General features: G+C 48.4%; 58 protein-coding genes and 2 riboswitches (2 of these 60 running past the window's edge). Of the genes, 37 read left to right on the forward strand and 21 right to left on the reverse strand.

The genetic code is table 11. The features are described 5' to 3' along the window. On the reverse strand, nt 1-416 hold the 5' portion of the coding sequence (locus tag N7U64_RS12480) for an HlyD family secretion protein (protein ID WP_026829549.1). 241 nt of this gene lie to the left of the window's left edge; 416 of the gene's 657 nt are visible here — the first part of the coding sequence; it begins with the start codon at nt 414-416; its stop codon lies off the left edge, out of view. A 195-nt stretch (nt 417-611) separates the two neighbouring features. Between N7U64_RS12480 and N7U64_RS12485 the strand changes: the two genes are divergently transcribed. Then, nucleotides 612-1220 (forward strand): TetR/AcrR family transcriptional regulator, encoded by a 609-nt coding sequence (locus N7U64_RS12485; protein ID WP_318929959.1) that lies wholly within the window; start codon nt 612-614, stop codon nt 1218-1220. 50 nt (nt 1221-1270) lie between these two features. Here N7U64_RS12485 and N7U64_RS12490 read toward each other — a convergent pair whose 3' ends face one another. Further along, nucleotides 1271-2362: a diguanylate cyclase domain-containing protein gene (locus N7U64_RS12490; protein WP_318929960.1), complete on the reverse strand. Its 1092-nt coding sequence runs from the start codon at nt 2360-2362 to the stop codon at nt 1271-1273. A gap of 190 nt (nt 2363-2552) precedes the next feature. After that, on the reverse strand, nt 2553-3002 hold the full coding sequence (locus N7U64_RS12495) for a MarR family winged helix-turn-helix transcriptional regulator (protein WP_214766663.1): 450 nt from the start codon (nt 3000-3002) through the stop codon (nt 2553-2555). A gap of 174 nt (nt 3003-3176) precedes the next feature. Then, nucleotides 3177-3361: riboswitch (Lysine riboswitch) on the forward strand. A 128-nt stretch (nt 3362-3489) separates the two neighbouring features. On the opposite strand from N7U64_RS12495, the gene N7U64_RS12500 reads away from it, so the two are divergent. The 5 genes from N7U64_RS12500 to N7U64_RS12520 all read left to right on the forward strand — a co-directional run bounded on the left by N7U64_RS12500 (nt 3490) and on the right by N7U64_RS12520 (nt 9312). Beyond that, complete coding sequence (locus N7U64_RS12500) at nt 3490-4968, forward strand: amino acid permease (RefSeq protein WP_318929961.1); 1479 nt, start codon at nt 3490-3492, stop codon at nt 4966-4968. Nucleotides 4969-5094: 126 nt separating this feature from the next. After that, on the forward strand, nt 5095-5277 hold the full coding sequence (locus N7U64_RS12505) for a hypothetical protein (RefSeq protein WP_012369112.1): 183 nt from the start codon (nt 5095-5097) through the stop codon (nt 5275-5277). Nucleotides 5278-5346: 69 nt separating this feature from the next. Continuing rightward, complete coding sequence (msrA, locus tag N7U64_RS12510; RefSeq protein WP_318929962.1) at nt 5347-6294, forward strand: peptide-methionine (S)-S-oxide reductase MsrA; 948 nt, start codon at nt 5347-5349, stop codon at nt 6292-6294. A 64-nt stretch (nt 6295-6358) separates the two neighbouring features. Then, a complete protein-coding gene (locus N7U64_RS12515) occupies nt 6359-7648 on the forward strand; it encodes a DUF2252 domain-containing protein (protein WP_318929963.1) in 1290 nt (429 codons plus the stop codon). A gap of 230 nt (nt 7649-7878) precedes the next feature. Further along, complete coding sequence (locus N7U64_RS12520) at nt 7879-9312, forward strand: amino acid permease (protein WP_318929964.1); 1434 nt, start codon at nt 7879-7881, stop codon at nt 9310-9312. 51 nt (nt 9313-9363) lie between these two features. Here the strand turns inward: N7U64_RS12520 and N7U64_RS12525 are convergent, their stop codons facing one another. Both N7U64_RS12525 and N7U64_RS12530 read right to left on the reverse strand, forming a co-directional pair. Further along, on the reverse strand, nt 9364-11022 hold the full coding sequence (locus tag N7U64_RS12525; RefSeq protein ID WP_012369116.1) for a glycerol-3-phosphate dehydrogenase/oxidase: 1659 nt from the start codon (nt 11020-11022) through the stop codon (nt 9364-9366). 35 nt (nt 11023-11057) lie between these two features. Continuing rightward, entirely contained in the window at nt 11058-12026 is a 969-nt protein-coding gene (locus N7U64_RS12530) for a Gfo/Idh/MocA family oxidoreductase (RefSeq protein WP_318929965.1), read from the reverse strand. 55 nt (nt 12027-12081) lie between these two features. On the opposite strand from N7U64_RS12530, the gene N7U64_RS12535 reads away from it, so the two are divergent. The 3 genes from N7U64_RS12535 to N7U64_RS12545 all read left to right on the forward strand — a co-directional run bounded on the left by N7U64_RS12535 (nt 12082) and on the right by N7U64_RS12545 (nt 13897). Next, entirely contained in the window at nt 12082-12348 is a 267-nt protein-coding gene (locus tag N7U64_RS12535) for a DUF5327 family protein (protein WP_012369118.1), read from the forward strand. 57 nt (nt 12349-12405) lie between these two features. After that, entirely contained in the window at nt 12406-13056 is a 651-nt protein-coding gene (locus N7U64_RS12540; protein WP_012369119.1) for an SDR family NAD(P)-dependent oxidoreductase, read from the forward strand. Nucleotides 13057-13156: 100 nt separating this feature from the next. Next, nucleotides 13157-13897, forward strand: a complete 741-nt coding sequence (locus tag N7U64_RS12545) for a thermonuclease family protein (protein WP_318929966.1) — start codon at nt 13157-13159, stop codon at nt 13895-13897. Between the two features lie 99 nt (nt 13898-13996). On the opposite strand, the gene N7U64_RS12550 is transcribed toward N7U64_RS12545, so the two are convergent. From N7U64_RS12550 to N7U64_RS12565, 4 genes are all read right to left on the reverse strand, one after another. After that, nucleotides 13997-14968: a cation diffusion facilitator family transporter gene (locus tag N7U64_RS12550; RefSeq protein WP_214766649.1), complete on the reverse strand. Its 972-nt coding sequence runs from the start codon at nt 14966-14968 to the stop codon at nt 13997-13999. Nucleotides 14969-15006: 38 nt separating this feature from the next. Next, nucleotides 15007-15792 (reverse strand): SDR family oxidoreductase, encoded by a 786-nt coding sequence (locus N7U64_RS12555; protein WP_318929967.1) that lies wholly within the window; start codon nt 15790-15792, stop codon nt 15007-15009. An 18-nt stretch (nt 15793-15810) separates the two neighbouring features. Further along, complete coding sequence (locus N7U64_RS12560; RefSeq protein WP_041261779.1) at nt 15811-16662, reverse strand: GRP family sugar transporter; 852 nt, start codon at nt 16660-16662, stop codon at nt 15811-15813. Between the two features lie 135 nt (nt 16663-16797). Continuing rightward, the gene (locus tag N7U64_RS12565) at nt 16798-18426 is read right to left on the reverse strand and encodes an ABC1 kinase family protein (RefSeq protein ID WP_012369124.1); all 1629 of its coding nucleotides are present in this window, start codon (nt 18424-18426) and stop codon (nt 16798-16800) included. Between the two features lie 166 nt (nt 18427-18592). On the opposite strand from N7U64_RS12565, the gene N7U64_RS12570 reads away from it, so the two are divergent. Continuing rightward, complete coding sequence (locus tag N7U64_RS12570) at nt 18593-19204, forward strand: trimeric intracellular cation channel family protein (RefSeq protein WP_012369125.1); 612 nt, start codon at nt 18593-18595, stop codon at nt 19202-19204. Further along, entirely contained in the window at nt 19201-19569 is a 369-nt protein-coding gene (locus N7U64_RS12575) for a DUF423 domain-containing protein (protein ID WP_012369126.1), read from the forward strand. The genes N7U64_RS12570 and N7U64_RS12575 overlap by 4 nt, the downstream gene beginning before the upstream one ends. A gap of 136 nt (nt 19570-19705) precedes the next feature. On the opposite strand, the gene N7U64_RS12580 is transcribed toward N7U64_RS12575, so the two are convergent. Further along, on the reverse strand, nt 19706-19843 hold the full coding sequence (locus N7U64_RS12580) for a hypothetical protein (RefSeq protein WP_200868745.1): 138 nt from the start codon (nt 19841-19843) through the stop codon (nt 19706-19708). Nucleotides 19844-19948: 105 nt separating this feature from the next. Then, a complete protein-coding gene (gene hemQ, locus N7U64_RS12585; RefSeq protein WP_012369128.1) occupies nt 19949-20725 on the reverse strand; it encodes a hydrogen peroxide-dependent heme synthase in 777 nt (258 codons plus the stop codon). A gap of 345 nt (nt 20726-21070) precedes the next feature. Between hemQ and pta the strand changes: the two genes are divergently transcribed. The 8 genes from pta to N7U64_RS12625 all read left to right on the forward strand — a co-directional run bounded on the left by pta (nt 21071) and on the right by N7U64_RS12625 (nt 30076). Continuing rightward, nucleotides 21071-22057: a phosphate acetyltransferase gene (gene pta, locus N7U64_RS12590; protein ID WP_131503249.1), complete on the forward strand. Its 987-nt coding sequence runs from the start codon at nt 21071-21073 to the stop codon at nt 22055-22057. Between the two features lie 66 nt (nt 22058-22123). Further along, a riboswitch (purine riboswitch) is annotated at nt 22124-22223 on the forward strand. A gap of 74 nt (nt 22224-22297) precedes the next feature. Further along, entirely contained in the window at nt 22298-22882 is a 585-nt protein-coding gene (locus N7U64_RS12595; protein ID WP_012369130.1) for a xanthine phosphoribosyltransferase, read from the forward strand. Further along, nucleotides 22879-24186 carry a nucleobase:cation symporter-2 family protein gene (locus N7U64_RS12600; RefSeq protein ID WP_012369131.1) on the forward strand — a complete coding sequence of 436 codons (1308 nt, stop codon included), beginning with the start codon at nt 22879-22881 and terminating at the stop codon, nt 24184-24186. The genes N7U64_RS12595 and N7U64_RS12600 overlap by 4 nt, the downstream gene beginning before the upstream one ends. Nucleotides 24187-24409: 223 nt before the next feature. Then, nucleotides 24410-25786 (forward strand): amino acid permease, encoded by a 1377-nt coding sequence (locus N7U64_RS12605; RefSeq protein ID WP_131503251.1) that lies wholly within the window; start codon nt 24410-24412, stop codon nt 25784-25786. Between the two features lie 92 nt (nt 25787-25878). Further along, a complete protein-coding gene (locus tag N7U64_RS12610; RefSeq protein ID WP_026829524.1) occupies nt 25879-26178 on the forward strand; it encodes a rhodanese-like domain-containing protein in 300 nt (99 codons plus the stop codon). Between the two features lie 131 nt (nt 26179-26309). Next, complete coding sequence (locus N7U64_RS12615; protein ID WP_318929968.1) at nt 26310-28289, forward strand: methyl-accepting chemotaxis protein; 1980 nt, start codon at nt 26310-26312, stop codon at nt 28287-28289. Between the two features lie 153 nt (nt 28290-28442). Continuing rightward, complete coding sequence (locus tag N7U64_RS12620) at nt 28443-29636, forward strand: DUF2157 domain-containing protein (protein ID WP_318929969.1); 1194 nt, start codon at nt 28443-28445, stop codon at nt 29634-29636. Beyond that, nucleotides 29633-30076: a GDYXXLXY domain-containing protein gene (locus N7U64_RS12625; RefSeq protein ID WP_318929970.1), complete on the forward strand. Its 444-nt coding sequence runs from the start codon at nt 29633-29635 to the stop codon at nt 30074-30076. The genes N7U64_RS12620 and N7U64_RS12625 overlap by 4 nt, the downstream gene beginning before the upstream one ends. Nucleotides 30077-30129: 53 nt before the next feature. On the opposite strand, the gene N7U64_RS12630 is transcribed toward N7U64_RS12625, so the two are convergent. The 4 genes from N7U64_RS12630 to folE2 form a co-directional block, all read right to left on the reverse strand. Further along, nucleotides 30130-31923, reverse strand: a complete 1794-nt coding sequence (locus tag N7U64_RS12630; RefSeq protein WP_131503255.1) for a carbon starvation protein A — start codon at nt 31921-31923, stop codon at nt 30130-30132. 135 nt (nt 31924-32058) lie between these two features. Beyond that, on the reverse strand, nt 32059-32754 hold the full coding sequence (locus N7U64_RS12635; protein ID WP_131503256.1) for a LytR/AlgR family response regulator transcription factor: 696 nt from the start codon (nt 32752-32754) through the stop codon (nt 32059-32061). Further along, nucleotides 32735-34501 carry a LytS/YhcK type 5TM receptor domain-containing protein gene (locus tag N7U64_RS12640; protein ID WP_290829163.1) on the reverse strand — a complete coding sequence of 589 codons (1767 nt, stop codon included), beginning with the start codon at nt 34499-34501 and terminating at the stop codon, nt 32735-32737. Before N7U64_RS12640 ends, N7U64_RS12635 begins: the two co-directional genes overlap by 20 nt. A gap of 99 nt (nt 34502-34600) precedes the next feature. Continuing rightward, nucleotides 34601-35506, reverse strand: coding sequence for a GTP cyclohydrolase FolE2 (folE2, locus tag N7U64_RS12645; RefSeq protein WP_012369140.1), 906 nt, complete (start codon nt 35504-35506; stop codon nt 34601-34603). Nucleotides 35507-35816: 310 nt separating this feature from the next. Here folE2 and N7U64_RS12650 point away from each other — a divergent pair, with 310 nt between their 5' ends. From N7U64_RS12650 to N7U64_RS12685, 8 genes are all read left to right on the forward strand, one after another. Continuing rightward, complete coding sequence (locus tag N7U64_RS12650; RefSeq protein WP_318929971.1) at nt 35817-36674, forward strand: TerC family protein; 858 nt, start codon at nt 35817-35819, stop codon at nt 36672-36674. A 153-nt stretch (nt 36675-36827) separates the two neighbouring features. Beyond that, nucleotides 36828-37583, forward strand: coding sequence for a TerC family protein (locus N7U64_RS12655; RefSeq protein WP_012369142.1), 756 nt, complete (start codon nt 36828-36830; stop codon nt 37581-37583). Between the two features lie 59 nt (nt 37584-37642). Continuing rightward, nucleotides 37643-38776, forward strand: a complete 1134-nt coding sequence (locus tag N7U64_RS12660; protein WP_012369143.1) for a YfbR-like 5'-deoxynucleotidase — start codon at nt 37643-37645, stop codon at nt 38774-38776. 16 nt (nt 38777-38792) lie between these two features. Next, nucleotides 38793-39995, forward strand: a complete 1203-nt coding sequence (locus N7U64_RS12665; protein ID WP_318929972.1) for a Bcr/CflA family multidrug efflux MFS transporter — start codon at nt 38793-38795, stop codon at nt 39993-39995. A gap of 337 nt (nt 39996-40332) precedes the next feature. Beyond that, entirely contained in the window at nt 40333-40584 is a 252-nt protein-coding gene (locus N7U64_RS12670; RefSeq protein ID WP_318929973.1) for a hypothetical protein, read from the forward strand. Beyond that, the gene (locus N7U64_RS12675) at nt 40574-41095 is read left to right on the forward strand and encodes an NfeD family protein (RefSeq protein ID WP_290829176.1); all 522 of its coding nucleotides are present in this window, start codon (nt 40574-40576) and stop codon (nt 41093-41095) included. Before N7U64_RS12670 ends, N7U64_RS12675 begins: the two co-directional genes overlap by 11 nt. Further along, nucleotides 41092-42615: a flotillin family protein gene (locus N7U64_RS12680; RefSeq protein ID WP_318929974.1), complete on the forward strand. Its 1524-nt coding sequence runs from the start codon at nt 41092-41094 to the stop codon at nt 42613-42615. Before N7U64_RS12675 ends, N7U64_RS12680 begins: the two co-directional genes overlap by 4 nt. Continuing rightward, the gene (locus N7U64_RS12685; protein ID WP_318929975.1) at nt 42612-43022 is read left to right on the forward strand and encodes a hypothetical protein; all 411 of its coding nucleotides are present in this window, start codon (nt 42612-42614) and stop codon (nt 43020-43022) included. The genes N7U64_RS12680 and N7U64_RS12685 overlap by 4 nt, the downstream gene beginning before the upstream one ends. Before the next feature lie 114 nt (nt 43023-43136). Here the strand turns inward: N7U64_RS12685 and N7U64_RS12690 are convergent, their stop codons facing one another. Continuing rightward, the gene (locus N7U64_RS12690) at nt 43137-43985 is read right to left on the reverse strand and encodes a DegV family protein (RefSeq protein WP_290829181.1); all 849 of its coding nucleotides are present in this window, start codon (nt 43983-43985) and stop codon (nt 43137-43139) included. A gap of 17 nt (nt 43986-44002) precedes the next feature. Then, nucleotides 44003-44824 (reverse strand): biotin/lipoate A/B protein ligase family protein, encoded by an 822-nt coding sequence (locus N7U64_RS12695; RefSeq protein WP_318929976.1) that lies wholly within the window; start codon nt 44822-44824, stop codon nt 44003-44005. A 155-nt stretch (nt 44825-44979) separates the two neighbouring features. On the opposite strand from N7U64_RS12695, the gene N7U64_RS12700 reads away from it, so the two are divergent. The 3 genes from N7U64_RS12700 to N7U64_RS12710 all read left to right on the forward strand — a co-directional run bounded on the left by N7U64_RS12700 (nt 44980) and on the right by N7U64_RS12710 (nt 48435). Beyond that, the gene (locus tag N7U64_RS12700; RefSeq protein WP_290829185.1) at nt 44980-46284 is read left to right on the forward strand and encodes an HD domain-containing protein; all 1305 of its coding nucleotides are present in this window, start codon (nt 44980-44982) and stop codon (nt 46282-46284) included. After that, nucleotides 46281-47132: an aminoglycoside phosphotransferase family protein gene (locus N7U64_RS12705; protein ID WP_318929977.1), complete on the forward strand. Its 852-nt coding sequence runs from the start codon at nt 46281-46283 to the stop codon at nt 47130-47132. The genes N7U64_RS12700 and N7U64_RS12705 overlap by 4 nt, the downstream gene beginning before the upstream one ends. Before the next feature lie 124 nt (nt 47133-47256). Continuing rightward, the gene (locus N7U64_RS12710) at nt 47257-48435 is read left to right on the forward strand and encodes a NupC/NupG family nucleoside CNT transporter (protein ID WP_318091227.1); all 1179 of its coding nucleotides are present in this window, start codon (nt 47257-47259) and stop codon (nt 48433-48435) included. Nucleotides 48436-48519: 84 nt separating this feature from the next. On the opposite strand, the gene N7U64_RS12715 is transcribed toward N7U64_RS12710, so the two are convergent. Beyond that, entirely contained in the window at nt 48520-49149 is a 630-nt protein-coding gene (locus N7U64_RS12715) for an NAD(P)-dependent oxidoreductase (RefSeq protein ID WP_318929978.1), read from the reverse strand. Nucleotides 49150-49224: 75 nt separating this feature from the next. Further along, entirely contained in the window at nt 49225-49440 is a 216-nt protein-coding gene (locus tag N7U64_RS12720) for a 2-hydroxymuconate tautomerase (RefSeq protein ID WP_261966348.1), read from the reverse strand. A gap of 138 nt (nt 49441-49578) precedes the next feature. Here N7U64_RS12720 and N7U64_RS12725 point away from each other — a divergent pair, with 138 nt between their 5' ends. After that, nucleotides 49579-50106, forward strand: coding sequence for a hypothetical protein (locus tag N7U64_RS12725; protein WP_214767068.1), 528 nt, complete (start codon nt 49579-49581; stop codon nt 50104-50106). Between the two features lie 70 nt (nt 50107-50176). Further along, complete coding sequence (locus N7U64_RS12730) at nt 50177-50671, forward strand: YwhD family protein (RefSeq protein ID WP_012369156.1); 495 nt, start codon at nt 50177-50179, stop codon at nt 50669-50671. A gap of 44 nt (nt 50672-50715) precedes the next feature. Here N7U64_RS12730 and N7U64_RS12735 read toward each other — a convergent pair whose 3' ends face one another. Beyond that, on the reverse strand, nt 50716-51558 hold the full coding sequence (locus N7U64_RS12735; protein WP_318929979.1) for a metallophosphoesterase: 843 nt from the start codon (nt 51556-51558) through the stop codon (nt 50716-50718). Nucleotides 51559-51637: 79 nt separating this feature from the next. Further along, nucleotides 51638-53194, reverse strand: a complete 1557-nt coding sequence (locus N7U64_RS12740) for a BCCT family transporter (RefSeq protein ID WP_318929980.1) — start codon at nt 53192-53194, stop codon at nt 51638-51640. Nucleotides 53195-53583: 389 nt separating this feature from the next. Here N7U64_RS12740 and N7U64_RS12745 point away from each other — a divergent pair, with 389 nt between their 5' ends. The 5 genes from N7U64_RS12745 to N7U64_RS12765 all read left to right on the forward strand — a co-directional run. Next, a complete protein-coding gene (locus N7U64_RS12745; protein WP_318929981.1) occupies nt 53584-54258 on the forward strand; it encodes an NAD(P)H-dependent oxidoreductase in 675 nt (224 codons plus the stop codon). A 143-nt stretch (nt 54259-54401) separates the two neighbouring features. After that, entirely contained in the window at nt 54402-55241 is an 840-nt protein-coding gene (gene speE / locus N7U64_RS12750; protein ID WP_012369161.1) for a polyamine aminopropyltransferase, read from the forward strand. A gap of 60 nt (nt 55242-55301) precedes the next feature. Then, a complete protein-coding gene (gene speB, locus N7U64_RS12755; protein ID WP_318929982.1) occupies nt 55302-56174 on the forward strand; it encodes an agmatinase in 873 nt (290 codons plus the stop codon). A gap of 266 nt (nt 56175-56440) precedes the next feature. After that, nucleotides 56441-57235 carry a DUF4397 domain-containing protein gene (locus N7U64_RS12760; protein WP_026829490.1) on the forward strand — a complete coding sequence of 265 codons (795 nt, stop codon included), beginning with the start codon at nt 56441-56443 and terminating at the stop codon, nt 57233-57235. Then, nucleotides 57195-57671, forward strand: partial view of a class F sortase gene (locus N7U64_RS12765; RefSeq protein WP_318929983.1) — the 5' portion only. Its footprint extends 144 nt past the window's final position; the window shows 477 of its 621 coding nt (coding positions 1-477); its start codon is at nt 57195-57197; the stop codon falls past the right edge of the window. The genes N7U64_RS12760 and N7U64_RS12765 overlap by 41 nt, the downstream gene beginning before the upstream one ends.

Raw genomic sequence — 57671 nt, forward strand, 5'->3', positions numbered from 1 at the left:
ACTTCATCAATGTCGGTTTCTTCGACGTTCGCTGTTACCCAAAGCTCATTTAAGTTAAAACCGTAAGCGAGCGGTGTTCCTGCTCCGACAACGCCGTTTTCTGTCGCCATCGACTGAACGACTGTTGCTTTTGTTGGCATAGAGACCGCTGTACTGACCGGTTTTTGCCCCGCTTGCGCCATCATGACATGACCGAGTGTCGCGTCACTGTCGAGCGTTTGACCTGTTTTGGCTGTCCAGTCCGTCAGTTTACCGGCACCGGGACTTGCGATGGTAATCATTTTTCCATCAATCTTGGCATTGTCTGTTTTCACGTAACTTGTCGCTTGATCGTAATAGTAGTAGCCGATTGCGCCTCCACCGATTAAAACAACCAGTGTCAAAATGTTAATCAATAATACTTTTTTCATGTTCATGATATGAAATGCATCCTTTCTTCCGTATACTCTGAGTTCCCCAGTCGTAACATAAAAACTACTCCTCTGGGGGAGGAGTAGTTAATATAGTTAATTATATGAAGAAGGAATCAACATACAACCGACAATTTCCGACAAAGTGTTGGAAAAGTCAATGAGAACGGATACAATATCCAAAAAAGGTGGTTGTAGAAGATGAATTCAGGACAAGATCCACGACCAAAGCGGTCACGTGACCGTATTACAAAAGAATTATTTCGTTTGCTGGACCGTCATCCTTTTTCGACGATTACCGTCAAGATGTTGACGGATGGGGCGGCGGTCAATCGATCCACCTTCTACGCCCATTTTACGGATAAATATGATTTGATGAACCAGATCGTAGACGATCATATGCGGCTTCTGATGGAAGCAATCCGGATTCAGGGAACCGGGGCACCGGCTGTTCCGTCGCTCGATCGGGTCAGCCGTTACTTCGAACGACTGTTCATCCATATTGAAGAACATGAACAATTTTATCGGACGATGTTGCTGAACGGTCCGGTCAAAACGTTCATCTCGCGTTTTCTCGATATGTTAAAGGAAAATTATCAGCGGGTGTTCGAGGCGCACACGGTAACGGAAACCCAACTGGTTGATCGTGATTTATTGTTGAATTACGTGATCGGCGGACAGCTTGGGTTACTGATTTCCTGGTTACGAAACGGTCGCCCTTATTCAGCGACCTACATGGCAGATCAACTCAGCCGGATGATTGTTTTCGGAACAGTCAAGAGCATCGGTTTTCCGGAACAATCGACTTAAAGTGATATCAAAAAACCGCCCTTTCACCGGATGACGGGAAAGGGCGGGAATCAGGCCTGTTCGAGTTGCAGTTGTTTGGTATAGGTCGTACTCCGGTTGCGTCCGCTGTCCTTTGAATGATACAGCGCCTTATCTGCCTGCTGTAAGGCTTCAAGAGACGTATGCGAGCTGCTCGAGTGCGCAATACCGAGGGAAATCGTAATCTGCAGATCGGGGACGGCTGTCGTTGGGAAAAGATTTCGGGCGACCGTCGTCCGGGCCAGTTCTGCAACGCTCTTCGCATCGACGAGTGAGGTGTTCGGGAGAATGATTAAAAATTCCTCGCCGCCGTAACGTCCGACCAAATCATCCGGTCGTGCCAGTGAGGCTAACGTCGTCCCGAGTTGCCGTAAAACATCGTCACCAGCGTCATGACCATATGTATCGTTGACGTGCTTAAAGAAATCAATGTCAATCAAGATAAGAGAGTAGCCTTCTTCCGCTGAACCAACGAGCGACAGGGAATCATCCAGCCGGCGGCGGTTGGCGAGTCCTGTTAAGGCATCCGTCATGGCGAGCTTTTGCTGGTACTGGATATTTTCAAAATGTCGTCGTAATTCCGTCAACAAATGATAGGTCACAAAACCGGCAATCAAGTTAAAGAATATGTAAGCCAGCGAAACTTCGATGAAAGTCGTCCAACTGTTCGTCAACAGATAGATGGCCGGTAATGAATAGAGAATCCCGATGCCAATCATCAGTTCGAAGTTCCAGAAGGTCATCCGGATATAGCGGCGGATGACAGCAATCGTCAGGATGAACACTCCGATGACAATCGTTGATACGACAGCAGCATCCATTTGTTCGACCGGAGTCAGCATAAAACGTGTCGCGACGATCATTACACCGGTGACGAGGGCACTCGGCAACCCGCCGAACATCATGGCGATGACGACAGGGACAATCCGTAAGTCGACCCGGGCGACATCAATCTGAATGCTGTTGAACATTAGAAGGACAGAAATCAGACCGGCGAGACCACCTAAAACGAGTCGAACGTTCAGATTCGTGTTCGGTGTAATCCGTGGGTGATTTCGAAAAGGAAGAAACAAAAGAGTAATCGTTGTAAACAGTAAGCAAAAGTTAATGATGAAATTATTCATGATGGACAACAAATCCTCCCAGCTCCTCGTAAACGCATTTCCAATAAGATAGTTCCAGTATACCCATTTTACTAACGGCAAGAAATGGAAAAATGTTTAGCGAAAGATGCTAAAGTCAATAAAAAAGACAAAGTACACAGTCAAGTGAACTTTGTCGGAGAAAAAATAAATATTTTTTTGAAAGTAATTTTTAGGAAGAAATCGCTTCTTCATCCATCGTTAAGAGGATCTTATCGAAGACGAGAACCATCGCATTCAGCTCTTCTTCCGTGAGGGTGCCGAAACGCTCTTGGAGATATTTCCGGCGGACGACTTCAAGTTCGCGGAAAGCGGCTTCTCCTTCGTCCGTCAGTGCTAAAACAATCGATCTTCTGTCATCCGTCGAACGCGTCCGCGTGACGAATCCGGCTTTGTACAAACGATCAGTCAAAGCTGTTACCTGACTTGTCGCAAGCTCAAACTGCTCTGCGAGTAGAGTCGGACGTTGGGGACCATTTTCGGACAGGCTACGCAAAATGAAAAATTCACTCCGCGTCGCGGTTCCTTCAAACAGTCGGTTGAGTTCGCGGCGTAGTGTCCGGAGAATGACCCGCATTTGTTCCTCTAATCGATAGGTCAGTTGATCACGTTCTTGTGGCATTCAAGCAACATCCTTTCTCTCGGTTAACTTCTATAATTTAGTGTACTAAAAATTACGGATTTTTACCATGAATAGCCGACATTTCAAAAAAAGAATTGACAATTTAAAGACGTTTTGTGTAACATGACGATGTAATAACGAAATTATAACTAACTTAATTAGTTCTCACTCAACCAGTGGGATGGAGGTTGCAGTTCTTATAAGTACAGTCACGGATGTCGTCAAGCGGCAGATGAGGTGATTGAAAAGGAAGAATTGCCGAAATCAATCATCGCTTTGAAGATGATCGATTGGGATTAGATCGAACAGGTCTAATACTGTCACAGGTCAGGCATGACTTGTGGGGAGCTATCTTTCACGACGGTAGAATGGGGCGCATCCTTTTACTATGTTGCGTTCTCATCTTCCTTCTGGAAGATGAGGGCGCTTTTTGTTTTTTTTCAAAAAGTGTCCTCTCAAAAATTTAAAAAAGAGAGAAGCGAATGAGATGAATACTTTACAACCCCAAAGAAAACTCGATTCAACCGAAGAAGGACTAAAACGCGGTCTGCAGGCCCGCCATATGTCGATGATTGCGATTGGCGGTGCGATCGGAACCGGTTTATTCATTGCCTCCGGTGCATCCGTTGCTGCGGCCGGTCCGGGCGGTGCGTTGTTATCCTATGCCATTGTCGGACTCATGGTGTACTTCCTGATGACGAGTCTTGGTGAGATGGCGGCGTACATGCCGGTCGCCGGTTCATTCTCGACCTACGGCGCAAAATTCGTCGACCCGTCGTTTGGTTTTGCGTTAGGTTGGAACTACTGGTACAACTGGGCGGTCACGATTGCCGTAGAACTCGTAGCGGCGCAAATCGTCATGAGTTACTGGTTCCCGGATGTTCCCGGATTTTACTTCAGTGCGATTTTCCTGTTATTGATGATTGGTTTAAATTACTTCTCCGTTAAAGGTTTCGGGGAAGCGGAATATTGGTTCGCAATGATCAAAGTAGTCACTGTCATCATCTTCCTGATTGTCGGTGTCGCCATGATCTTCGGTGTCTTCACATCAGAAGCACCGGTCGGTTTTAAAAACTTTGCGTTAGGTGATGCGCCGTTCGTCGGAGGCATCCCGGCCGTCATCGGTATCATCCTGGTTGCCGGTTTCAGTTTCCAGGGAACGGAACTTGTCGGAATCGCAGCCGGTGAGTCGGAAGATCCGAAGAAAAACGTTCCGAAAGCCGTGAAACAAGTCTTTTGGCGGATTCTTCTGTTTTATGTGTTTGCGATTTTCGTCATCGGAATGTTGATTCCGTACACAAGCCCGAACCTCGTTTCGAATGACATTACCGATGTAGCGGTCAGTCCGTTTACACTTGTCTTTGAAAAAGCCGGTCTTGCGTTCTCGGCAGCATTGATGAACGCTGTTATTCTGACGTCTGTCTTATCGGCAGGAAACTCCGGAATGTATGCGTCGACACGGATGCTGTATACGTTGGCACGCCAAGGTGATGCACCGAAATTGTTCGCACAAGTCTCAAAAAATGGTGTTCCCCGCAATGCGTTGCTTGCGACCGGTGCCATCGGAGCACTTTGCTTCCTGACATCGATGTTCGGCGGTCAAGTATATCTGTGGCTGTTGAATGCATCAGGGATGACCGGTTTCATCGCATGGCTCGGTATCGCGATCAGCCACTACCGTTTCCGCAAAGGATTCCTTGCGCAAGGTCATTCGCTCAGTGATTTGCCGTACGTGGCACCTGCTTTCCCGTTTGGACCGCTCTTTGCGTTCGGACTTTGTTTTCTCGTCATCGTCGGCCAAAACTACGCCGCGTTCCTCGCGGATCAAATTGACTGGGTGGGAATTGCCGCAACCTATGTCGGCATCCCGTTATTCCTTGCCTTTTGGTTAGGTCATAAATTTAAAAACCGGACATCGGTCGTTCCTTATGAAGAAATGGAATTCCCGGAGCATCCGCGTCCGTAAATGAAAAGTCGATTCCGTTTCCAACGGGGTCGGCTTTTTTTGTGCCTTTTGAAAAAGAAATCATCTGGAAAACGTATCAAACGGAGAGAAATCGATTAAGATAAAAGAAAAATGGAGGCGACCTCAGTGAACTATTGGTATCACTTTAAACGGGCATTCATCCCGATTGCGATTTTACTTGTGACGTTAGCAATCTATCAGATGCTGTACCGCATGAATAACATGTGGTATTCGTTCGGTGGATTAATTTTAGTATTTGCGGCGATTTATTTTGTCATGCGCCGCTTAAAAGCGAATCCCGAAGATTGACTGAGCAAGATAGTAGGGTAGCCGCACGGAACGCGTTAAAATAGACCCATACAGAGGAGGGGAAGCTAGATGGCAAAAGCAATATTCGCAGGTGGCTGTTTCTGGTGCATGGTCAAGCCATTTCATAAATATGATGGTGTCGAACAAGTCATTTCCGGTTATACAGGTGGTCATACAGAAAACCCGACTTATAAAGAGGTCTGTTCTGAAACGACAGGACATTTAGAAGCGGTCGAAGTCACGTATGATCCGTCGGTCATCTCATATGATGAGTTGCTTGAAATTTTTTGGCGGCAAATTGATCCGACGGATGGCGGCGGACAGTTCAACGACCGCGGTCAGTCTTACGAACCGGCCATCTTTTATGTCGATGAAGATCAAAAACAGGCGGCAGAACGTTCGAAAGCGGCGCTTGATGCCTCTGGACGTTTTTCACGTCCGGTAGCCGTCGACATCCGTCCGGCCAAACCGTTTTGGCCGGCAGAGGAGTACCATCAGGATTATTACAAAAAAAATCCGTTCCGTTATCAGATGTACAGTGTCGGATCGGGACGTGCCAAATTCGTCAAAGAAGCCTGGAAAGATCAAGGCAAGGAGCAGGAGTTGAAACAACGCCTGACACCGATCCAGTATAAAGTTACGCAGGAGAACGGGACAGAGCCCGCTTTCCGCAATGAATACTGGGATGAGGAGCGACCGGGTCTCTACGTTGATATCGTCGACGGGACACCGCTCTTTACGTCGAAAGACAAGTTTAATTCAAACTGCGGATGGCCGAGCTTCGCGAAGCCGATCTCAGAGGATAAGATGGAAGTCGAACTCGATACGACACACGGCATGACGCGGACAGAAGTTCGTTCTGCGAATGCTGACAGTCATCTTGGTCATATCTTTGATGACGGTCCGACTGAACTCGGAGGTCTCCGCTACTGCATCAATTCAGCAGCACTCCGATTTATTCCGGTAGAAGAGCTTGATTCGACTGGATACGGGGAATATAAAAAGCACTTCGAATGAAGGTAAAAGACAGCAAAGCGGATTCGTTTTGTTGTCTTTTTTTCTAGACAAAGGAGGGTTTTCCATGTTCACGCAAGTCTATGAGGAAATTCGGCAACTGACAATCTCGAAAGTACTCGATTTCTACGATCATGAAGTCCGCGGACTGGATGAAGCGGCACGGCAAACGAAGTATCAAAAGATGAGTGCCAGCCCGTTTCTCTTTTTCCGCGGCAGTTCCCATTTATTTTATTATGACGTGACCCGGATTCCGCTCGGATTTGATACGCCGCCTGAGACACCGACCTGGATTCAAGGGGATCTCCACTTCGAAAATTTTGGAGTCCACGGCAATGCCAAAGGAGAAATCATTTATGACGTCAATGACTTTGATGAAGGGTACCTCGGTTCCTATCTGTACGATTTGATCCGGATGGCGGTCTCCGTCCAGTTGTTTGCGGAAGAAGCGGGGTACGACGCAGAGCCGGCCATTGCAGCCTACGTTCAACATTACTTAGATGACTTACGCCAATATGCGAAAGGTAAAAATCCAAGCAAGGTCTGCTTTACAATCGATAACACGAAAGGACCGATCCGTAAACTGATCAAAAAAGCGGAGAAAAAGAAAGCGGAATTGCTTGGAGAGCGGACGACGGTCGTCGACGGACAACGCCGTTTCGCTGACTTACCGGATATGAAGCGGCTTGATTCCTCCACCTATGAAGCCATTGAAGCGGTTTGGCCGGAGTACATCGCCTCCATTGATGCTGAGGACCGACGAGAGGATGGTTTTTACGCCATCAAGGATATCGTCTGTAAGCTCGACAGCGGGACAGCTTCGATTGGTCTCGAACGTTACTATATTTTGGTTGAAGGAACAGGGGGGGAACATGAAGACTTGATTCTTGAGATGAAACAAGCCCAATCGTCCGTCGCCTCGCTGTTTGTACCGGTCTTTTTACAGGAAGTCGAGACGGTTCACCAGGGTCGACGTATCGTGGCTTCGCAAAAAGCGATGCAGGCACACGAAGATCCATATCTCGGTTACGTAACGATGCTAGGCAAAGAATATTATGTCCGGGAGCGTTCCCCATACAAGAAAAAGTTAAAAGCGAAGCATATTAAAAGCCAGGATGACCTCGAAAACGTTCTTTCGATTCAAGGTCAAATCACCGCGAAAATTCATGCACGGGCCGATATGGATGCGGGAATTGATGTGGATATCTTAAACCATCATGCAGACGTCGTCATCATCGAATCAATCGGTGTATCGGACGCTGAATTCACCCGTCAAATCCAACGGTGGTCAAGTGCCTATGCAGCGCGGACAACGCTTGATTTCCAAGTGTTTTTAAGTTGGTTAGCTAGTCGCTGAACGCTATTTTCGAAGACCTTTTTTCAGACAAAGATTCCTTCTGAATACCAGTTCATCCTGGGTTGCGAAGGGATTTTTTTATGGATAAATAATTATGTAAGCGAAACGCAATTTACAAATGGGTCTAATGACCTATATCAATTTATCTGAAAACTTCGTAAATTTTGGATTAAGTAATTGCAAAACTTTTTTGTAATTCGAACTAAACACACAACAGGGGGAGTATCATCATGAGTTTGACGCGGAAAAAAGATGTTTCCGCTATGATTGCTGCGAGTCAGCGCAACAGCGGACTTGCTCGAAATCTTGGCGCAATGGATTTAACGTTTTTAGGAATTGGCGCCATCATTGGTACGGGAATTTTCGTCCTAACCGGAACAGGAGCATTGACAGCAGGACCTGGTCTTATCGTCTCATTCATTTTATCTGCCATTGCCTGTGGGTTAGCGGCACTCGCTTATGCGGAATTCGCTTCGACGATTCCGGTCAGTGGTTCCGTCTATACGTATACGTATGCCACGATGGGTGAAATCTTTGCCTGGATCATCGGTTGGAACTTGATTTTGGAATATGGACTCGCCTCCAGTGCCGTTGCGGCAGGATGGTCCGGTTACTTCCAGTCGTTACTCGGCGGATTTGGTATCCATCTCCCGACAGCACTCTCAGCAGCTCCCGGCGCGGTAGAAGGCGCAAAAACGTTCTTCAACTTACCGGCCTTCCTGATTTTACTTGCCATTACAGCCCTGTTATCGATGGGGATTAAAGAAACAAAACGCGTCAACAACATCATGGTTATCATTAAACTAGCAGTCGTTGTCTTATTCATCGTCGTTGGTGTCGGCTATGTTGAACCGACGAACTGGGCACCATTTACTCCGTTCGGATGGGGCGGCGTCTTCTCCGGAGCAGCCATCGTCTTCTTTGCTTACATCGGTTTTGATGCTGTTACATCGGCAGCAGAAGAAGTACGTGAGCCGCAAAAGAACTTGCCACGCGGTATCATCGGTTCCCTTGCTGTCTGTACAGTCCTTTACGTCATCGTTGCAGCGATCATGACAGGAATCGTCCCGTACCAAAAATTTGCGGGCGTCGATCACCCGGTCTCACTCGCCATTCAGATGGCAGGACAAAACTGGGTCGCCGGTTTCATCGATTTAGGTGCGATTCTCGGAATCACAACGGTTATCCTCGTCATGACATACGGAATGGTACGTTTAGCGTTCGCCATCTCACGTGACGGCATGTTCCCGAAAGTATTCTCGGAAGTACATCCCAAATACAAAACACCGTTCAAAGCAACATGGATGATTGGTCTTGGCAGTGCAACAGTCGCAGGACTCGTTCCACTCGATGTCATCGCAAACCTCGTTAACATGGGGACACTTGCAGCATTCGTCTTAATCTCTGTTGCGGTCTTGATCCTTCGTAAAACACAACCGGATCTTCCGCGTGCATTCAAATGTCCGGGAATGCCGTACGTGCCGATCGCAGCAATCGCTTCGTGTCTCTTCTTAATGTTCAACTTGAAACTCGAAACATGGATTGCTTTCTTCATCTGGCTGGCGATCGGACTTGTTCTATACTTCGCCTTTGCCCGAAAGAATTCGAACCTGGAACCAGGAAACATGCCGGCTACTGAAATTGCAGCTTCAGACGAAAAATAAAAAAATGCGATCCCGTGAGGGGTCGCATTTTTTGTTGTGACAAGGAGGAAATTAAGATGGTAAAGACGTCTTGATCCGAACCGCATCAAACTCACGTTGGATGCTGGCATTGGCTTTCGCTTCTTCTTCCGCCGACCAGCCGAGTTCGCTTCGCATTAAAGCGAGAACACCGTCGGCATATTTTTCAGCATTCGGGAAGTCAAAGAAGACAGCGGAGGCACGTCGGTTCAGGAAATCACCCGGTTGCATGACAAGTTCCGCTTCGAGTCCGTAGAGCAGTCCGCCGAACCAGTGAAGGGGAAGCTGATAACGTTCCGCTTCACTGCCGCGCGAACGGATCAATTCAAAGACACGTTCAACATCCGTTCCGTAACGTTGAATCAGCCACGTTGCTTCTTTTGGAGAGAGTCCAAGCGCTTCACCTTTCGGCTGCTGTTCTTTCAAGTAACGGGCAAATCCTTTACTGCCGTCCGGATGACCGCCGCCGAGCAGAATATCATGGGTCCGGGACGCCAGGTAAATCCGGTTTTCTTCTTCCTTGAACTGATCCGCGACCATATCAATGATTCGTTCCGCCATCTTACGGTAGCCTGTCAATTTTCCGCCGGCAATCGACATCAGACCGGATTTCGAAACGAAGATTTCATCTTTTCGTGACAGTTCACTCGGATCTTTGCCGTCCTCGTGAATTAACGGACGCAGACCAGACCAAGTGGACTCGACATGTTCCGGCTGAAGATCAACGTTAAACATCTTATTGGTCGCATCGAGGATATAATCGCGGTCCTCTTCCGTTACACCCGGCTCGAGAATATCACCCTGATAGTTCGTGTCTGTCGTACCGACGTACGTTTTTCCTTCGCGGGGAATCGCGAAAATCATCCGGCCGTCTGGAACATCAAAGTAAACCGCTTGTTGAAGCGGGAAGTGGGCTTGATCGATGACGAGATGGATTCCTTTCGTCAGATGAAGCGATTTGCCGGATTTTGAACCGTCTTTTTCGCGTAATTCATCCACCCACGGACCGGTTGCATTAATGATTTTTTTCGCCCGGATCGTATAGGTCTTACCGGTTAAGACGTCCTGTACTTCGACACCGACGACTTTCCCGTTATGGTAGACGAGAGACTCAGCCTTCGTATAGTTCACGGCACGTCCGCCGTATCCGACCGCAGCTTTTAATACTTCGACCGTTAATCGGGCATCGTCTGTTTTATATTCAACATACCGTCCGCCTCCGACAAGATGTTCCGACCGTAACAGCGGTTCATATCGGAGTGTTTCTTCTTTTGATAACATCGTCCGTCGTTCATGGCGTCTGACACCTGCCAATTGGTCGTAGACCCGCAAACCGATCGACGTCGAAAAGCTGCCGAATGTCCCGCCTTCGACAAGCGGTAACATCATCCATTCAGGTGTCGTGACGTGCGGCGCATTTTCATAGACGATGGCCCGTTCTTTCCCGACTTCTGCGACTAACTTGATTTCAAATTGCTTCAGGTAACGTAAGCCCCCGTGCACGAGTTTCGTCGAGCGGCTTGATGTCCCTTCTGCGAAATCCTGCATCTCAATCAACCCGGTCCGCATACCCCGGCTTTGAGCATCGAGTAAAATCCCGGCACCTGTAATGCCACCACCAATGACTAATACATCAAGCAATTCCTGTCCCATCTCTTCCAGCCATGCGGTTCGTTCCGTACTTGAAAACATGCATATTTCCCCCTGTTCGTCTGAAATGGATTATTTTAATCTACTTCTATCCATGTACCCTCTTTTACACTTTTTTGAGCACAATCAATAATTTTCATGACGAGCAGAGCTTGTTCCGTTGTGACGGTAAGAGGGGACTCATGACGTAAGGCTTGTGCCAAATCATGATAGTAGTCGGCAAAACCGGAATCGACGAAGGGGCGTTCTTCCAAAGGCTGTTCAGGTCTTCCCCACGTATAAGTCGACCGTTTCGTATCGACGCTGTCGACGAAATAACTTGCTTTTGTACCGTGGACGGCGAGCGAAGGACCGGGTGACGGAACGAGTGATCCGATATGCAGAATGGCGCGGCGCGTTCCGAAAGCGAGAATCAGATGCGTGTAGTCTTCGACCGGACCGTCCGGACGTTGGATCGTCTGATCACAAAAGACGCGATCCGGTCGTTCACCGAACAACATCAACGCCTGGTCAATTAAATGGGAGCCTAAATCGTAAAGCAGACCGGCGCCCGGGACGTCCTGTTCCCGCCAGCGTGCCCGAACGGTCGGACGATAGCGGTCATAGTGCGCCTCGAAGGTCTGGACGACACCCAGTTCATCAGCTTGAACCAGTTCGAGCAATGTCCGGAAGTCTTTTGTGTACCGGCGGTTATGGTAAACTGTCAGTAATCGATTTTGTTGACGGGCAAGATCCGTCAACTGTTCGGCCTCCAGTAACGTGACCGTAAATGGTTTCTCGACGAGGACATGACAGCCGGCTGAAAGTGCCGTCTTGGCGAGGGGATAATGTTCGGCGTTCGGTGTCGCGATGACGACCAGTTCAATCGTTTCAGCGGCTAATAACGCTGCAAGCGAAGAATACACCGGCACATCCGGATAACGCGTAGCGACTGCCTCCGGACGACTGGACTGAACCGCAACCAGTTGATAATCAGGTGCTGTGAGATACGGGGCGTGCAGATGTTCACCGGCAAGTCCAAAGCCAATTAGAGCAGTACGAATCATGGAGGACACTTCCTTTTCAGTTAATACATTCAATCTATCATATGAGGTGAGCAAGATGATTACAGAACAACAAGTCATTGAAAAAATGCGGCAGACGATGTCAAAAATCGAGCAGTCGAGCGGGACGGGACAAATCGAACAAATCGCGGCGATGAAGGCCTACTGTGAATTATTGCTGGATCAACCGCAAAGCGTTAGGGAGCCTTCGGTCATCACGCCGACCACTCAACCGAAACCGCCCGAAGTCGATCCGATGTTGGCCCGCTTCATGGGAGTCGCTCCGGAAAAAGAAGAAAAAGGGCCCTCGCTGCTTGATTTTTGAGTAAATCAAATCAAATGTGGGAATAGAGTAAAAGGAAAAAATAAGGGGGAACAGAATATGAAAACAGTCATCGTCATCGGAGCCGGTCCGGGAAACGGAGCCGAAATCAGTAAGCGGTTCGGTAAAGAAGGTTTCCAAGTCGTCTGTGCCGCTCGGACACAGGAAACACTGGCAGCCGTCATCACGGAGCTGAAAGAACAAGGGATCGAAGCAGTTGGCGTCGAATGTGATGCATCACGTCGTGCTGATCTCGAATCGCTCGTGGAATGGACGAAAGAGCAGTACGGACAAGTGGATGTCCTCGTTTATAACGCGTCGATCCTGCACCAAGCTTCTGTGCTTGAGGTATCAGCAGAGCAGATTACGAAAGAATTTGAAATTGATGTTCTCGGAGCATTGCATGCTGCACAAATCGTCGCACCGGATATGGTGGCACGAAAAGACGGAGCCATCTTAATCACAGGCGGCGGAGCAGCACTACATGCGATTAAATCTTTGCCGGGTCTGTCGATCGGGAAAGCCGGTGTCCGTCAACTGACGCATATGTTGCACGATACGTTGAAAGACGACAATGTCTACGTTGGGACCGTGACGATTGCCGGTGAAGTCAAACGCGGAACGGCACTGGATCCGAAAAATGTTGCTGAAGCCTTTTATACGTTGTATACGAACCGTACGGATGTCGAAAAGGTCCTCGAAGCAAAGTAATCGGGAAGCGACACAAGTAACAGGAGATACGATTTAGACTGGAAAGCGTCGACGCGCCTGATGTCGGCGCCTTTTTGAATCCGATGAGAGGGGGCAACTTATGAAACGAATATTATCTCAACTGTTTTTAGTAATGACGATCCTATTTTTGAGCGGATGCGCACTGGATTCAGAACCGGATGATCCACAGACGGGCATCCCGCAACCGGATGAAGCGAAAGTGACGGAAGCGACCGTCGAGCGTGTCATCGACGGAGATACGGTGAAAGTCCGGCTGAAGAATGGTCAAACGGAAGATGTCCGCTTTTTATTGATCGACACACCGGAAACCGTGAATCCGGAAAAGCCGGTTCAACCGTATGGTCCGGAAGCATCACGCTTCACAAAAGAAGCGTTACCGGCAGGCAGTGAGGTATTGCTCGAACGCGATGAATCGAAAGCAGACCGGTATGGTCGATTGCTGGCGTATGTTTGGGCGGACGGGAAGATGATCAATCAGGAATTATTGCGAAAAGGATTGGCACGGGTCGCCTACATTTATGAACCGGACACCCGGTACGTCGAGACATTTCAGGAAATCGAAGACGAAACAAAAGAGGAAAAGTTAGGAATCTGGCAGACAAACGGATATGCGACGGATCGCGGATTCGATACTTCGGTCATGAAAGGAACACCGGCAGAGCCAACAGACTGCGCCGACATCAAAGGTAATATCAACCGCCAAGGAAAGAAAATCTATCATATCCGAGGGGGACGTTCCTATGATGAAGTGAACCCGGAAGAGATGTTTTGCAGTGAACGGGAAGCAAAAGAAGCCGGATTCGTCCGGGCGGCAAACTGACTGAAAAGAGGATGACGCCAAAAAGATAAGGAGGACAGATTATTATTCTGCCCTCCTTATCTTTGTAGAGATTGAATTTTGAGTCAGCTTCTTTGTGCATTACGGTTGTGTGGGCGGCTGATAATGTTGAATCTTATCATCTTCATCAAAGGAAATCGTCACATCCGTGATTCCTTTGAGAATCCGGATCTGTAGTTCAAGACGATCTTTAATATCATCTGCTTGAGCAATTGTCAGTCCGGGATCAACTTCGATCTCAATCTCGACGTGGAAATGATCCCCTTCTTTGATGACTTCAAGTTTTTCGATATCACGAACGTCCGGATCACGCATCAGGATTTCTCCGATTTTTGCAGTCAGTACTTCATCAATCTCACCAAGCGCACCGGCAGCATTTTGAATAAAGACATTATAGACGACATAGAACATCATCAAGCCGATCAAAATCGAAGCAATTCCTTCTGCCTGATAAAACGACGTATAATGCGAAATCAGGACGGCAATGATGGCGATGACACCACCGAGCGTCGCGACTAAATCTTCCATGAAGACGAGTCGTGTCGCCGGTTTTGCCTGCGATAAGTTGGCGAAGCTTTGACCGACCAGCGTCAGACCACGGGATTTTAATCCCGTCTCATGGGCAATTTCAATCATTGCTTTGTAGAACACACCGACTTCGAGCACAACACCGATTCCGAGTGCAGTCAGGATGATCCAAAGGCCGCTGGTTTTTTCACCCGGAGCATGCAGGATGTGCAGGACACCTTCACGGATGGTTTCGTAAGCAAGAATGGCAACCACAAGGATGGCGGCCAGTAAAACAAGGTTGACGAGTCGACCGAATCCATTCGGGAACCGCTTGGTCGGTGCTTTTTTACTTAATGCCGATCCGACATAAACAAAAAACTGGTTGGCTGCGTCACCGATTGTATGCATCATTTCTGCAAACATGGCGATATTTCCCGTCAAGATGTAAGCGACGAATTTGATAAGAGCGATAACCGTATTGACGATGGCAGCAGCGAGAGCCGATTTATTCCCACGCCTGAGCAGAGTAAAAAAGTTCGACATGAAGGTTCCTCCCTTTTAAGAGAAGCAGAAACGCGGGGTTACCCGCGTCCAGCTTGGAATGATGGATAAAGTGTCATGCCGCCGTCCGCAAACAAGGTAATCCCTGTCACGTAACTTGCTTCATCGGAAGCAAGCCATGCGGCGACTGCAGAAATTTCTTCCGGTTTTCCGATATTCCCCATCGGAATCATGCTTTCGACATCGGCACGTTGTTTCGGATCCTCGAACTTCTCGGCATTGATTGGTGTATTGATCGCGCCCGGTCCAATCGCATTGATACGAATGCCTTTTGGTGCGTATTCCATTGCAAGTGTTTGGGTCATCAGTTTGACGCCGCCTTTGCTCGCAGCATAGTGCACAAACGTTGGCCATGGAATGATTTCGTGTACGCTCGACATATTAATGATATTCCCTTTGACATTATGCTCAACGAAGTATTTAAGAGCTTCCCGGGCACCGAGGAAGGCACCGGTCAAGTTGACGTCGATAACCTTTTGCCAATCTTCAAGTGACATTTCATGAGAAGGTGACGGCATTTCGACACCGGCATTATTGACGAAAACATCAAGCTGACCGAAGTGGTCGACCGCCTGTTTAACGAGATTGATCATGTCCTCTTCTTTCGAGACATCCCCTTGGACGGTAAGGGCTTCACCGCCTGCTTGCTTGATATCTTCTGCGATTTTGTTCGCTTCTTCCGGGTGGCTCCGGTAATTGATGACGACACGCATGCCTTCTTCCGCGTAGCGGCGGATTATGGCTTCACCGATCCCTATTGATCCACCGGTGACGATTGCGACTTTACCTTTGAGACTGTTATACATAATATGAACTCCTCCTTATTATTGCTTCGTAAATCCAATCATGATGCCACCGACGACGACTAGAATACAGCCGATCACGACGAAGGTCATTTCTTTTTTTGTTTTTGCTTCTTTCAGCAGAACGACACCACCAATTGTCGAGATGACGACACCGGTTTGTGATAATGAGAAGCTGGTCGCAACACCGACTTTAGCTGTTGCAAACAATAAGGCGATGTTACCGACTGCCCACATGAGACCGCCGATCGTGTTGCCGGCTGTTTTTTTCGTGAACAGGTTTCCTTTACGTAAAGACAATAGAACGGCACTGATGACCATACCGATGGCTTGTGGCAAGACAGCTTCCCAGCCGTTGATGTTGAACCAGCGGGCGATGACGACATAGCCGACATAACCGACTGTCGAAATGAGGAGTAACAGTAAGCCTTTTCCGATATTTTCATCCTGTTTGCTTTTATCTTCTTTATAAGAAGTGAAAGCGGCACCGGCCACGATTAAGACAAGTGCACTGATACCGAGAATCAAAGCAGTCCGGTTCGACCACTCGCCAAAAGCGAGAACACCGAACAGAGACGTCCCGACGAGTTGCATCCCGGTTGAAATCGGCATCGTTTTTGAGACACCCATCTGTTTAAAAGCTGCGAACTGATTCATTTGGCCAAGGGCCCAAAAAGCACCGGAGAAGAATCCGGCGACCCAGGCTGTCGTCGAAAGTTCAGGGCTGACAAAAAAGAACGTGATGATGGCGAATGCTAAAGCCCCAAGTGTCGTTCCGATAATTTGTTGTTCCGTCGAACCACCGATTTTGGAGACGACCAATGGAAGACTCCCCCACATCAAGGCAGGTACGAGCGCAATTAAGATATCAATCAAGTGTTTCACCTCTTCTACATTTCTTTCTATCTACTTGAAGTTGTACCCCGGGAACAGATCTGAAAAACATAGAAGAACGAAAAAACATTATTTCAAAATAAAAAACGCCCTCTCAAAAGGACGTTTCAGTAATTATTTAAACGGTTCGTCGGCAATCCGGACAATTTGCCGTCCGATGCGTCGACCGTTCCATAAAGCAACGATGGCAATGGCGAGCGAAATGCCCATCAAATCATAATGAGCAAGGAAGTAGCCGGTGTAACTGACCGGGAGGCTGACGATTCCGACGAGGGAGCTGGTCCATTGACGGATTTTCAGCGATTCCATGTTAGCGACGCGGGAAAACTTCTGTTGTTCAAACAGTCGCCACCGGGTCGGTTCGCTCAAGGCATCGTTGACGAGGCGGGGGAAGGCAAGCAGCCGTGCCCCGTAAGAACCGGCGATTTGCAAGTAGCGGTTCTGATTTTTTCCTTCTTCATCGAGCCATCTTCGGACCATCGGTTTAGCAAGTTCGAGCAAATTGATTTTAGGTGATAAGATTTGCAGAATTCCGAGAATCGTTGAGGCAGCCCGGCCGAAAAAGGCAAACTCTGCCGGGAGTTGGATCGGTTCGTTTCGAACCAGTAATTCAATATCGGATAATACTTTTTCAATCAACTTCGTATCAATGTTTTCCATGTCACTTTCAAGATAGAAGGTAACGGCTTTTTCAATCGCTTGCCGGATATTTTGTTTGTTGGCATTTGGCAGTAAAAAGCGCAAATCTTCCAGACCGTCGACGATGGCGTCGTAGTCGAGCGTCACGAACGACTGCAGAATTCGCTGGATCGCGCGCATGTCATCAGCCGTCGTCGCACCGATCATCCCGAAGTCGAGCAGGACGATCCGGCCGTCACTTTGGACAAGGACATTACCCGGATGGGGATCGGCATGGAATTTTCCGCCGAACAATAACTGTTCCCCGGCATTCAGGAACAGGTTCCGGGCCAGTTCATCGCGGTCGATGTTATGTTCCGCTAAGTAATCAAGATCCGTGATGCGTGTCCCTTCAATCCATTCCATGACAAGGACGCGGTTCGTACAATGTTCTTCAAAGTAATCTGGAATATAGATGACCGGATTCGTTTCGTACATTTTTTTGAAGTAGAGACCGTTTTTTAATTCTGTCCGATAGTTCAGCTCATCTCCGATGACGAAGACCATTTGACGGTACAGACTCTGTAAATCGGTTGATTTATTGAGCGACGTCCGGCGGAGCATCGCAATGACGAGTCGCATCGCCCGGAAATCGGTTTTGATAATTTGTTCGATATTCGGCCGTTGCACTTTAATCGCTACTTTGCGTCCATTGGATTTCAGGGTTGCGCTGTAGACTTCACCGATCGAAGCAGAAGCAATCGGTCGGGGGGAAATATCATCGACGATATCTTCGATCGCTGTTCCCCAGTCCTCTTCGATGATTTTCCGGGATTCACCGAGTTTGCTTGACGGGACTTTATCGACAAGTTCCGTCAGCTCCATTAAGACGGATGGAGGAAACAGGTCGGCCCGAATCGACAGGAACTGACCGAGTTTAATGAGGAGTCCTTCGAGACGAAGGGCTTTTTTCTTATAGTCACGCGCAATCGTAATCATGATGCGCTCAAATTCTTCATTATTCGTACCGGGTCGGTTCTTCCGGGTGAATCGATAAATCGTCCAGATGTAACGAGCGAACATCGTTACGATGATGAAAATCCGATAAAGCGCCCAACGTTTCATACCTCCACCTACGCTTCCTGTACAGTTTGTTTCAGTATAGGTTACTTTACCTAAAAACGACACTTGCAAACGGTCGAATCGGTGACAGAAAAAATAAGCTTGCCGGAATCGAAAAAGAGCGTATAGTAAGTATTGGAATTTCTAATGGGAAAGGTGAAATGTGCGTATGTCCTGGGACTTGTTGAATATCATTGGCACGGTGGCGTTTGCGATGAGTGGCGCGATTGTCGCGATGGAAGAAAAGTATGATTTGTTTGGCGTTTGGCTGCTTGCTTTAATCACGGCCTTCGGCGGTGGTGCCATCCGCAACCTGTTGATTGGTGTCCCGGTTTCTGCGCTTTGGTCGCAAGGCGGACTGTTTTTAATCGCGATTTTGGTCGCGTTGCTGATCTTCATTTTACCGCAATTATTTTTACCGCACTGGACGCGGTGGGGGGTGCTCGCTGATGCACTCGGTTTATCCGCCTTTGCGATTCAAGGTGCGTTGATGGCTTCCGCTAAAGGCCTGCCGTTATCGGCAACGATCTCGGCAGCTGTTTTAACAGGAGTCGGTGGTGGCGTCATCCGCGATCTACTCGCCGGACGTAAACCGCTTGTCCTGCATAAAGAAATCTATGCGATGTGGGCCGTCATGGCGGCACTTGTGATTGACCGGTTCGAATTGACGAATCCACTCCATTTGTTCACATTACTCGGTCTGATCACAATTTTACGTATGCTATCCTATTATTATGAATGGAATTTACCAGCACGACGTTTAGGGGGAGATAAGGAATGAAAATTTTCATCATGATCGGAGCATTATCGATGATGCTCGCCGTGGCACTGGGAGCTTTCGGTGCGCATGCCTTAAAAGATATGTTATCAGAGCGGATGCTTGCGAACTGGCAGACGGGTGTCTTGTATCAAATGGTTCACTCGCTCGGAATTCTCGCACTCGGCGGGATGTTATTGAAAGTATCGATTTCTCAGTTCTCATTGGCCGGTTGGCTGATGCTTGCCGGAATCGTTTTCTTCTCAGGCAGCCTGTACGTGATGGCGCTGACGGGTGTGACGAAACTTGGGGCTGTGACGCCGATCGGTGGCGTCCTGTTCATCGCAGCCTGGATTTTTGTTGCAATCGGGGCTTATAAAGGGCTGTAAAGACAATAAGAATCTATCCGCTTCACGCGACTCGAGCAGAGAAACGTGAAACGGATAGATTTTTTTGTTCGCAAAAAAACCGGTAAACAGATTTTGATCTGTTTACCGGTACGATAGAGCGACAAAAGCAATAGCTTCAGCGCTTGGCAGGTTGTGTTTTATTTAACTTCGATAATGCTTGCTCATAGCGGTCCAGTACGCGTTCCGCGACTGGCTTTAGCTCTTTTGAAAGCACAGCGAATTGCAATTCACGCGATCGCGTTGATCGGTTCATAGCATTCCCCATGGTAATTCCTCCTTCAGGTACAAATCTGACAGTTTTTGTGGCCGCAAAGAGTATATTCCCGTAGGGTTTTCCTATGAAACGTGATTTAGCAGATTAAAGTGCGAAATGTGCTTCGAGATCTGTTGTTTCGAGGCGGTTCCCGATAAAGAACTCACCAAACTCACCGTATTTGGCACTGACTTCGTCAAAACGCATTTCATAAACGATTTTCTTGAACTGCAGAATATCATTGGCGAACAGCGTGACGCCCCATTCCCAGTCATCGAATCCGGTTGATCCACCGATGATTTGCTGAATCTTGCCGGCGTAGCTCCGACCGATCATTCCGTGACGGTACATCAGTTCTTTTCGTTTTTCCATCGAAAGCGTGTACCAGTTGTCGCCGTCGCGGCGCGACTTGCTCATCGGATAGAAGCAGATGTGCTTCGATTTCGGAAGAATCGGATAGAGACGGTCGCGGACGTACGGGTTTTCATACGGGTTACCTTCTCCTGAACCGCGGTACGTACCGAGTTCGACGACAGACACATAGGAGTACGTCGGAATCAGATAGTCGTATAGATCCAGCTTCTGCATCTTCACTTCAACATCCTGAATCTCTTCCATTGTCGGACGCAGAACCATCAAAACGAGATCCGCTTTTTGACCGATGATCGTATAGAGGGCATGACTGCCTTCTTTTTGATCTTCTACTTGTGCGAGTTCTCCCAAAAATGCCTGGAACTCCTGTACCATCTTCGTCCGGACGGAAGCATCGACCTGTTTCAGACGGGCCCAGTCAATCCGGCGGAAATCATGGAATGTATACCAGCCATCGAGTGTTTCGGCGGCTTGTTGCGTAACGGTTGGTTCGGATGATTGATGTTGCATATGAAAACCTCCTGAATCTGTAATGGTGAACGTGTTAATCCATGTTCAATCTTACCATATCTTTTTGGTTTCCTCGTAAGAAAACGGGTTCGTTTTTGGAGCGGACCCGACATACAAAAACGGAAAGGGGGGTATGAGGTAAAAGGGTGTGATAAAGAGGTTCTGTTTTTCCCTGTACTATATTAAAAAAGATACTGTAATAGTATTCAAAAAGTCAGGTATAAGAATAGAAAACACACTTTTTTGCAAATTGTTTTAACAACGAAACAGAACTGTGTATAATGAACAATGGAATGGAACAACAACAAAAACCGACACTTATTCGCCACAAAAGGAGCTAATATCATGCAATTATTCGAAATGCTTGAGACAAAAGTCAAAGCCCACCAGCCGACGATCGTTTTCCCTGAAGGAATCGATGCACGTGTTCTCGGTGCAGCTGTACGTTTGAAAAAAGACGGTTTAGTTACACCGATCGTCATCGGACCACGCGGTCAAATCGAAGAGACAGCTTCAGCAAACAACATTGATGTTGCAGATCTTGAAACGATTGATCCGGCTTCATATGAAGGAATCGAAGAACTCGTTGCTTCATTCGTTGAGCGTCGTAAAGGAAAAGCAACGGAAGAACAAGCCCGCGCCCTCATCCTGAAAGACGTCAACACGTTTGGTACGATGCTCGTCCACACAGGAAAAGCAGAAGGTCTAGTTTCCGGTGCGATGCACGCAACAGGTGATACGGTTCGTCCGGCACTTCAAATCATCAAAATGCAAGAAGGCTATAAAAAGACATCAGGTGTCTTCATCATGGTTCGTGACGACGAGCAGTATGTGTTCGCCGACTGTGCAATCAACATCGCACCGGACGCTAACGATTTAGCTGAAAATGCAATCGCGTCTGCGAAAACGGCAAAAACATTCGGAATCGATCCGAAAGTTGCGTTGCTCAGCTTCTCGACAAAAGGTTCAGCGAAATCACCGGAAACAGAGCGCGTTGTCGAAGCAACACGTTTGGCAAAAGAACGTGCACCTGAACTCTCAATCGACGGTGAATTACAATTTGACGCAGCATTCGTCCCGAGTGTCGCAAAATCAAAAGCGCCGGAATCAGATGTTGCCGGTCAAGCAAACGTCTTTATTTTCCCAAGCCTTGAGTCTGGAAACATCGGCTATAAGATTGCCCAGCGTCTTGGCGGTTTTGAAGCAATCGGACCAATTCTGCAAGGACTCAACAAACCGGTCAACGATTTGTCGCGCGGATGTAACGAAGAAGACGTCTACAAACTGGCGATCATTACAGCGGCACAAGCTGTCGAAGAACGCCAAGCGTAATCCATTTTCGAAAAAGACTTTACTTTTTCAGTGAACTCCGTAAAATGGAACACATCACGCATCAACGAATAAACGTATAGCAACGCTCGTATAATAGTGGGGATTGGCCCACGAGTCTCTACCGGATCGCCGTAACGATCCGACTACGGGTGGTGAGTTACTGCTCTCTTTTTAGCGTACAGTGGCTGCCCCCGGGTAGCGACTGTACGTTTTTTTTCGTTCAAAAAGGAGAAATCAGTTATGAAACGTTTGGAAGAAATGATTAAACAAGAAGGATTAGTCTTATCGGATCAAGTATTAAAAGTCGATTCCTTTTTAAACCACCAGGTCGATCCGACCTTGATGTGGGAAATTGCCTATGAATTCATGGACCGGTTCAAAGATGCCGGTATTACGCGGATCTTGACGATTGAAGCAGGTGGCATCGCACCGGCGATGATGACCGCGCTTCGTCTTGGTGTCCCGATGGTCTATGCCCGGAAAACGAAGTCGTTAACGTTAAACGAAGGAACGATTTCAGCAGAAGTCTATTCGTTTACGAAACAGCAGACGAGTACGATTACGGTCGCAGAACAATATTTACAGGCCGGAGAACGCGTCCTGATCATCGATGATTTCCTCGCAAACGGGGAAGCGGCGTTCGGATTAGCAAAACTCGTCGAACAGGCCGGAGCAGAAGTCGCAGGCTTCGGTATCGTCATTGAAAAATCATTCCAACCGGGACGTCAGAAATTGCTGGATGCCGGATTCCGTGTTGAATCGCTTGCCCGTATTAAAAAGCTCGAAGCAGGAGAGGCGACATTCGTCGACCCGGTGACAGTATGAAGACGTTATCGAACGTCAAAGCGGCGAGTCTAGGTCTGCAACATGTACTCGCGATGTACACGGGAGCCGCGATTGTTCCGCTGATTGTCGGCAGTGCAATCGGGTTATCCGGTGAAGAACTGGCGTATCTCGTTGCGATTGATTTATTTATGTGTGGAGTAGCGACATTGTTGCAAGTGTTCGTGACGAAATATACCGGTGTTGGTTTACCGGTCGTCCTCGGCTGTACATTTACAGCTGTCGGTCCGATGATTGCGATCGGCAGTTTGCAGGGCATCACGGCCATTTACGGTGCGTTGATTGCCAGCGGTTTAATTATCTTCGTGATTTCCGGTTGGTTCAGCCGGATTGCGATTTTGTTTCCGCCGGTCGTGCTCGGTTCTGTCGTGACGATCATCGGCATTTCGTTAATTCCGGCGGCGATTAATGATATCGGCGGCGGACAAGGCGCGAAGGATTTTGGTGATATGCGGTACTTGGCACTTGCCGGACTGACGATTGTCCTGATTTTAGTCTTTAACCGTTACGGAACGGTTTTTTCAAAAGCGGCAGCTGTGCTGATTGCCGTCCTGATCGGAACGCTCGTTGCATTCGGAATGGGAATGATTGATTTCAGCCCGGTCGCTGAAGCATCCTGGTTCCAAATGGTGACACCATTTTATTTCGGTGTCCCGACCTTTAATGCTACAGCCATTCTGACGATGACGCTGGTCGGACTCGTTTCGATGGTCGAATCAACAGGCGTCTTCTTGACGCTCGGAGAAATCACCGACAAAAAACTGACGGATAAAGATTTAGCCCGTGGGTACCGGGCGGAAGGAGCCGCAACGATCATCGGCGGAATCTTCAATAGTTTCCCATATACGACGTACAGTCAAAACGTCGGTCTTGTCCAGTTGACGGGTGTCAAAACACGGAAAGTCATCGTCTTTGCCGGATTCTTTTTGATCGTGCTCGGTTTCTTGCCGAAAGTCGCCACCTTCACGACACTGATTCCGAAACCGGTTCTCGGCGGAGCGATGCTCGTGATGTTCGGAACGGTCGCAGCGAGCGGAATCCGGATTTTATCCCGTGTTGATTTTGCTAAAAACGATAATGTGATCACGGTCGCGCTTGCACTTGGTGTCGGACTCGGCATCAGCATGAATCCGGCGATTGTCGCGTCACTTCCGGATCAGGTCCGTGTCCTGACAGACAGTCCGATTGTCGCAGGATCAGTAACAGCCTTGCTGTTGAACGGGCTGTTCCGTTTGACGGAAAAGAAGACAGCGATGAGAAAAACACCTTTGGCAAAGGTTGAATAAGATTTGTAACCCTTATTAAAGGAGCAGTCATGTATACTATTCGGTATAGGTGGTTGCTCCTTTTATGTACCGTTACATAAATCAGAATATTTCGAGTATGTGGGATTCGGAGAAAATATCTCTTGAAAACGTTTACAAAACGGACACAATTTCTTTATACTGACAACGTAGCGGTTAGGGGAACTGCTAAGAAACAAACAGAGACGGGAAGGACGTCGTACAGATGAAACAACAGACAGAACTGAATCGGGGATTAGAAGAACGTCACATTACACTGATGTCGCTGGGGGCGGCGATCGGTGTCGGACTGTTCCTCGGATCCGCAAAAGCGATTCAATTAGCTGGACCAGGAATACTGATCGGGTACTTAATCGGTGGTCTCATTATCTTCATTATCATGCGGGCTCTTGGGGAACTCGCAGTCCGTGAACCGGTATCAGGCAGCTTTGCCGAGTATGCCCGAAAATATGTCAGCCCGCTTGCCGGTTTCCTGACAGGGTGGAATTATTGGTTGCTCTGGATTTTCACATGTATGGCCGAAATTACGGCCGTCGGGATTTATATGCAGGAATGGTTCCCGAATTCACCCACTTGGATGTGGGCGCTTGGTGCACTGATTTTGATGACGAGCATCAACTTCATTGCCGTTAAGTTTTACGGGGAATTCGAATTCTGGTTTGCATTAATCAAAATCGTTGCCATCGTCGCAATGATCATTCTTGGAACGCTGACGATTGTCATCGGGTTCGGGAACGGCGGTACGCCGGTCGGGATTTCAAATCTTTGGTCACATGGCGGATTCCTGCCGAACGGGTTCGGCGGTGTTCTACTTGCGATGCAAATGGTCATGTTTGCCTTCTTAGGGATTGAAGTGATTGGGGTCACAGCAGGTGAAGCAAAAAATCCGAAGAAAACAATCCGTAAAGCGGTCAACAATGTTTTCTTACGAATTTTAGTCTTCTACATCGGTGCTCTGTTCGTCATTCTTTCGATTTATCCATGGGATCAAGTCGGACAGAATAACAGCAGTCCATTCGTTTTATTATTTGATTCACTAGGCATTCCGGCAGCTGCCGGAATCATTAACTTCGTTGTCTTGACGGCGGCTTTATCGTCATGTAACTCGGGAATTTTCTCAACAGCCCGGATGATGATGAACTTGTCACAAAATCAGGAAGCACCGAAACGTTTTGCAAAGATTTCTAAAAACGGTGTACCGGCACTTGCAACGATTCTTTCTGGCGTTGCCTTGCTGGTCGGTGTCGCACTCAACTACTTCTTGCCGGATGATGTCTTTGCAATTGTCACAAGTATCGCGACATTCGGAGCTGTCTGGACATGGGCGATGATTTTGATTGCTCAGATGCGGGCACGGAAAGTACACGGAACGGCTGAATTCGGAGTTCCATTCTTCCCGATTGCGAACTATCTTGCGTTAGCCGCACTCGCGGGTGTCATCGTCCTGATGGCATTTGATGCCGGAACACGGATTGCACTGATTGTCGGACCGCTCTGGTACGTGATTTTGATTGCTGTGTATTATGCACGGGGAATGCATAAACAAAAGCGTCAACCTCTCGATCAAGCGTCAGGCGAATGAATCAAGGAGATCAGCTTCGGCTGGTCTCTTTTGTTCTGTTTCGACGTCAGTTTTGCTACACTGGACACAGATGAAATAAGAGGAGGATTATTATGAAAACGATTCATGTCGATGAACTGCAAGAAAAGCTTGAAGCGGGTGAAGCATTACACGTCGTAGATGTCCGAGAACAGGACGAATATGATGCCGGTCATATTCCGAACGTCCGCTTTTTGCCGATGTCTGAGATCGGAGAACGGTATACCGAATTGCAGGAAGGCGAAACGTACTATCTGATTTGCAAAGCAGGCGGACGGAGCGAAAACGTCGGACGATTCCTCGAACAGTACGGCTATGACGTCGTCAACGTCGAAGGCGGGATGATGAACTGGAAAGGCGATCAAGAAGCATGATTGCTGAAAAATTGGAAGCGGATTCCTAAAAGGATCCGCTTCTTTTTTTTGATTTTCTGTGAAAAAGTATACATTTTAACCGATAAAGAGACTAGAACGGCGAGTATGTAGCTCGAGAATGGGAGTTGGATATGGAACAGAAGAAAAAACGCACGTTGAGTATTAAACAAAAGTTGATCCTGACATCGATGCTCTTATTATTGATTCCTTCTTTATTGATCGGTTTTGTTTCTTACAATCAGGCCAAGCAAAAAATCACGAATGAAATTTTGCAGTCGGCCCATGCCGGTGTCGACCGGATGAATGATGAAATCATGAATATCGTCGATCCGATGCGGCGCGATGTCGCCTTTTTTGCGGACAGGATTGACGGAACGTTGTATCAATCAGGCAAACAGAATCTCGACTTAAAAGAAAAAATGACCGAATACTTAGATACCCATCCGCAAGCCACTAATATTTATTATGCAACGACGTCAGGTGAGATGACGATTTACCCGGAACAATCGATGCCGGATGATTATGATCCACGCGACCGTCCATGGTATAAAGCGGCAGAAGGCGCCAGTGGAAAAGTCGTTATCACAGATCCGTACGTCGATGCTGCATCAGGGAAGATGATGGTGACGCTCTCGCAAACGGGTGGAAACGGACGCGGTGTCATTGCAGTTGACGTCGATGTTGACCGGATTGCCGAAATCGCCAAGAAAATCAAAATCGGAAAAGAAGGGTATGTCACGATTTTGGATTCGAAGAAAAAATTCGTCACTCATCCAACATTAAAACCTGGTGAAACAGCGTCCGGCAACTGGGTCGGACCCCTTTACGCGGGGAAAGAAGGACGCTTCTCCTACTTGTTTGAAGAGGAAAATAAACAGATGGACTTCATGACGAACGGTCTGACCGGCTGGAAAGTCGCCGGTACATTGTACGATAAGGAAATCACGGATGAAACATCCGGTATTTTATGGACGACATTAGGTGTCATTGCCGCAACATGCGTGTTGGCAGCGATTTCCCTGTTCTTCATTTTACGTTCCATTATCAGTCCGCTGAATCGCTTGACAAAAAGTGCGGAACGAATCCAGGAAGGCGACTTGACGGAAGAAGTTGTCGTCGAATCGGATGACGAAATCGGAAAAGTCGCTGAAAGTTTTAATACGATGATTCTGTCGTTACGGGGGATCATCTCGAATCTCGATCAATCAATCGGTCAGGTCGCGGCTTCTTCCGAGGAACTGATGGCGAATGCCGCACGAACGACGGCAGCTTCGGAACAAATTGCCGGCTCGATTCAGGAAATGGCGGCCGGAGCCGGTCAATCGAAACGCCAGCTCGACGGGAATGCGGTTTCGCTGCAAGCCATCACATCGGGTGTCATGCGGATTGCCGAGAGCTCGACGAATGTCTCGGAACTATCACGCGCGACCGCTTCAGAAGCAGAAGACGGAACAGCCGCGGTCACAAAAAACGTCGAACAGATGAAAGCAATCGATTCATCGGTCGAGAACTTTGGTGAGGTCATCCAGTCGCTGGCCCATCGTTCGAACGAAATCGGTAAAATTGTTGATGTCATCAACGGCATTGCGACCCAGACGAATTTACTGGCCTTAAATGCGGCGATTGAAGCGGCACGGGCGGGTGAGAACGGAAAAGGGTTTGCCGTCGTTGCCAGTGAGGTGCGGAAGCTTGCGGAACAGTCGCAGGAATCGACGAAACAAATCTCCCATCTGATTCAAAACATCAAACAGGAAACGGAACGTTCGGTCTTCCTGATGAAAGAAGTTTCGCATCATACGAAAGCGGGACTCGAAACGACGGAAGATTCAGCCGTTCGTTTCAAACAAATCATGTTGCGGACCCAAGAAATGACACCGCGGATCGAAGATGTCACGGCAACGGTCGAAGAGATTGCTGCCAACGTCCAGGAAGTCTCGGCATCCGCAACGGAAATCGCTCATATCGCAGATGAAAATTCTGCAGCATCCGAGCGCGTCGCGGCGACGACGGAAGAACAGCTTGGCTCGATGGAAGATATTTCACAATCGGCTAAAACCTTGTCTGATATGGCGGAAGAATTGCAAGTCCTCGTATCACGATTCAAAATATGATTTTAAAAACGACCGTCCTCTTTCGAGGATGGTCGTCTTTTTTGGAAAAAGACGCGATCTTCAACCAGATTTCTAATGAATGTTGCTTGAATAAAATAAGAAACGGGAAAATACAAGTGTAGACTGGCAGCTTGTAATCGGGAGGTGTTGGTGATGGCACGACAGACGAAATTAATGGAGTGGCAACAGGCGGGTTTGATTGATGCAGAGACAGTCGACCGGATTAAAGCGTATGAAGGTCACCGTCAAAAAAAGAAACGTGTGCCGTTGTTGTTGATTGTCGGATTGACCTTTGTCGGGTTAGCTTTGCTCAGTTTCTTGGCTGCCAATTGGCAAGCGATTCCTGCCCTCATTAAAATTGGTTTAGTGTTGGTCATCATGGTCAGTTGTTATGTGTTGGCCGATGTATCGGAACGGCGGACCATTTGGAATCCGGTTGCTTTTCGGATTCTTGGACTGGTTGCCTTTGCCGGAGCGCTCATCGTCACCGTCCAGAGTTTTCATATGTCCATGCAAGGTTCGTTTATCGGTTGGGCCGTCTTCCTCGCCGCGCTCGCCCATTTCTTTACGTGGCGTCATCCGGCCTATGCGATTGTTGCCTTCATCTCAGGTTTGAATATCTTTACCGGAGTCGGCGGATTTGGAACGGAGCATGCCACGTTTCTCGACTGGACATCGATTGTCCTCGTCGTGATCGTATCGCTTGCCTGGTTCTATTTCAGCCAGTCCTTCCCGTCCCTGATTCTCAGTTGGTTATTTCTTTATCTGTCGGGACTTGAGTTGTTTGCCCTTGTCTCTTACGACGGTGTCCTTTGGCCGATCTGGACCTTATTCGTGCTTGTCCCGCTGTTACTCGTCGTTAAACAAGACAGCGATCGTCATTTTCTATACCATCTGTATCTGATTGTCGCTGCCATCAATTCACTGGTTTATTTAACGGTCCGTGCCGAAACGACGGACTCCGTCATTCCTTTAGGAGAAGCCGTCGCACTTGCTGTTTTCGGTCTCGCAATCGGCTACTTGATTTACCAAAAATTCCGTCCGTTACTTTGGATTTTACCGCTCGGTTTGTTCGGATTCCTTTGGTTGGACGAACAGGCCATCTTGATTGCTGCGCTTGTCGAAATCATTGCCTTCGTCTATTTGATTGAGCAGGAGCGCCAAGGTCGCCGTCTGACGATTCCATTTGTCTACTTCATCGCGGTTCAACTGACGATTTACTTTATCTATGCGTGGGACCGCCTCGATATGTCGTTGTTCTTCCTCGTTGGTGCATTGCTCGTCTTCCTGATTGCCGGTGTCCTGTGGTGGATTCGAAAACGCCGTGAAGGAGGGGTTCCGTCATGAAACGGTATCTGTTTCCAGTTTTTCAAATCATCGTCGTTCTCGGGGTGATCCTCAGTTTTTACTCCATTTCCTGGTTCGGTGACAGTTACCGCTTTCGGGCGGAACCATATGATCCGTTCAGTCCGGTCTATGGTGAATATGTCATGTTGCAATATCCTGATTTGAAACCGGCCGACTCTGTGAAAAAAGGATTGGTCTACGTCACGTTTACGACAGGTTCTGATGGCTATGCCAAGATTGACCGGATCTCAAATGACCGCTTTTTCGGTTCCGTTGCCGGAGACTACTACGACAAATACGTCACGATTCCTCAATTGAATCAGTATTATGTCGAGCAGGGAACAGGAAAAGGATACGAAGATGCAAAAAAATTAGAAGTCAAAGCCGATGTCTCGCCATGGGGTACGGTTCGGGCAACGGATTTGAGTGTTCGAAAATAAAAAAACCGCTTGGATCTGTACACGAAATCCGTGTAGGATCCAAGCGGTTTTGGTTATGCCGATTTTTTAATTTTTTCCCAACGCGGTGAGTTGAGCAATTCAATCCATTTCCGAACCGCTGAAATCGTGATGACGATGGCTAAGATCCCCATTGTGACCGACAGAATCGTATTCAGGATGCTGAAGCCGGCAGAAGCCGGGTTCGCGTAGACATTGGCGACCATCCAGATATCAGCGAACGTCACTGTTACAAGCAGGTAGACAAGCGGAATGAATGTCGTCAAGGCATAGACTTTCTTGTCGGCGATCTTCAGGATGATCGTCGTTCCGATAATTAAGCCGATCGAAGCCATCAATTGATTCGAAACACCGAACAAGGCCCAAATCGAACCGATGTCGCCGGAGAAGAGCAGGTATCCCCAGAAGAACGTACCAAGCGCACTGGCGAAAATAGCACCCGGGATCCAGTCGACCCGTTTTAACGGTTTGTAGAATTCTCCGAAGAAATCTTGAATCAAGTAGCGGGCAACGCGTGTTCCGGCATCAATCGCCGTCAGGATAAAGACCGCTTCAAACAGAATGACGAATTGGAAGAAGAAGCCGGCAATTTCACGGAACCAGGGGATGGCCCGGAAGATGAACGTCATACCGACGGCCAGTGAAACGGCTCCACCGGTCCGTCCGGCGAGATCGAGTCCGATTTCCCGTGATAATTCATCAAGGTAAACGGTGCTCATACCGAGTGTCGCAAAGACTTCCGGTGTCGAATTGATGGCGAAGTAATCTCCGACTTCAAGAGACGTTGCGGCAATCAAAGCCATGACAGCGACGAGACACTCAACAAGCATCGCACCGAAGGCGACCGGTTTGATATCACTCCAACGATTGATCATCTTCGGTGTCGTTCCGGAGCCGACGAAAGCGTGGAAACCGGAAATCGCGCCACAGGCAATCGTGATCGAGATGAATGGCCAGACCGGACCGGCAATGATCGGACCGCCACCGTTGACGAATTTCGTGAACGCCGGGAAACGGATATCCGGATTGATGATGAAGACACCGACGATCAAGGCAAAGAAAACACCGATTTTCATGAAACTTGATAAGTAATCACGCGGTGCAAGCAACAACCAGACCGGCAGTGCTGCAGCGAAGAAGGCATAAATCGGTAACGCAATCGCGAGTTGACGTGACGACAGGTCGAACCATGTTCCGATGAACGTGTCAGTCAACTGGGGACCGAAACCGATTGCAGCAAGAATCAATAGGAAACCGACGACGGAAGCCAAGGCGAGATTGCCGCCTTTTCGTAAATAGATACCGACACCCATGGCAATCGGAATGGTCGAGAAGACAGCGAACGTGCCCCATGGATTATGTTCCAAAGCATGGAGGACGACCATTGAAAGTCCGGCCATCGTAATCGTGATGATGAAGAGCATAGCGAGACCGGCACAAAAACCGGCAACCGGCCCGAGCTCTTTTTTAGCGACTTCCGATAACGACTGCCCATCCTGACGCATGGAAGCAAACAAAACGACCATATCATGGACGGCACCACCGATGACAGCACCGATCAAAAGCCATAAGAGGCCCGGTAAATAACCGAACTGAGCGGCAAGGACAGGACCGACGAGCGGACCGGCAGCGGCGATTGCTGCAAAGTGGTGACCGAACGAAACCCATTTGTTGGTCGGGACGTAATCTTTTCCGTCCGCAAACTTATGGGCCGGTGTTTCCCGGTCCTCTTTAATTTTTAAGACTTTGACAGCCATGAATGTGCCATAGAGACGATAAACGATTAATAAAATACAAATGACGGCAATAACAATAGGTGTAGCGCTCATGCGTGGACCTCCTCATAAACTGGTATGAGAAAAGTGTACTTGATTTGGAAGCGCTTTCTTTTGTTTGTCGGATGAACCGTTCGTTTTGACCGATGACATGTCGAAAAAGAGCGGTGAACGGAAAAAAGAAAGCTCTCAAATCCCGAGAGCTTCCTTTAAGACTTTGACATACGTCCGGCTGACCGGCACATCAATCTGCTGGATCTTGATTGTATAGGCCCCGTTGAACCACGGTTCGATCGCTTCGATGGCTGCCAAATTGACGAGGTAGGAACGATGGACACGAAGAAAGCGGTGACCCGATAATTTTTTTTCGAGTTCCTGCAACGTATCGTTCGACGGATAGGCGTCGGAACGCGTCACAAGCTTCGTTTTTCCGTTTTCCGCGACGATGTAGTCGACATCCTGCGGGGAAAGTAATTTTAACTGATCCCCAGATTCAACGGCCAATCGTTCAATCCGCGGTGTTTTCGGCGCCGGTTTGCGCATGATTTTTTCAATGGCCCGGCTGATCCGTGACGGATCGTAAGGTTTGAGAATGTAATCGTAAGCGTTCAGTTCGAAGGCTTCGAGGGCGTGGGTATCATAGGCGGTGACGAATAAAATCGCAGGTGGGTGCGGCATCGATTGCAGGCGTTTCGCGACATCGAGTCCGCTCCCGTCAATCAGTTCGATATCCAAAAATACGAGATCCGGCTGCAACGTCCGAACGAGTTGCTCGGCTTCACCGACGTGTCCCGTTTCTGCGATGACGTCGAGTCCGGCCCGGACGACATGGTACCGCAACTCGTCCCGGGCAAGCGGCTCATCTTCAATTAGGATCGTGCGCATGGGAAACCTCCTTTCCTGTTTCAATGGGCAGATGGATGGTGATGGTCGTACCTTCTCCCGGTTGACTGGTCAACCGGAACGACCCGTTTTCAGCATACAGACTTTTAATCCGTTCGGCTGTATTGAAAAGAGCAGTGCCGGTACCGTTTGATTCGACGACTTCCCGACCGAGGCGGGTCAGCCGTTCCGCGTCGATCCCGCGTCCGTTATCGACGACTTCCAAAACGAGTTGATCCGCGGTTAACCAGGCCGTGACGCCGACATATCCGGTTTGACCAGGACTAAACGCATGCTGGAAGGCATTTTCGATCAACGGTTGGAGTACGAAAGGCGGAACAAGTAATTGTTCCGTCCCGTCCTCTAAATCAATATCAACGAACGGGCGGCTAGGAAAACGGGCCGCTTCCAGTGAGATGTAGGCTTCGATATGTTCCAGTTCTTTTTGGAGCGGAATTTTCGTCGAGCGGGCACCCTGCAGGTTGCTGCGGAAAAACGTCGACAGTTCGAGCAATAAGGTCCGTGCCTGTTCGACATCTGTCCGACATAACGCGTAAATCGTATTGATGGCATTAAATAAAAAATGCGGATGGATCTGTGCTTCGAGGGCCCGGATTTCAGCATCCTTTAACAGACCGGCTTGCCGCTCGGCTTTCCCGAGGGCGAGTTGGGTCGAGAAGAGCTTGGCCAGTCCTTCGATCAATTCGACTTCGACGGCGTCGAGCAATTCAGGATGAGGATAATACACTTTGAGTGTCCCGATTGTCGTTTCGCCGATTGTTAACGGAGCAATGATGCCCGCCTGTAACGGGCAATCTGCTTTTGGACAACCGATCTCATCCCGATCGGTGACAAGCCTCAGTTGTCCGTCTGTCAAAACATGCTCCGTCGGACGGGTCGTCCAGTGCCCGCCGGATTGGTGATGGTCACTGCCGACACCGATATGTGCCAAAATGACTGATTGATCCGTCAAGGAGACCGCATCGGCGCGTGTCTGTTGTAATAAAATATCTGCCACGGCTTCCGCGGTTTGGATAGTTAAGCCGCGTGTCAAATGAGGTAAGGTCAAATCCGCGATATGCAGGGACCGTTCCGCTTCACGGGCCCGAACGTGTTCCTCTTCCCGCGCGGCGAGACGGATGATCGATAAGAACAGCCAGACGCCGAGGACGTTGACGACGGTCATCGGAAGAAAGATGAACTGGATCAGTTCGAGGGCGGCCGGGAACGGGTCGGAAAACAGAAGAATCAATGACATTTCGAAAACCATTAAAAAACCCGTCAGGCAAATCGGCAGTAATGCCTGACTGCCGAGACGGTCGCGCCAGTAGGGACGGAGTAATCCACTGACACCGCCTGCGACGACGGTCGAGAGGGCGCAGGCGAAAGCGGTAAACCCGCCAAGTGTATAGCGGTGAATCCCAACGAGGAGACCGGTGATCGTTCCACCGATCGGACCGGCGAGCAATCCGCTGATGACGACAATCATCGTCCGTGTGTTGGCGATTGCTGATGTACCGTCAACCTGTTCGAGCCAAGTGTGCGGTAAGAACTTGGCTAAATCGACCTTGACTCCCGTGTAATTACTCAAAATCCCATAGGTGGCGAAAATTAGAATCAGCAACCCAAACTGCCAGCCGGCTTCCGGCTGTTTCAGTAAACGCCGCGTCGGTCCCCACTGGGCGAGGATGAACGCTAAAATGATCATGATGCCGAGCCGTTCCAGTAAAAAGGGTATGAGTTCAAACATGACATCCCTCCATTCGTCCTAAGTGTAAACGTTACCGAAAAGGAGGACAACGAAAAAAACTCCAACCGATCCGAAGATCGTCTGGAGTTTCGTTAGTTATTATTGAGCATCTTTATCGAATGTAATTCGAGCGATCGCATCATGCTGGTGAATCGTTTCTTCGTTACGGCATTCGACGAAGAACGATGCAATCGGGTCCATTTCGTAAAGGTCGGCAGCGATTAAGCGCACCATATCTTCTACGAAACGCGGGTTTTCATAAGCCATCTCTGTAACACGCTTCTCATCCGGACGTTTCAGGACCGGGTGCAGAGGTGCTGATGCATTGGATTCCGCTGCATCAAGAAGTTCCTGTTTCCAGTTGAAATCATCGGCTTCATCGCGTAATGAAGCTTCCATTGTCACGTAACCGCGTTGGTTATGTGCACTGTATTCGCTGATTTCTTTTGAACATGGGCAGAGTGTCGTGACGTTGATTGTCAGACCGACTGATAAAGTTGCTTCGTTTGTTTCTGTGTTGACGCTGACCGTCTGCCAGACTTCCGCGTTCATCAATCCGCTGAGTCCTGTTGCCGGCGCTTTGCGTGTGAAGAACCATGGGTAACGGATTGTCAGTTGTCCTTCGGATTGTTCCATGCGCTCCGCCAGTTCGCGGGCGAACTGGATGAGTGATTCGTTTGTGACGACCCAACCTTCGTTGTGGTACTGATCCAGTTGTTCCGTCAAACGGCTCATATTGATCCCTTTACGGTCCTGGACAAGTGAAGTCGAAAGTTCAAATGTCGCAATCGTTGCTTGTGTTGTTTCGCCGTCTTGAATGACGACCGGGTGTTTGACGTTTGAGATTCCTACAGCATCGAGTGCGAAGAGGAAGTTCTTCGGTGTGTTCTGCAAGTCGATCATTTTATCTTTTTCAGTCGGCTTCGTTCCTTTAATAGGAGGAACAGAGCCAAACAGCTTGTGGCGCTCTTCTTTGGTTGGCAGTGTAACCGGGTAGGTAGACATTCGTATCGGCCCCTTTGTCCTTTTGTAGTAGTGCAAGTAGTAATAACATGACAGGAATGCTAGAGACGAGCAAGTCTGGTGATTCCGTGAATGTGTTGTCGCGACGTATCGTTGCTATGAATTTTATCACGAACCTTCCTAAAAACAAAACTTACAAGACTCGGAAGAAACAGTTTACGTATTTACAGGTATAACTTGCTTGCAATCGGGTATATTATCATATAGTATGTGTTCATGTGAACGTGTAAATGACGTATCTAATGAAAATTGATTTTCAATGAAAAATCGTAAACAGGAAGGAATGAAGTAGATGGATTGGCAGTTAGTACTTCAATATGCCTGGGTTGTCCTCGTCTTAATCGCGTTAGAAGGACTCCTTTCGGCAGATAACGCACTCGTCTTGGCCGTCATGGTAAAACATTTACCGGGCGAGCAGCAGAAAAAGGCTTTATTTTATGGATTAGCAGGAGCATTCGTTCTTCGATTTGCAGCATTGTTCGCAATCTCATTCCTCGTCGATATCTGGCAGATCCAAGCACTTGGTGCCGCCTACCTGTTAATTATGGGACTCCGGCATATTTATAAGACAATCAAAGCCCGGCGAATCGGTGAGAATCATGGTGCGGAAAATGAACTCGACGCAGAACCGAAATCAGATGAGCCGGTTTCCAGAGCCGAATTTTGGAAAACAGTCGCGAAGATTGAATTCGCTGACCTCGCGTTTGCCGTCGACTCGATTTTGGCAGCCGTCGCACTTGCCGTTGCGCTCCCAAACTGGGGAACAGGTGAAATTGGTGGCTTGAACACCGGTCACTTCGTCGTCATTTTGACAGGTGGACTGATGGGTGTCGTCCTGATGCGTTTTGCAGCCCGCGTCTTCGTTAAGTTACTGGCGGAACGTCCGGGTCTTGAAACAGCAGCATTCGCCATCGTTGCCTGGGTCGGTGTAAAACTTGCGGTTCTCGCACTCGAACACCCGAAATACCATGCATCAATCGAAGGCACGATTTTCGAAGCATTGAAACTTCCAGAAGGATTCGCACACAGCACACCGTGGCAGATCTTCTTCTGGATCGTCATGGTGGGTCTCGCACTTTGGGGCTGGTTCTCTTCTCCAAAGACGAAATCAAATCCCGATGCTGAAAAGAAAGTCGAAAAAAATCTGTAATCTTCATCAGGCTCTCCTTCCGGGGGAGTCTTTTTTTGTCTAATCATCCGGAAGTTCGGGTAAAAAGAACAGTCAGATTCAAGTGTTCAGTCTTTTGCTTTTAGATAAGCGGCCTTATAATAAACTTACTGAACAAAAAGGGGATTCGTTTTTATGGATATTGGATTAATTACACAGTATGCGACGGTTGGACTTGTTTTAATCATCTTACAAGGTCTACTGTCAGCCGATAACGCCATGGTCATGGCTGTTCTCGTGCGTCCGTTACCGGACGATCAACGTAAAAAAGCACTGTTTTATGGATTGATCGGAGCACTTGTCCTGCGTTTCGTCGCGATTTTCTTTGCGTCGTACTTAGCGACGATTTGGGAGTTGCAGGCGCTCGGCGCAATTTATCTGTTCTATGTGGCGTTCAAGGGGATTGTCGAAGCCCGTTCGAACAAACATCAGATTCCGGAGTCCGCTTCTGCTAAAAAAGCATCACCGAATTTCTGGTGGACAGTCGTCAAAGTCGAATTCTCCGACTTGGCGTTTGCGGTCGATTCAACGCTTGCAGCCGTTGCGATGGCAACGACGTTACCGATGATTGGCGGAACAATTGGCGGTTTGAACACAGGACAATTCTGGGTTGTCTTCTTCAGCGGAATCATCGGACTTGTCATCATGCGTTACTTTGCCAGCTGGTTTGTTGTCTTGTTACAAAAACGACCAGGTATCGAAGAAGCGGCCTTTTGGCTTGTTGCCTGGGTCGGCGTCAAGTTGGTCGTTATGACGCTTGCGCATCCGTCGATTCACGTCTTACCGCATGAATTTCCGGAAAGTACGCTTTGGCAGACGATTTTCTGGGTCGTCCTCGCCTTGATTTTAGTACTCGGTTGGTTCAGAAGCGGTCCGAAAACAGACAAATAATAATTCGAAACGGACAGGGTCATCATTCCTCTGTCCGTTTTTTATGAGGAGAGATGACAATGCAAAACGGTAATTTTATTCGTATGCTGACACGGATGCAAAATGTCCCGCGCTGGGATGAATACGCACCACGTTTTCCAGATAATGCGGCAAGTCACAGCTTCCGCGTCGCGTTATTCAGTTTGATGGCGAGTTATCTTGAAGAAGAGGCGACAGACATCAAATACGATCGGTTGACGTTACTCGGGAAAGCCCTGTTCCACGATATGAATGAGGTCATCACAGGACCGATTAAACACCGGACAAAAAAAGAACCGACCTTGCATGCGCACATCCAGGCGATGGAGCGGCAGGCGAGTGAAAAACTCGTAGCGTTGCTGTCGAAGTCCCTTCAACCGGATTTTACGAATTATCTGGTGTTCGCAGAAGACGACTCGCCGGAAGGACAGCTTGTCGAAGCGATTGATACATTTGATGCGATGTTGTTTGCGAAGAGGGAAGCGGAAGTAACGGGATCCGCATTTTTCCTTGCGAAGACGAATGAGCTCAAAGCGGCACTCGAAATCCATCCGTCGCCTGCCATCCGGACGTTAACCGCATCAGTTTGGGCAAAAGATGATATGTCGCGTTTCATCGATAACGTCTTGATGATGGATACGATCCGCCGCTGGAAAGGGCGCTTCAATACGATTGACGACAATGATGCAACCCATGCGTTTCGTGCGGCGTCACTCGGATTGTTCAACGGCTTGATTGAGTCCAAAAAGTACGGAGTCAACATCAATACGGCAGAAGTCGTATCGCGTCTGTTGTGTCATGACCTGGTTGAAGGGACAACAGGCGATGTCCTCGGTCCCGTCAAGCATGCGACGCCGGTCACGGCAGCGGCTTTTGAAGCCTATGAGCGAACGGAAGGCGAAGCGTTGATTAATCTGTTGCCGTCTTCAATGCGAAAAGAATTTCATCGGTTCGTCGTCGAAGCGAAAGACGAGACGTACGAAGGACAGATGGTTGATGTCGTCGATAAGCTCGATGCGTTGATCAAGATGAATATGGAACGGAAATTGAATGGTGTGGAATATGAGACCGGTTACCGGGCGCAGTTGAAGAAAGTCCAAACGGTCTATGAAAATCCATCCGTCGTCTTTTTCCTGGCGTATGTCTTGCACGATTTGGATTATGTGACATCTTAAATAAAGGAGGAAAATCATGACGAACACTTCACCGATTCAAACGAAACGATTGACTCTAATCCTGATTTTAGGATCACTCGCCGCACTCGGTCCACTGTCGATTGACATGTATTTACCGGCATTTCCCGATATGTCGCGTTCATTTGGCGCCAGTGCTTCCTCGATTCAACTCAGCTTGACGGCCTGTATGCTCGGGATGGCACTCGGGCAGATCATCGTCGGTCCGCTCAGTGATGTCCGGGGACGGAAACGTCCGTTGCTCCTGGCGTTATCTGCGTATTTACTGGCATCACTTGCCTGTGCCTTTGCGCCAACGATTGAAGTGCTGATTGCACTGCGGTTTGTCCAAGGCGCAGCCGGTGCATCGGGGATCGTCATTTCACGGGCGATTGTCCGCGATTTATTCGAAGGACCCGAACTGACGAAGTTTTTTGCGGCATTATCACTGGTCAACGGAACGGCACCGATTCTGGCACCGATCATCGGCGGACAGATTTTACGGTTCGGCGATTGGCGTATCGTCTTTTATCTGCTGGCCGTCTTAAGTACGTTAATGCTGATTGCCGTTGCATTCCGCTTGCCGGAAACCCTGCCCGTCCATCACCGGGTCGAAGGGAATTTGAAGACAACATTTCAAACGTTCGGACGGCTGTTATCGGACCGGACCTTCATCGGGTATGCCTTTGCCCAAGCCTTTGCGATGGGCGCGATGTTCGCTTATATTTCCGGTTCCCCATTCGTCTTACAAAACATTTACGGCGCGAGTCCGCAACAATTCAGTTTCCTGTTTGGTCTGAACGGCATCGGAATTATTTTGGCAGCGCAAACTGCCGGACGATTGGCCGGACGCGTCGACAGTGAAAAGATGATGCGGATTGCCTTGACGGTCGTCGCTATGGCCGGAATCTGTCTGTTTCTTGCCCTGACGTTATCTGATTCCTTGATTCTCGTCATGATTCCGCTGTTCTTCGTCGTCTCGAGTGTCGGGATGATTTCGACGCTCGGTTTTACCTTGGCAATGCAGAATTATGGTTCGACAGCAGGAAGTGCGTCCGCGTTGCTCGGTTTGTTACCGATGCTTGTCGGCTCACTTGTCTCACCGCTTGTCGGCGTGATGGGGGAAGAGTCGGCGTTACCGATGGGCTTGATCATCATGACGCTCGACTGCTTGTCACTGCTCATCTATACATTACTGATTGTGCGCAGAAAACAGGAATAAAGAAAGCAGTTCAACAAAAGGTTGTTTCAAAAAAATCACTCGTTCTTTCACGCCCTTTCCTCAGGCGAGACACAAGCCAGTTTTCCTGCCTCACTCAGGCAGGGAACCGGGTCTTGTTTGTCTCTGACAGCGCAAGCCAGCTTGCGCTTTTTCCTGTAGGAGTGGCGTGAAACGAGTGATTTTTTATGAGATAAGGCTGACTTTAGAGTCAGTCATTTTTTTGATAAAGGATATGGACGCAGAAGAAAAAATGTAAAAAAATCAGTCATTTTGAAACTATTTCCAAAAATAAACCGTAAATAAAGAAGAGCTCAGCACAGAAGAGAGGAGCAGTCGGATGAAAAAACGATCTTTTTCAGATACACGGCCGGTATCTGAATCAAATAATCCCCGGACACTCGAAAGTTTGCTCGCGCGGCATTACGCGGCACAAAAAAAGTATGCCCGCCGGTATCAGGAAACAGACAGTCCACGGGAGAAAGAATTAGCCGAATTGTTATATGAAGAAAATCGACATGCGTATCTTCAAGCCTATCGGCAACTGTATGGATCGAATCCGTTTATCGAGGTGACCGAAGATGGACGTTAGTACGCTTTATCTGTATGCACTTGCCGCTGCTGCCTGCGGCGTTTTATTGTCTGTCGTCTTTTCCGATTTGATTCCGGGCATCGATCAAATCTTTCATCCGACGTTAATCCTGTCCTTTGTCATTTTGACATCCGCTTTCGGATTCGGACTGGAACACCTGACGTCACTCGGTTCGCTTGTGATTTTGCTGATCAGTGCCGGTATCAGTCTCATCTTGACGTCTTTGTTGCACTTATTTATTTTTGTTCCGCTTGCGAAAGCGGAGCAGTCCATCAGTTTTTCGGAACAGACGCTTGAAGGACGCAGTGCCATTGTCATCCTCCCGATTCCGGAAGCCGGTTACGGGGAAATTCTCGTCGACGATGTGTCGGGACGGATTGCCAAATCCGCCGTTCTTTTTGAAGGTCCGGCGTTGGAACAAGGAACAAAAGTGATCATCATTGAAATCAAACAAGGCGTGGCCCATGTCATGACCTACCCTACACAGTGGAAAGAGGAGATGTTTTCATGAATCCGATTATTATCGTAGCAATCATAGCCGGCGCACTGATCTTAGCGCTGATCGCCTTATTCGTAACGAAGTACCGCACAGTCGGACCGGAAGAAGCATTAATCGTTTCTGGGAGTTATCTCGGGAACAGTCCGACCGTCAACACGGATGAATCCGGCAACCGGGTCAAAATCATTCGCGGCGGAGGAGCGTTCATCTTACCTGTCTTTCAACAAGCATCCCCGCTCAGCCTGCTGTCAAGCAAGCTCGAAGTAACGACGCCGGAAGTTTATACGGAGCAGGGGGTTCCGGTCATGGCAGACGGGACAGCAATCATCAAAATCGGCAGTTCGATTTCCGAAATTGCGACAGCAGCCGAACAATTCCTTGGTAAATCCAAAGAAGACCGAGAAGGAGAAGCACGGGAAGTCCTTGAAGGGCACCTGCGTTCGATTCTTGGTTCGATGACAGTCGAAGAAATTTACAAAAACCGTGATAAATTCTCACAGGAAGTGCAACGGGTCGCATCACAGGATTTAGCGAAAATGGGACTGATCATCGTCTCGTTCACCATCAAAGACGTCCGCGATAAAAACGGTTATTTGGAATCACTCGGGAAACCGCGGATTGCCCAAGTCCGCCGCGATGCTGATATCGCAACAGCCGATGCAGAAAAAGAAACACGGATTAAACGGGCAGAAGCCTCAAAAGATGCAAAAAAAGCTGAACTGGAACGGGCGACGGAAATTGCGGAAGCGGAAAAGGAAAACCAGCTGAAGATGGCAGATTACCGCCGTGAGCAGGATATCGCAAAAGCAAAAGCCGACCAAGCGTATGATCTTGAGAATGCCCGCGCTCAGCAGGAAGTCACAGAACAACAAATGCAGATCAAAATCATCGAACGTCAGAAACAAATTGAACTCGAAGAACGCGAAATTCTCCGCCGTGAGAAACAATACGATGCGGAAGTTAAAAAACGGGCCGACGCCGACCGTTACTCCATCGAGCAGGCGGCCCAGGCCGACCGTGCGAAGCAATATGCGGAAGCCGATGCAACGAAATACCGGATTGAAGCGTCCGCAAAAGCCGACGCTGAACGAATTCGTCTTGATGGTCTGGCCAAAGCGGAAGCGGAGCGGGCACAAGGGGAAACAGAAGCCGATATCATCCGTCTGAAAGGTCTTGCAGAGGCCGAAGCAAAAGAAAAAATCGCGCAAGCGTTCGAACAGTTTGGACAAGCGGCGATTCTCGATATGGTCGTCCGGATGATGCCGGAATATGCGAAACAAGTCGCAGCACCACTAGGCAACATTGACAAGATTACGGTCGTCGATACGGGAAGCGGCGAGGGCGGCGGTGCAAACCGGGTGACCGGATACGCCACCGACTTGATGGCCTCGTTACAGGAGACGCTTAAAGCGTCATCCGGCATCGATGTGAAAGACTTGATTGAAAACTTCTCGGGTAAAGGAACGGCGAAACCATTGACGGTCAACTTGAATCAAGGAGAGCCGGTCGCTTCGGGAACGAAGTCTGAATGAAACCGAACGTTGTCTTGCCGGTGCTGTTCCTGCTGGTCATCGTAAATCTCGTTGCCCCGCTGTCGACGCTTTTCCTCGTAGCAATCGCTTCGGCGTTCGGGCTGTATAAAGGTTATACATCAGAGGACGGAATCCAGAACACCTTTAACGTCAAGCGGGTTTCCTATTCACTTCGCCATCCGCTGACGCGGGCGGAAGCGCTGGCTGCCGGTCTGATCGGTCTGTTGACAATAGATCTTCCCTACTTGTGGAACGGAGCCCGGACAGGACTGTCCTTGCAAGACGTCGGCTATTTGTTCTTTGAACTGGTGACGTTGCTCTTGTTTGTCTATGTGTTGTTCCGCTTTTTGATACTCGGGCTTTTTAAATCGGGAACAGAGCGGACACCGTATGCATCGAGACGATAAAACAGTGAAATGACAGGTTTTAAAAGTAAAAAAATCCGGATGATCCAACCTTTCCTGATCAAGAAGAGGGGGGATCATTCGGATTTTTTTAGTGTAAATAAAATCAAGTGGCTGTCAGGCCGGTAAATCATAGCCGATGACGATTAATCCGGGACCAGTGTGAGAACCGATCGCCGCTCCGGCAATCGTAATCAAGACTTCACTCGGTGAGAATTGGGCTTCGATCAACTGTTTCAGTTGTTCCGCCCGTTCGATTGAATCCCCGTGACCAATGATGATCCGGTGTCCATCAATCGACGGACGTGCTTCTTCCATCCATTCGACAATCCGGTTCATGACTTTTTTCTGACCGCGGATTTTTTCTTTTGGAATCAGTTTCCCGTCTTCGACCGTCAAGAGCGGCAGAATCGACAGTAAACCACCGATGAAGGCGCTGGCTCGTGAAACACGGCCGCCCCGCATCAGGTATTCGAGCGATTCGACCGTAAACAAATGACGGACGGTATTGATTTTTTGTTCGGCATACGCTTTTGTTTCTTCGAAGGTATGTGTCTTTGAAAACTCAGCGACGTCGAGCACAAACAGCCCTTGACCGGTCGAGGCGGTTTTCGTATTGATGATCGCATACGGGACATCCGGATACGTATCCGCGAGCTCCGCTGCAAGCATCGTTGCGGTTTGATACGTACCGGACAGTTCGCTTGAGAAAGCCAGATAGAGGAACGGTTCCCCTTGTTTGAAATGTTCTGTAAAGACTTCGACCATCCGTGACACTTCGACCTGGAACGTCTTTGGGGCCGCCCCGTTCCGCATTTTTTCATATAATTCGACCGGTGAAATCGATTCGCCGTCGAAAAATGTTTCTTCGTCAATCAACACGCCGAACGGCATCACCGTGAAGCCGTACGCGTCGAGTAATTCTTTTGGTGCATCGGCACCGCTGTCTGTAATAAAACGTACCATGTTCGTTCTCTCCTTTATCAACCTAGGACTTTTTCATTTCGATCCAACATCCGACCCAGGTTTACACCGAAGCGTTCGTTCTCAAGCTCGCTCAAGACGGATGGCGTGAGTGTCGCGCCAAGTTCCATCAAGGAGCGGTAGACACGCACCAAGCAGTCTTCGACCGTCAAAGGACGTTGCAACAACTCTTCCAAAGAAGCCATTGTTTCCGGAACGACTGTCGGATACACGAACTTGGTCGTTTCTCCTTGTAAGGCCGCTGTATAAAAATCACGGACCAGCTGTGCCCGGCGGCTGCCGCTTCCGGTCACACAGAGATAAATTTGAACGGCGACGCCGCCACGGACCCGCCGCTGTGAAATCCCGGCAAACTTTTTGCCGGCAATCGATAAATCATACGATCCCGGACAATAAGATCCGACGACTTCGCCGGCATTGATAGCATCGGTCTCTTCGGCGAACATCCGACGGACAAGTGCGAGCATCGCTTCATAACCGCTGTCGATATCGATTCCGCCGCGTTCCGGAAGGACAAGCGAGATGTTCAGAACACCGCCATCAAGGACAACGGCAAGCCCGCCGGAATTGCGGATGACCGGCTGGAAACCATGGGCGTGTAAGACGTCGATTCCTTCATCAAGGTGAGGGAGGCGTGCATCCTGAATTCCGAGAACCACCGTTTCATGATGGACCCAAGAGCGGATGGCGGCACCCTCTGTAGCGACGGAGGCGCATAAAGTATCGTCCATTGCAAAAGACTGTGTCGCATGAAAGGTGTTTCCGAGTGACGTTTGATCAAAAATACGATAATGTTCTTGTTTTAAGAGTTCGATTCCCATAGGCTCGTTCCTTTTTTTCTAGATTTGCGACATTATTATAGCATACGGCAGTGCAAACTTTTTAATAAGAAGCCAGTGAAGCAACAGGAACGGACCGTTTCAAACCGAACTATGAACTATAACGACAGAGAACGAGCCATTAAAGGAGAGAGTGTATGTATCAGTCACTGGGACAACTAAAGGAAACGAAAGTATTCAAAGATCCCGTTCATCGCTACATCTATGTCAGCGATCAATTGATCTGGCAATTGATTGGAACGAAGGAATTTCAGCGTTTGCGCCGGATCAAACAACTGGGAACGTCATTTTTGACATTTCATGGAGCGGAGCATACACGGTTCCATCATTCGCTTGGTGTATATGAGATTACCCGGCAACTGATTGACGTCTTTAACGGCCGGGCGGACTGGGACGACCAGTACCGGGAGCTGACATTGGTCGCGGCCCTGTTACACGACGTCGGGCACGGACCGTTCTCCCATGCTTTCGAAAACGTCTTTGGTGTCGATCATGAAGAATGGACGGAACGGATCATTCTCGGGGATACGGAAATCAAACAGGTCCTCGATCAAGTCGGGGAAGGGTTTGCGGAAGAAGTCGCCTCGATCATCAATAAAACGCATCCGAATCAATTGCTCGTGACGATGATTAGTTCCCAACTTGATGTCGACCGGATGGATTACTTATTGCGGGATGCCCATTTTGCCGGTGTCAGCTACGGAAAGTTTGACCTCGAACGGATGCTGCGTGTCCTGCGTCCGGCACCGAATCAGATGGTCGTCAAGCAATCCGGGATGCATTCAATCGAAGACTACATCATGCGTCGTTATCAGATGTACTGGCAGGTCTATCTCCATCCGGTCACACGGTCGAGCGACTATTTATTAAAAGCGATTCTTGAACGGGCAAAAGAACTGTATACGAGCGGGTACGCGTTTACGATTGATCCGGTTCATTTAAGTCCGCTCTTTACGAAGCGGATGTCTTTAAAAAATTATCTGGCTCTCGACGAAACCATCGTCTATTTCTACTTCCAACAGTGGGCGGAAGAAGAGGATGCGGTGTTAAGTGATCTGGCACGACGGTTCGTTGACCGGAAATTATTCAAATACGTCGATTATCCGGCAGAAAAACGTGCCCGTGTCCACGAGAAACTCTGTACGTTATTTGAAAAAATCGGGCTCGATCCCACTTATTATCTGCTCGAAGACAAGCTCAGCCGTCTGCCGTACGACTTATACGGTGATAACGGGGAAATCAGTAAACAACCGATCATGCTGCAAATGAAAAATGGTCAGATGAAAGAGATTTCGCAAGTTTCACCGCTTGTTCAAGCGATTGCCAATTCACGGCAAACGGATGAAAAGTTGTTTTATCCGCAAGAAATTCTGCATGATTTACGGGAATTTGCGAATGAGAAGATGCAAATCGATCAATTGTTACTCGGAGAAGACGTATGAATGAGATCATCGCAACGATTTTGCGGCGAGTCGGCTTGGAAGGGGAACCGGTTATTCCCTTAAAGGGAGCGACTTCCTCGTACGTATTCCGAGCGGGCGATAGCGTTTTTCGAATTCATACCAATGCTACCTGGCTTAAACAGGAACCGGACCTCGTCGCGCACGAGGTCTTTGCGTTACAGGCGAACGGAAGTCTCGGTCCGGATGTCGAACATTATCAAATGACGCGGGAAGGGGAGATACCGCCCTGGATTCAAATGACGCGTGTACCGGGAGAGGTCCGGCTTGAGCCCTTAAATCGAACCTATCTCAAACAACTGGCAAAAACGTTAGCTGCGATTCACCGATTGCCGGTCCCGGAAGACCGGTATCGGTATGCACCGTACGCGACGAAACGAACGGTTCCTTCGTGGGGAGTCCGAAAAGACGTCTGGCGACGGGCCACGGCAGAACCACCGTCCGCGAGTCAGCAAATCCGGTTCATTCACCGTGATTTCCATCCGGTCAATGTGTTATACGAATCAGCTGAAAAGTATAACGTAGTCGACTGGATTAACGCCTGTATCGGACCCATTGAAGTCGACGTCGCCCATTGCCGATTGAATCTGGCATTGCTTGAATCGATCGAAGCAGCCGATCAATTTTTAGCAGAATATATTGCCTGCAGTGGATTTTCGTACGATCGAAAATGGGATTTAACCGCTGTTTTTGATTTTGAACCGGACACCGTCGATGTTTATACCGGTTGGAAAGCATATGGGAAGACGAACATCAGTCAGGGCAATGTTCGGGAACGGATGGAAAACATTGTATTGAAAGTTTATGAAAATGACGAAAGCGGTTACTAAATGAACTTTACCCCTTGCAGTTCTTCCGAATGTTGATTATTCTAGTACTTGGGAAAGAGATTGAACGTCAGACCTCGTACTTATGTACAACTGATAAAATAAACTATGGATTGAGGGATAGTTCGTGAAATATTTAATCGCACTACTAGGACTTGTCATCGTGTTCGGTTTGGCATACCTTGTCAGCAGCAACCGTAAAGGCATCAAATTGAAACCGCTTGCGGTCATGCTAGTACTTCAGCTTGTACTTGGATACATCCTCTTGAATACGTCGTTCGGATATATCGTCATTAAAGGTGTCGCTCAAGTCTTTGAGAAATTGCTTAGTTATGCCGCAATCGGAATCAACTTCGTCTTCGGCGGATTAGCGAACGAAGGTGCACAGCCATTCTTCATCAACGTCCTGTTACCAATCGTTTTCATCTCGGCTCTGATCGGGATTTTACAGTTCACGAAAATCTTACCGCTCTTGATGCGCGGAATCGGGTTTGTTCTTTCGAAAATCAACGGAATGGGACAACTCGAGTCATATAATGCCGTAGCATCAGCAGCCATCGGTCAATCGGAAGTCTTCATCACTGTAAAAAAACAAATCGGTAAATTACCGCCGCAACGTCTATACACATTGTGTGCGTCGGCGATGTCGACGGTATCGATGTCAATCGTTGGAGCATACATGACGATGGTCGAACCGAAATATGTCGTTACAGCAATCGTCTTGAACCTGTTTGGTGGATTCATGATCGTTTCAATCATCAACCCGTATACAGTCGATCCAAAGGAAGACATTTTGGAAATCGTCGAAGAAAAACAAACGTTCTTCGAAATGCTCGGCGAATACATCATGGATGGATTCAAAGTCGCCATCATCGTCGGAGCGATGTTGATCGGGTACAATGCCTTGATCGGAATGGTCAACGATATCTTCCTGATGGTGCTCGGCATCTCATTCCAGGATATTCTCGGTTATATCTTCGCACCGTTTGCTTTCATCATGGGGATTCCATGGGCAGAAGCGGTCAGTGCCGGTAGTGTCATGGCAACGAAATTGATTACAAACGAATTCGTCGCGATGCTCAGCCTGCCTGAATATGCAAAAGAATTCTCAGCACGGACACTTGGAATCGTTTCGGTCTTCCTGATTTCATTCGCGAACTTCTCGTCGATCGGGATCATCGCGGGTGCTGTCAAAGGACTCGACGATCGTCAAGGAAGTGTTGCAGCGAGCTTCGGCTTGAAACTGCTTTACGGCGCAACACTCGTCAGCGTCTTGACGGCAATCGTCGTCAGTATCTTACTCTAAATCGCATACGAATGATGGACACGTCATTTCTAAAAAAGCAGGACCTGATTTTTAATCGGGTCCTGCTTTGTGTTTCTGCTATGTTTAGCCGCGTGAAGCGATGCCGACCCGTTCGCGATGGAACAAGCCTTCCTCGTAAACGTCGTAGGCGAAGCGGGCGACATTGACGCGGGGGATTGGACCGGTTTCATGCGTGAATCGATTGGATTCAATCAAGACGTCCTCGATTGCATCTTCTTCAACGAGTTGTGTCGGGCAAATGATCGTATAGTCGACATCCGCATCCTTTAACGTCAAGTAGGCTTTCAGATGATCTTCTGCCGCAATCGTCGAGCGGCGACGGGATTCACTCGCCTGGAACCGGTATTTTCCCGGCTCTTCCGAAGCATCAAGGATGCCGGCTGTCCCGACGAAGACAATTCGTTCGATCTGCTGTTCTTTCATCTTCGTGACGAGATGCGGTACAGCGACCGAAAGAATCTGTTTTTGATCCGTTCCTAAACAACTGAAGACGGCAGTCGTTCCTTCGATAACCTGTCCGAGATCGTCTGCATCCGTTGCATCCCCTTGAAGGATTGTCAATTGGGGATGGTCCGGCAGTCCATGCTGTTCCGATCGAACGAGGGCCCGGACGTCATGACCTTTCTCTAGTAATAAATCCAGTAAAGGGCGTCCTGTACGTCCTGTTGCGCCAAGTATGCTTACTGTTGCCATGATGCTTCATCCTTTCTGTGATACGTATATGGAACAGGAGGAACGATGGATTAGATCATTCCTCCTGAAGAGTGTTTATTTGTCAGAAAACATGACGCCGGCTTGACCGTAATCGGTTTTTTCCATCTCTTCGATGAAAACGGTGATATTTTCTTTTGGTGCATCGACGGATTCAGAAACGGCCGCTGTGACTTTCTCGATCAACGCGCGTTTTTGTTCCACCGTGCGTCCGGCTAACATTTTTACGGTAACGTAAGGCATGTAAAATTCCTCCTTCTGGCATAAGTACAATACGCCATCAGTATACCGTACGTCACCCGGGTTCCGTCAAACCGCACATGGAAATTGGAAAAGATGGGTATAGAACAGGAGTAGTCTGTCGGAAGCAAGAAGTAGGTACTTAAGAAATGATGAGGATGAGGTGAGAGCATGGAAATGGAACCGGTGATTCGTAAAAAAATCCATACGCTACTGATTTTTGACCGCGCTTTACCAGAAGACAACACATACCCGTTATCAGGCGCAAAAGGTCTCGAAGTCGCAGATGTTTTGTTTGATCAAAATATTCCGTTTGGACGGCTCGTAACGGATAAGGAATTGGCAGCGCTTGTCGGAAATGAAGAAGCAAAACGCTACGGGATGTTGACGTTGCTTCGGGATGAGGACCGCTTCAAACCGATTTTTCAAAATCGTAAACCGACACCTGACATCGAAGACGAGTTGGCAGAGCGGATTCGGGAACTGGCCAAGCAATTACGGGCGATTCGTTCGAAATGTTCATCACTGGAGCGGATTGTTCTGTTCGGTCGTGCCTCGCAAACATTGTATGACCGGGCATTGGTGCAACTGGAAGAGCTGAATCCACCCGCTCACGAAGAACTCACGTCCCTCGAATGTCTGCGGTTACCAACGATCCGTCGTGTCACCCGGGAGCAGCTCGAGATACTCAAACGGTAAACGAAGGCTTGCACCGACTGTTGGATGCGGTATGATAGAAGCAACAGTAGTAAAAGGGGACAAGTAAACGATGGAAAAGAAAATTAACTTCAATATCATTTCAGATAACTCAACGGACGGGCATGGTGGATTTGGTGTCGGAACACTTAGTCTGAACAGCATGTCACCGGTCATCATCTCGCCGGAAGACGGTGAAGCCTATATTGATATGGGTGCGATGCATGCGAAGGCAGCCATCGAGAAACGGATTAAATTCACGACAGACAAGGCGGATTCACCAAACGGAAAGCTGTACTGGATCGTTTGGGTGACGGTTGGCCGGAAACCGGAAGGATTTTATTACGGTGGCGTCGCAGCATGTGACCTGTTAGTTGATGTCGAAGCACGACGCGGCTTTAAGATTTTAGCAGATCATGTCAATAAGATGGATAAATCGTTAAAAGGACGGATTGTCGTCGATCATATGGACGAGACATCGAAACACTTGTTGCGTGATTTCCTGCAGACACACAAACCGGAGATGTGGGAAAACGCCGAGCCAGAATTACATGAAGCACTCGCTTAAAAAAAGTGCCGACTCTGTAAAAGAGTTGGCACTTTTTTTATGAATCATGTACGTAACGTCACGACGATCAACTCGGGGTGATTAAAGATCCGGAACGGAAATAAACTGTTACCGAGGCCGCGGCTGATGATCAGCCGTGTATTCTCCATCGTATGTTGTCCTGCGGTCAGATCAGGGGAAAACCCTTGACCGGGGGCATACATCCCGTCCGTGAACGGCAGGCGGATCTGTCCGCCGTGGGCATGGCCGGACAATACGAGATCCACCTTGCGTTCCGCATATAACGGCAAATATTCCGGACGATGCGCCATCAACAGCTGGAAGGCACGGGTCTCGGCAGTCGACTGGGCTTGATCGAGACTTTGACGGATACCATCCGGCTCCTGTAGTCCTTCACTCCAACGGGTCGTCGTCGGATCATCGATTCCAAGCAACTCAATGAACTGCCCGTTTTGCTCGAGTGAAACGGATGTATTTCGAAGAACGGTTACCCCAAGCTGTTCCAGTTTCGGTAAAATCGTTAAGTTCAGACGGACTTCATGATTTCCCGTCACGAAATAGACCGGATAATCGGGTGTCAGCTGCTTCATCAGCAGGAGTGCTTCTTCTTCTCCGTTTCGTCGCGAGTCAATTAAGTCTCCCGTCATCAGGATGACATCAGGTTGCAGTTTACGGACTTTTTTCAGGAGACGCTGTTGTTTCGAGCCAAATGATTTTCCGTGCAGATCAGCAATTTGGACAATTTTATAGTCATTAAACGCAGCCGGTAGTTTCTCCGATTGAATCGTGACTGCGGTCGTGTCGATTTGATTGTTTTCCCGGTACAAAAACCAGCTGCTGAGAGCGAGAATACCGATGGGAATGAACCATTTTTTCTTAACGCGCATATCCTCACCCCTTTTCTTTTACTCAGCATACCAAAAAGACCCTGTCTTCCGCTCGAGGGAAGACAGGGTCTAACTGCATTCAGGCTTCTTTTTTTACATCATCAGCTACTTTGGCAGCATCCGGTTCATCGGAAAGATCCGTGAACAGGGCGATTACCATCATCCCGACGACGAAGACGAACGGGAAGGCGGCAAGGACGGCTGCAGCCTGCAAGGCACTGAGTCCACCGGCGTACAGCAGAACGGCCGCGATGGACGACTGAATGATCCCCCACGTCATTTTAATCCGGAGACTCGGCAACAGACTGCCGCCGGAAGACAACATTCCGAGGACGTACGTCGCTGAATCGGCAGATGTGATGAAGAAGGTCGTAATCAAGAAGACGGCAATGATGCTGAGGAAGGTCCCGAGACCACCGAATGTTTCAAACAGAGCAAACATCCCGGTTTCGACCCCTTTATCGTTGACCGTCGAGATGAGATCGACGTTATTAAACAATTCGTTCCAAATCGCTGATCCACCGAAAACGGAGAACCAGAGTAGACCAAAAATCGTCGGGACTAACATGATTCCAAGTACGAATTCGCGGATCGTCCGTCCTTTCGAGACACGGGCGATGAATGTTCCGACGAATGGAGACCAGGAAATCCACCAGGCCCAATAGAAAATCGTCCAGTCATTGATCCATCCCCGTTCATCGGGATTAAAGGCGGATGCCCGGAAACTCATGACCGGAAGGTTTTGCAAGTATGCGCCTGTTGTTTGGACGAACAGGTCCATGATGAAGCTAAACGGTCCGAGGAACAGGACACCAATCATCAACAATGTAGCAAGAACGATGTTGGCGTTACTTAACCGCACAATTCCTTTATCAAGACCGGAAGCGGCACTCATCATGTAGAGAACGGATACGACCAAAATGATGATTAACTGAGTGAAGAAAGAGTTTGGAATACCGTCGGCGAGAAAGTGAAGACCACCGGAAATTTGTTGGGCACCAAGTCCGAGTGACGTGGCAACACCAAACGCGGTCGCGACAATCGCAAGAACTTCAACCGTTCCTTTACCGGCGGCTTCATATTTCGGTTTCATCAATGAAGCAACGGTATCTCCAATCGTCGCCGGACGTCCTTTACGGAATGTCGAATAGGCGATTGCAAGACCAACGATGGCATAAAGCGCCCATGGATGAAGCCCCCAATGGAAGAAGGAGTAACGCATGGCAAGACGCGCAGCTTCCGTCGGATCATCGGTTGCGACCGGCGGCGTATGGAAGTGCGTCAACGGTTCCGAGACACCCCAGAAGACAAGACCAATTCCCATACCGGCACTAAACAGCATGGCGAACCAAGAAATTAAACCGTATTCCGGACGGTCCGAATCTTTACCGAGTCGGATTGAACCAAAGCGGGAAAATATGAGGAAGATGGCAATTAACAAAAAGGCACTCATTCCAAGGAGATATAACCACCCAAAACCGTTTGAGACAAAGTTTTGGGCAATGCCCGTGACATTTCCAAGATTTGCGGCACCAATGAGTGATTCAGGCAAGATTCCCCATATGGTAAAGAGCACACAGAAAATGACGGAGACAATAAAGACATTTGTAATCTTACTTTTTCGAGTATTTTCCATCGTGTTCAACACCTTCTTTCGAATTTTACATGTAATTTTGTAATCCGTTTAGACAACGACATTAGTAATACCCGTGTCATTTGAAAACAAAACCTTATCACGCAAGTTTCAACCGTAACAAAGATGAACAGGACTGGCAAACGAAAATGGGTAATGATGGGAAAAGAAGATGTAATGATAAAAGCGATGTGACCTGGGAAAATCCTGGAATGACGGGTCTGAATGGGTGCAATAGAAGAAATGAAATCAATTGAATTATTTATTATTTCCCGGTTCTGCTGTTTTGTAACATGCACTTAAGATACATCGATGAAGCAAAAAAACAGACGGAGTGAAACGGGTTTGATATCGTATCAGGTAGTCATCATATTATGTAGGAGGAATCACTCATGAATCACGACCAGACAAAACAACAGATTATTGAAGCTTTCCAGTTCCGCCATGCGACGAAATCATTTGATCCGACGAAAAAAATAACTGAAGACGATTTTTCATTTATTTTGGAGACAGCACGACTTTCCCCAAGCTCTTTCGGATACGAACCATGGAATCTGCTTGTCATTCAAAATGAATCCGTTCGAAATGAAATTCGTGAGGTCTCCTGGGGAGCGCAAGGACAATTGCCGACAGCGAGCCACTATGTGATTTTCCTGGCCCGGACAGGGGAACAGATGCAACCGGACGGGGCGCATGTCACGCATATGATGGATCTACTCGGTCTGTCGGATGAAGCGAAAGCCGGTCGGACGAAACGGTACGGTTTGTTCCTCGAAGAAGATTTCAAAATTGGGAACAATGAAAAAGCGATGGCTGATTGGTCAGCGAAACAAGCTTATATTGCGCTCGGAAACATGATGTCGACAGCAGCGCAGATTGGGATTGACTCATGTCCGATCGAAGGATTCGACCAACAGGCCGTCGAACAAATTCTCGAACGGCACGGTGTGCTTGACCGGTCTGCTTTCACCGTCCCGGTCATGGTCGCATTCGGCTACCGGGCGGATGAACCGAAACGGGCGAAACAGCGCCGGTGCCTCGATGAAATCGTCACGTTCGTCGACTAAAAAAACAGGCGGATTTTTTCGAATTATATAGAAGTTTCTTTCAAAGTCCGGTATACTCGCATTTGTATGATTAAGAAGCGCCGTAAACGCCACTCGCATACGAACAACTTTTGTCTTGATGAAAGAAAGGGGTTCTATCGCAAATGGAACAAAAATTAAAGTTATGGTTCACGGAACACCAAACGGAAGATTACGGTATCACATTCCGTGTCAACCACGTTTATGAGAGCGAACAAACGGAGTTTCAACGCCTGGAAATGGTTGAGACGGACGAGTTCGGTACAATGTTGTTACTTGACGGAATGGTCATGACGACAGATCGTGATGAGTTTGTCTATCACGAAATGGTCGCACACGTCCCACTCTTCACACACCCGAATCCAAAATCCGTTTTGGTTGTTGGTGGCGGAGACGGCGGAGTCATCCGTGAAGTCTTGAAGCATCCATCTGTTGAGAAGGCGGTTCTTGTCGAAATCGACGGAAAAGTCATCGAATACTCGAAAAAATATTTACCAAACATTGCAGGTGGTCTTGATGACGCCCGTGTTGAAGTCATCGTCGGAGACGGATTCATGCATATTGCAGAAGCAGTCAACGAATATGATGTCATCATGGTCGATTCAACAGAACCGGTCGGTCCGGCCGTCAACCTGTTCACAAAAGGATTCTATTCTGGAATCTCGAAAGCATTAAAAGAAGACGGTATTTTCGTCGCTCAATCGGATAACCCGTGGTTCACACCGGAGTTAATCCGTGATGTACAACGTGACGTGAAAGAAATCTTCCCGATTACAAAACTCTACATCGCTAACGTTCCGACGTATCCGAGCGGTCTGTGGACATTTACGATCGGATCGAAAAAACATGATCCGCTCGCAGTCGCACCAGAGCGTTTCCACGAGATCGAAACGAAATATTATACACCGGAACTTCATACAGCTGCATTCGCGCTACCGAAGTTCGTCAAAGATTTAACGATTTAATTACACATCAGGAGTGTTCCGTTTTCAGGGGCACTCCTTTCTATGAATGGAGGAATAATCATGCGGTTTGATGAAGCTTACTCAGGTAAGGTATTTATCGCGAGTCAACCGACTCACGAAGATGCAAAAGGTGTGTTGTACGGTATGCCGATGGACTGGACGGTCAGTTTCCGTCCCGGTTCACGGTTTGGTCCGGCCCGGATCCGTGAAGTGTCACTCGGACTCGAAGAATACAGTCCATATCTTGACGGTGATATCGCCGATGCAAAATTATTTGACGCCGGTGACATCCCGTTGCCGTTCGGTAATGCGCAAAAATCACTTGATATGATTGAAGAGTACGTCGACTCGTTGTTGACGGCAGGCAAGTTCCCGCTTGGTATGGGCGGCGAACACCTCGTCACGTGGCCAGTCGTCAAAGCCTTTGATAAACATTACGAAGATTTCGTCGTGCTGCATTTTGATGCACACACGGATTTACGTGATTCGTATGAAGGCGAACCATTATCACATTCAACACCACTTAAAAAGATTGCGAATTTGATCGGACCGAAAAACTGTTATTCGTTCGGGATTCGTTCAGGAATGAAAGAAGAGTTCGAATGGGCAAAAACGTCCGGTTACAACCTGTTTAAATACGAAATCGTCGAGCCGTTAAAAGCGGTTTTACCGAAGCTTGCCGGTAAAAAAGTCTACGTGACGATCGATATCGATGTCCTTGATCCGTCAGCGGCTCCGGGAACAGGCACGCAAGAAATCGGCGGCGTGACGACAAAGGAATTACTTGAAGTCGTCCATATGATCGCCCGTGCCGATGTCGACGTTATCGGAGCCGATCTCGTCGAGGTTTGTCCGGCGTACGATCAATCGGATATGACGGCAATCGCAGCTGCGAAAGTTTTGCGTGAGATGATGATCGGGTTCATTAAATAAACGATAACAAAAAGGTCAGATCCGTTTTTGCGGAATCTGACCTTTTTTTTCCGGGCAGCGATTATTCCATCCAGTTCAAGCGAAAACGCAATGTGCTGTTGTCCTCAACATCAGCACACTCAGATATTTACAGCCCAAAAATATTATTTTAAATTTAAGATGTCACCACGATAAAAATATTTTTTGGGCAGAAGTAATAGTTCTGCAGTAAACGGATTTGTTGGTTTGAGAGCGGAATACATCATGACATGAAAGGTGGAAAAAAGATGAAGAAACTCTTATCTTTCGTCACAGCTGCTTTGCTATTCGCACTTTTTGTGCTCCCGGTAGGCGCGGCGGACGATGCAATGGTTCGTGTAATTCATGCTTCACCTGATGCTCCAGCAGTGGATATCGCCGTCGATGGCAAAAAAGCGGTATCCGGAGCAGAATTCAAAGCAGTCACTGACTATCTCACACTCCCAGCCGGAGAACATAAAGTAGAAGTCTTCGCAGCCGGTACAACAAAGGATCCTGTACTTTCTCAAACACTCAATATCGAAGCTGGAAAATTCTATTCTGTAGCTGCAATCGGTAAATTGGCAGATATCAAACTCGCCGTCATGGAAGATAACGGCAAAGGGGAAGACGGCAAATCAATGGTCCGTGTCGCTCACTTTGCACCGGATGCACCAGCTGTTGACGTCGCACCAAAAGGCGGAGATCCGCTCTTCAGCGACCTTGAATTCTCGAAAGTCTCAGACTACGGCACACTCGATGCCGGAACGTATGACCTTGAAGTACGACCAGCCGGTGCGACGGATGTCGTGAAAGCACTCGACGGCATCAAGCTCGACAGCGGTAAAAACTATACAGCACTCGCAATCGGTTTACTTGAAGGAGAACCGGCATTTGACGTTCTCTTGATTCCGGACGGCGGTGAAATGGCAGCGATGCCGGACACTGGTCTTGGCGGAACAACGGAAACATCATCCATGGCAACAACTTGGGCACTCGTAGCACTTGCTGGAGCAGCGCTGGTTGGGACAGCTTATGTCGTCCGTCGTAAACAAAACGCGTAATCTCTTATTGTTACTCACCGTGTTGCTTGCAGGATGCGGCGGAGCGGAGGAAACTTCGCCTCCACGCTCTGTGGAACCGGCAACACCTATCGTCGATTCACCGGCACCAAAGTCTGACGCAAAGACAGAAGCAGTCGAAACATTCATCCCGAATCGTTTGAAGATCCCGGCGATCGATGTGAATGCAAAAATTGAAGTCGTTGGAAAAGATGCTAAAGGACGGATGGATGTTCCGAAGCAGACGGATCAAGTCGGTTGGTACCGATATGGCGCCAAAGCTAATCAGACCGGCAATGTCATTTTGGCAGGACATTTAGATGATACGAACGGTCCGGCTGTCTTTTATGACTTGGCAAAAGTGAAACGGGGACAACGGATTGAAGTAAGCGCTAAAACGGGAGAGCAGGTTTCATACGTGGTGACGAACGTAATGTCT

Origin of the sequence: Exiguobacterium sp. K1 (genome assembly GCF_033721435.1) — a bacterium.
Classification (GTDB): Bacteria; Bacillota; Bacilli; order Exiguobacteriales; family Exiguobacteriaceae; genus Exiguobacterium_A; species Exiguobacterium_A artemiae.

Bases quoted from the DNA above. Each gene is read 5' to 3' on its own strand.
- N7U64_RS12490 (WP_318929960.1), bottom strand. From the start codon at position 2,362: ATGAATAATTTCATCATTAACTTTTGCTTACTGTTTACAACGATTACT.
- N7U64_RS12520 (WP_318929964.1), top strand. From the start codon at position 7,879: ATGAGTTTGACGCGGAAAAAAGATGTTTCCGCTATGATTGCTGCGAGT.
- N7U64_RS12555 (WP_318929967.1), bottom strand. From the start codon at position 15,792: ATGTATAACAGTCTCAAAGGTAAAGTCGCAATCGTCACCGGTGGATCA.
- hemQ (WP_012369128.1), bottom strand. From the start codon at position 20,725: ATGCAACATCAATCATCCGAACCAACCGTTACGCAACAAGCCGCCGAA.
- speB (WP_318929982.1), top strand. From the start codon at position 55,302: ATGCGGTTTGATGAAGCTTACTCAGGTAAGGTATTTATCGCGAGTCAA.
- N7U64_RS12760 (WP_026829490.1), top strand. From the start codon at position 56,441: ATGAAGAAACTCTTATCTTTCGTCACAGCTGCTTTGCTATTCGCACTT.
- N7U64_RS12525 (WP_012369116.1), bottom strand. From the start codon at position 11,022: ATGTTTTCAAGTACGGAACGAACCGCATGGCTGGAAGAGATGGGACAG.
- folE2 (WP_012369140.1), bottom strand. From the start codon at position 35,506: ATGTCTACCTACCCGGTTACACTGCCAACCAAAGAAGAGCGCCACAAG.
- N7U64_RS12575 (WP_012369126.1), top strand. From the start codon at position 19,201: ATGAAAATTTTCATCATGATCGGAGCATTATCGATGATGCTCGCCGTG.
- N7U64_RS12535 (WP_012369118.1), top strand. From the start codon at position 12,082: ATGATTACAGAACAACAAGTCATTGAAAAAATGCGGCAGACGATGTCA.
- N7U64_RS12635 (WP_131503256.1), bottom strand. From the start codon at position 32,754: ATGCGCACGATCCTAATTGAAGATGAGCCGCTTGCCCGGGACGAGTTG.
- N7U64_RS12700 (WP_290829185.1), top strand. From the start codon at position 44,980: ATGTATCAGTCACTGGGACAACTAAAGGAAACGAAAGTATTCAAAGAT.
- N7U64_RS12665 (WP_318929972.1), top strand. From the start codon at position 38,793: ATGACGAACACTTCACCGATTCAAACGAAACGATTGACTCTAATCCTG.
- N7U64_RS12630 (WP_131503255.1), bottom strand. From the start codon at position 31,923: ATGAGCGCTACACCTATTGTTATTGCCGTCATTTGTATTTTATTAATC.
- N7U64_RS12615 (WP_318929968.1), top strand. From the start codon at position 26,310: ATGGAACAGAAGAAAAAACGCACGTTGAGTATTAAACAAAAGTTGATC.
- N7U64_RS12730 (WP_012369156.1), top strand. From the start codon at position 50,177: ATGGAAAAGAAAATTAACTTCAATATCATTTCAGATAACTCAACGGAC.
- N7U64_RS12735 (WP_318929979.1), bottom strand. From the start codon at position 51,558: ATGCGCGTTAAGAAAAAATGGTTCATTCCCATCGGTATTCTCGCTCTC.
- N7U64_RS12570 (WP_012369125.1), top strand. From the start codon at position 18,593: ATGTCCTGGGACTTGTTGAATATCATTGGCACGGTGGCGTTTGCGATG.
- N7U64_RS12625 (WP_318929970.1), top strand. From the start codon at position 29,633: ATGAAACGGTATCTGTTTCCAGTTTTTCAAATCATCGTCGTTCTCGGG.
- N7U64_RS12640 (WP_290829163.1), bottom strand. From the start codon at position 34,501: ATGTTTGAACTCATACCCTTTTTACTGGAACGGCTCGGCATCATGATC.
- N7U64_RS12550 (WP_214766649.1), bottom strand. From the start codon at position 14,968: ATGTCGAACTTTTTTACTCTGCTCAGGCGTGGGAATAAATCGGCTCTC.
- N7U64_RS12690 (WP_290829181.1), bottom strand. From the start codon at position 43,985: ATGGTACGTTTTATTACAGACAGCGGTGCCGATGCACCAAAAGAATTA.
- N7U64_RS12685 (WP_318929975.1), top strand. From the start codon at position 42,612: ATGAAACCGAACGTTGTCTTGCCGGTGCTGTTCCTGCTGGTCATCGTA.
- N7U64_RS12620 (WP_318929969.1), top strand. From the start codon at position 28,443: ATGGCACGACAGACGAAATTAATGGAGTGGCAACAGGCGGGTTTGATT.
- N7U64_RS12600 (WP_012369131.1), top strand. From the start codon at position 22,879: ATGAAGACGTTATCGAACGTCAAAGCGGCGAGTCTAGGTCTGCAACAT.
- N7U64_RS12565 (WP_012369124.1), bottom strand. From the start codon at position 18,426: ATGAAACGTTGGGCGCTTTATCGGATTTTCATCATCGTAACGATGTTC.
- N7U64_RS12515 (WP_318929963.1), top strand. From the start codon at position 6,359: ATGTTCACGCAAGTCTATGAGGAAATTCGGCAACTGACAATCTCGAAA.
- N7U64_RS12660 (WP_012369143.1), top strand. From the start codon at position 37,643: ATGCAAAACGGTAATTTTATTCGTATGCTGACACGGATGCAAAATGTC.
- N7U64_RS12655 (WP_012369142.1), top strand. From the start codon at position 36,828: ATGGATATTGGATTAATTACACAGTATGCGACGGTTGGACTTGTTTTA.
- N7U64_RS12595 (WP_012369130.1), top strand. From the start codon at position 22,298: ATGAAACGTTTGGAAGAAATGATTAAACAAGAAGGATTAGTCTTATCG.
- N7U64_RS12650 (WP_318929971.1), top strand. From the start codon at position 35,817: ATGGATTGGCAGTTAGTACTTCAATATGCCTGGGTTGTCCTCGTCTTA.
- speE (WP_012369161.1), top strand. From the start codon at position 54,402: ATGGAACAAAAATTAAAGTTATGGTTCACGGAACACCAAACGGAAGAT.
- N7U64_RS12545 (WP_318929966.1), top strand. From the start codon at position 13,157: ATGAAACGAATATTATCTCAACTGTTTTTAGTAATGACGATCCTATTT.
- N7U64_RS12695 (WP_318929976.1), bottom strand. From the start codon at position 44,824: ATGGGAATCGAACTCTTAAAACAAGAACATTATCGTATTTTTGATCAA.
- N7U64_RS12485 (WP_318929959.1), top strand. From the start codon at position 612: ATGAATTCAGGACAAGATCCACGACCAAAGCGGTCACGTGACCGTATT.
- N7U64_RS12675 (WP_290829176.1), top strand. From the start codon at position 40,574: ATGGACGTTAGTACGCTTTATCTGTATGCACTTGCCGCTGCTGCCTGC.
- N7U64_RS12605 (WP_131503251.1), top strand. From the start codon at position 24,410: ATGAAACAACAGACAGAACTGAATCGGGGATTAGAAGAACGTCACATT.
- N7U64_RS12670 (WP_318929973.1), top strand. From the start codon at position 40,333: ATGAAAAAACGATCTTTTTCAGATACACGGCCGGTATCTGAATCAAAT.
- N7U64_RS12705 (WP_318929977.1), top strand. From the start codon at position 46,281: ATGAATGAGATCATCGCAACGATTTTGCGGCGAGTCGGCTTGGAAGGG.
- N7U64_RS12740 (WP_318929980.1), bottom strand. From the start codon at position 53,194: ATGGAAAATACTCGAAAAAGTAAGATTACAAATGTCTTTATTGTCTCC.
- N7U64_RS12530 (WP_318929965.1), bottom strand. From the start codon at position 12,026: ATGATTCGTACTGCTCTAATTGGCTTTGGACTTGCCGGTGAACATCTG.
- N7U64_RS12580 (WP_200868745.1), bottom strand. From the start codon at position 19,843: ATGAACCGATCAACGCGATCGCGTGAATTGCAATTCGCTGTGCTTTCA.
- N7U64_RS12540 (WP_012369119.1), top strand. From the start codon at position 12,406: ATGAAAACAGTCATCGTCATCGGAGCCGGTCCGGGAAACGGAGCCGAA.
- msrA (WP_318929962.1), top strand. From the start codon at position 5,347: ATGGCAAAAGCAATATTCGCAGGTGGCTGTTTCTGGTGCATGGTCAAG.
- N7U64_RS12500 (WP_318929961.1), top strand. From the start codon at position 3,490: ATGAATACTTTACAACCCCAAAGAAAACTCGATTCAACCGAAGAAGGA.
- N7U64_RS12725 (WP_214767068.1), top strand. From the start codon at position 49,579: ATGGAAATGGAACCGGTGATTCGTAAAAAAATCCATACGCTACTGATT.
- N7U64_RS12715 (WP_318929978.1), bottom strand. From the start codon at position 49,149: ATGGCAACAGTAAGCATACTTGGCGCAACAGGACGTACAGGACGCCCT.
- N7U64_RS12495 (WP_214766663.1), bottom strand. From the start codon at position 3,002: ATGCCACAAGAACGTGATCAACTGACCTATCGATTAGAGGAACAAATG.
- N7U64_RS12745 (WP_318929981.1), top strand. From the start codon at position 53,584: ATGAATCACGACCAGACAAAACAACAGATTATTGAAGCTTTCCAGTTC.
- N7U64_RS12610 (WP_026829524.1), top strand. From the start codon at position 25,879: ATGAAAACGATTCATGTCGATGAACTGCAAGAAAAGCTTGAAGCGGGT.
- pta (WP_131503249.1), top strand. From the start codon at position 21,071: ATGCAATTATTCGAAATGCTTGAGACAAAAGTCAAAGCCCACCAGCCG.
- N7U64_RS12680 (WP_318929974.1), top strand. From the start codon at position 41,092: ATGAATCCGATTATTATCGTAGCAATCATAGCCGGCGCACTGATCTTA.